At 70.6% G+C, this 57535-nt stretch carries 52 protein-coding genes (2 of these 52 cut by a window edge); 16 read left to right on the plus strand and 36 right to left on the minus strand.

Going from position 1 to position 57535, the window contains the following annotated elements:
* The 4 genes in view from EDF48_RS01070 to EDF48_RS01085 are tightly spaced (at most 18 nt apart) and all read left to right on the plus strand, a layout consistent with a single transcriptional unit that may run on beyond the window.
* A protein-coding gene (locus tag EDF48_RS01070) for a phosphoribosyltransferase family protein (protein ID WP_131877604.1) crosses the window boundary here: on the plus strand, window positions 1-487 show its 3' portion. It extends 365 nt beyond the left edge of the window; 487 of the gene's 852 nt are visible here — the last part of the coding sequence; its start codon lies beyond the left edge, outside the window; the stop codon is at window positions 485-487.
* Window positions 484-2076 (plus strand): nicotinate phosphoribosyltransferase, encoded by a 1593-nt coding sequence (locus EDF48_RS01075; protein ID WP_131877606.1) that lies wholly within the window; start codon window positions 484-486, stop codon window positions 2074-2076. Before EDF48_RS01070 ends, EDF48_RS01075 begins: the two co-directional genes overlap by 4 nt.
* Entirely contained in the window at window positions 2073-2723 is a 651-nt protein-coding gene (locus EDF48_RS01080; protein ID WP_131877608.1) for an NUDIX hydrolase, read from the plus strand. The genes EDF48_RS01075 and EDF48_RS01080 overlap by 4 nt, the downstream gene beginning before the upstream one ends.
* 18 nt (window positions 2724-2741) lie before the next feature.
* Window positions 2742-3377: a pyridoxal 5'-phosphate synthase gene (locus tag EDF48_RS01085; protein WP_131877610.1), complete on the plus strand. Its 636-nt coding sequence runs from the start codon at window positions 2742-2744 to the stop codon at window positions 3375-3377.
* Window positions 3378-3393: 16 nt separating this feature from the next.
* Here EDF48_RS01085 and EDF48_RS01090 read toward each other — a convergent pair whose 3' ends face one another.
* The 6 genes from EDF48_RS01090 to EDF48_RS01115 all read right to left on the minus strand — a co-directional run bounded on the left by EDF48_RS01090 (window position 3394) and on the right by EDF48_RS01115 (window position 12935).
* Window positions 3394-3774 (minus strand): hypothetical protein, encoded by a 381-nt coding sequence (locus EDF48_RS01090; protein ID WP_131877612.1) that lies wholly within the window; start codon window positions 3772-3774, stop codon window positions 3394-3396.
* 331 nt (window positions 3775-4105) lie between these two features.
* A complete protein-coding gene (locus tag EDF48_RS01095; RefSeq protein WP_243692323.1) occupies window positions 4106-6526 on the minus strand; it encodes a GNAT family N-acetyltransferase in 2421 nt (806 codons plus the stop codon).
* Window positions 6523-7899: a SidA/IucD/PvdA family monooxygenase gene (locus tag EDF48_RS01100; protein WP_131877614.1), complete on the minus strand. Its 1377-nt coding sequence runs from the start codon at window positions 7897-7899 to the stop codon at window positions 6523-6525. The genes EDF48_RS01095 and EDF48_RS01100 overlap by 4 nt, the downstream gene beginning before the upstream one ends.
* Window positions 7896-9317 carry a pyridoxal-dependent decarboxylase gene (locus EDF48_RS01105; RefSeq protein ID WP_131877616.1) on the minus strand — a complete coding sequence of 474 codons (1422 nt, stop codon included), beginning with the start codon at window positions 9315-9317 and terminating at the stop codon, window positions 7896-7898. Before EDF48_RS01105 ends, EDF48_RS01100 begins: the two co-directional genes overlap by 4 nt.
* Window positions 9318-9467: 150 nt before the next feature.
* Complete coding sequence (locus tag EDF48_RS01110; RefSeq protein ID WP_123293192.1) at window positions 9468-11912, minus strand: UvrD-helicase domain-containing protein; 2445 nt, start codon at window positions 11910-11912, stop codon at window positions 9468-9470.
* Between the two features lie 12 nt (window positions 11913-11924).
* Window positions 11925-12935 (minus strand): glycerophosphodiester phosphodiesterase family protein, encoded by a 1011-nt coding sequence (locus EDF48_RS01115; protein ID WP_131877618.1) that lies wholly within the window; start codon window positions 12933-12935, stop codon window positions 11925-11927.
* A gap of 106 nt (window positions 12936-13041) precedes the next feature.
* Between EDF48_RS01115 and EDF48_RS01120 the strand changes: the two genes are divergently transcribed.
* Together EDF48_RS01120 and EDF48_RS01125 are read left to right on the plus strand one after the other, a co-directional pair.
* The gene (locus EDF48_RS01120) at window positions 13042-14049 is read left to right on the plus strand and encodes a DUF817 domain-containing protein (RefSeq protein ID WP_131877620.1); all 1008 of its coding nucleotides are present in this window, start codon (window positions 13042-13044) and stop codon (window positions 14047-14049) included.
* Window positions 14050-14085: 36 nt separating this feature from the next.
* Window positions 14086-14958, plus strand: coding sequence for a Bax inhibitor-1/YccA family protein (locus EDF48_RS01125; RefSeq protein ID WP_111083414.1), 873 nt, complete (start codon window positions 14086-14088; stop codon window positions 14956-14958).
* Between the two features lie 293 nt (window positions 14959-15251).
* Here the strand turns inward: EDF48_RS01125 and guaA are convergent, their stop codons facing one another.
* The 5 genes from guaA to EDF48_RS01150 are packed head-to-tail and all read right to left on the minus strand — an operon-like array spanning window position 15252 to window position 20056.
* Window positions 15252-16832, minus strand: coding sequence for a glutamine-hydrolyzing GMP synthase (gene guaA / locus EDF48_RS01130; RefSeq protein WP_111083415.1), 1581 nt, complete (start codon window positions 16830-16832; stop codon window positions 15252-15254).
* Entirely contained in the window at window positions 16829-17275 is a 447-nt protein-coding gene (locus EDF48_RS01135; RefSeq protein ID WP_131877622.1) for a DUF3817 domain-containing protein, read from the minus strand. Before EDF48_RS01135 ends, guaA begins: the two co-directional genes overlap by 4 nt.
* A 10-nt stretch (window positions 17276-17285) precedes the next feature.
* Window positions 17286-18065, minus strand: coding sequence for an SURF1 family cytochrome oxidase biogenesis protein (locus EDF48_RS01140; protein ID WP_123671443.1), 780 nt, complete (start codon window positions 18063-18065; stop codon window positions 17286-17288).
* A 5-nt stretch (window positions 18066-18070) separates the two neighbouring features.
* Window positions 18071-19522, minus strand: coding sequence for a cation:proton antiporter (locus EDF48_RS01145; RefSeq protein WP_131877624.1), 1452 nt, complete (start codon window positions 19520-19522; stop codon window positions 18071-18073).
* A gap of 3 nt (window positions 19523-19525) precedes the next feature.
* On the minus strand, window positions 19526-20056 hold the full coding sequence (locus EDF48_RS01150; protein ID WP_071260110.1) for a TrkA C-terminal domain-containing protein: 531 nt from the start codon (window positions 20054-20056) through the stop codon (window positions 19526-19528).
* Window positions 20057-20131: 75 nt separating this feature from the next.
* Between EDF48_RS01150 and EDF48_RS01155 the strand changes: the two genes are divergently transcribed.
* Entirely contained in the window at window positions 20132-20632 is a 501-nt protein-coding gene (locus tag EDF48_RS01155) for a hypothetical protein (RefSeq protein ID WP_131877626.1), read from the plus strand.
* Between the two features lie 133 nt (window positions 20633-20765).
* Here EDF48_RS01155 and EDF48_RS01160 read toward each other — a convergent pair whose 3' ends face one another.
* The 7 genes from EDF48_RS01160 to EDF48_RS01190 all read right to left on the minus strand — a co-directional run bounded on the left by EDF48_RS01160 (window position 20766) and on the right by EDF48_RS01190 (window position 28392).
* On the minus strand, window positions 20766-22652 hold the full coding sequence (locus EDF48_RS01160; protein ID WP_131877628.1) for a glycerol-3-phosphate dehydrogenase/oxidase: 1887 nt from the start codon (window positions 22650-22652) through the stop codon (window positions 20766-20768).
* Between the two features lie 65 nt (window positions 22653-22717).
* Window positions 22718-23836: a GuaB3 family IMP dehydrogenase-related protein gene (locus EDF48_RS01165; RefSeq protein WP_123293181.1), complete on the minus strand. Its 1119-nt coding sequence runs from the start codon at window positions 23834-23836 to the stop codon at window positions 22718-22720.
* 71 nt (window positions 23837-23907) lie between these two features.
* On the minus strand, window positions 23908-24099 hold the full coding sequence (locus EDF48_RS01170; protein ID WP_123936942.1) for a hypothetical protein: 192 nt from the start codon (window positions 24097-24099) through the stop codon (window positions 23908-23910).
* A gap of 189 nt (window positions 24100-24288) precedes the next feature.
* Complete coding sequence (locus tag EDF48_RS01175; RefSeq protein ID WP_123293180.1) at window positions 24289-25107, minus strand: ABC transporter ATP-binding protein; 819 nt, start codon at window positions 25105-25107, stop codon at window positions 24289-24291.
* Window positions 25104-26006 (minus strand): ABC transporter ATP-binding protein, encoded by a 903-nt coding sequence (locus EDF48_RS01180; RefSeq protein ID WP_123293178.1) that lies wholly within the window; start codon window positions 26004-26006, stop codon window positions 25104-25106. Before EDF48_RS01180 ends, EDF48_RS01175 begins: the two co-directional genes overlap by 4 nt.
* Entirely contained in the window at window positions 25999-26985 is a 987-nt protein-coding gene (locus tag EDF48_RS01185) for a branched-chain amino acid ABC transporter permease (protein ID WP_123293176.1), read from the minus strand. The genes EDF48_RS01180 and EDF48_RS01185 overlap by 8 nt, the downstream gene beginning before the upstream one ends.
* A gap of 12 nt (window positions 26986-26997) precedes the next feature.
* A complete protein-coding gene (locus EDF48_RS01190; RefSeq protein WP_243698004.1) occupies window positions 26998-28392 on the minus strand; it encodes a branched-chain amino acid ABC transporter permease in 1395 nt (464 codons plus the stop codon).
* 242 nt (window positions 28393-28634) lie between these two features.
* Between EDF48_RS01190 and guaB the strand changes: the two genes are divergently transcribed.
* The 3 genes from guaB to EDF48_RS01205 all read left to right on the plus strand — a co-directional run bounded on the left by guaB (window position 28635) and on the right by EDF48_RS01205 (window position 32118).
* On the plus strand, window positions 28635-30137 hold the full coding sequence (guaB, locus tag EDF48_RS01195; protein WP_123293173.1) for an IMP dehydrogenase: 1503 nt from the start codon (window positions 28635-28637) through the stop codon (window positions 30135-30137).
* A gap of 74 nt (window positions 30138-30211) precedes the next feature.
* Complete coding sequence (locus EDF48_RS01200; RefSeq protein ID WP_131877630.1) at window positions 30212-30595, plus strand: VOC family protein; 384 nt, start codon at window positions 30212-30214, stop codon at window positions 30593-30595.
* Between the two features lie 191 nt (window positions 30596-30786).
* Window positions 30787-32118, plus strand: a complete 1332-nt coding sequence (locus EDF48_RS01205) for an ABC transporter substrate-binding protein (protein ID WP_123936943.1) — start codon at window positions 30787-30789, stop codon at window positions 32116-32118.
* A 106-nt stretch (window positions 32119-32224) separates the two neighbouring features.
* Here EDF48_RS01205 and rarD read toward each other — a convergent pair whose 3' ends face one another.
* On the minus strand, window positions 32225-33187 hold the full coding sequence (rarD, locus tag EDF48_RS01210) for an EamA family transporter RarD (protein ID WP_207913208.1): 963 nt from the start codon (window positions 33185-33187) through the stop codon (window positions 32225-32227).
* A gap of 154 nt (window positions 33188-33341) precedes the next feature.
* Window positions 33342-33638: a co-chaperone GroES gene (gene groES / locus EDF48_RS01215; protein WP_110893972.1), complete on the minus strand. Its 297-nt coding sequence runs from the start codon at window positions 33636-33638 to the stop codon at window positions 33342-33344.
* A gap of 160 nt (window positions 33639-33798) precedes the next feature.
* Here groES and EDF48_RS01220 point away from each other — a divergent pair, with 160 nt between their 5' ends.
* The gene (locus tag EDF48_RS01220; RefSeq protein ID WP_131877632.1) at window positions 33799-34989 is read left to right on the plus strand and encodes a class I SAM-dependent methyltransferase; all 1191 of its coding nucleotides are present in this window, start codon (window positions 33799-33801) and stop codon (window positions 34987-34989) included.
* Here EDF48_RS01220 and EDF48_RS01225 read toward each other — a convergent pair.
* The 6 genes from EDF48_RS01225 to EDF48_RS01250 all read right to left on the minus strand — a co-directional run bounded on the left by EDF48_RS01225 (window position 34982) and on the right by EDF48_RS01250 (window position 42166).
* Window positions 34982-35773 carry a DUF4190 domain-containing protein gene (locus tag EDF48_RS01225; RefSeq protein ID WP_131877634.1) on the minus strand — a complete coding sequence of 264 codons (792 nt, stop codon included), beginning with the start codon at window positions 35771-35773 and terminating at the stop codon, window positions 34982-34984. The two genes, EDF48_RS01220 and EDF48_RS01225, sit on opposite strands and share 8 nt — an antisense overlap.
* A gap of 89 nt (window positions 35774-35862) precedes the next feature.
* Window positions 35863-36918, minus strand: coding sequence for a tRNA (adenosine(37)-N6)-threonylcarbamoyltransferase complex transferase subunit TsaD (tsaD, locus tag EDF48_RS01230; protein ID WP_131877636.1), 1056 nt, complete (start codon window positions 36916-36918; stop codon window positions 35863-35865).
* The gene (gene rimI / locus EDF48_RS01235; RefSeq protein ID WP_243698005.1) at window positions 36905-37465 is read right to left on the minus strand and encodes a ribosomal protein S18-alanine N-acetyltransferase; all 561 of its coding nucleotides are present in this window, start codon (window positions 37463-37465) and stop codon (window positions 36905-36907) included. Before rimI ends, tsaD begins: the two co-directional genes overlap by 14 nt.
* Window positions 37462-38097, minus strand: coding sequence for a tRNA (adenosine(37)-N6)-threonylcarbamoyltransferase complex dimerization subunit type 1 TsaB (gene tsaB, locus EDF48_RS01240; protein WP_131877638.1), 636 nt, complete (start codon window positions 38095-38097; stop codon window positions 37462-37464). Before tsaB ends, rimI begins: the two co-directional genes overlap by 4 nt.
* 20 nt (window positions 38098-38117) lie before the next feature.
* Window positions 38118-40730, minus strand: coding sequence for a polynucleotide kinase-phosphatase (locus EDF48_RS01245; RefSeq protein ID WP_131877640.1), 2613 nt, complete (start codon window positions 40728-40730; stop codon window positions 38118-38120).
* A complete protein-coding gene (locus EDF48_RS01250; RefSeq protein WP_131877642.1) occupies window positions 40727-42166 on the minus strand; it encodes a 3' terminal RNA ribose 2'-O-methyltransferase Hen1 in 1440 nt (479 codons plus the stop codon). Before EDF48_RS01250 ends, EDF48_RS01245 begins: the two co-directional genes overlap by 4 nt.
* A 165-nt stretch (window positions 42167-42331) precedes the next feature.
* Here EDF48_RS01250 and EDF48_RS01255 point away from each other — a divergent pair, with 165 nt between their 5' ends.
* Together EDF48_RS01255 and EDF48_RS01260 are read left to right on the plus strand one after the other, a co-directional pair.
* Window positions 42332-42559, plus strand: coding sequence for a type II toxin-antitoxin system VapB family antitoxin (locus EDF48_RS01255; RefSeq protein WP_123936950.1), 228 nt, complete (start codon window positions 42332-42334; stop codon window positions 42557-42559).
* A complete protein-coding gene (locus tag EDF48_RS01260) occupies window positions 42556-42960 on the plus strand; it encodes a DUF5615 family PIN-like protein (protein WP_131877644.1) in 405 nt (134 codons plus the stop codon). Before EDF48_RS01255 ends, EDF48_RS01260 begins: the two co-directional genes overlap by 4 nt.
* A gap of 51 nt (window positions 42961-43011) precedes the next feature.
* On the opposite strand, the gene tsaE is transcribed toward EDF48_RS01260, so the two are convergent.
* The 5 genes from tsaE to glmS are packed head-to-tail and all read right to left on the minus strand — an operon-like array spanning window position 43012 to window position 48013.
* Window positions 43012-43524, minus strand: a complete 513-nt coding sequence (gene tsaE / locus EDF48_RS01265) for a tRNA (adenosine(37)-N6)-threonylcarbamoyltransferase complex ATPase subunit type 1 TsaE (RefSeq protein ID WP_243698006.1) — start codon at window positions 43522-43524, stop codon at window positions 43012-43014.
* On the minus strand, window positions 43521-44687 hold the full coding sequence (alr, locus tag EDF48_RS01270; RefSeq protein WP_165901382.1) for an alanine racemase: 1167 nt from the start codon (window positions 44685-44687) through the stop codon (window positions 43521-43523). Before alr (EDF48_RS01270) ends, tsaE begins: the two co-directional genes overlap by 4 nt.
* The gene (gene alr, locus EDF48_RS01275) at window positions 44684-45787 is read right to left on the minus strand and encodes an alanine racemase (protein WP_131877648.1); all 1104 of its coding nucleotides are present in this window, start codon (window positions 45785-45787) and stop codon (window positions 44684-44686) included. Before alr (EDF48_RS01275) ends, alr (EDF48_RS01270) begins: the two co-directional genes overlap by 4 nt.
* Window positions 45784-46158, minus strand: a complete 375-nt coding sequence (locus EDF48_RS01280; RefSeq protein WP_123293157.1) for a holo-ACP synthase — start codon at window positions 46156-46158, stop codon at window positions 45784-45786. Before EDF48_RS01280 ends, alr (EDF48_RS01275) begins: the two co-directional genes overlap by 4 nt.
* 7 nt (window positions 46159-46165) lie before the next feature.
* On the minus strand, window positions 46166-48013 hold the full coding sequence (gene glmS / locus EDF48_RS01285) for a glutamine--fructose-6-phosphate transaminase (isomerizing) (RefSeq protein ID WP_123936953.1): 1848 nt from the start codon (window positions 48011-48013) through the stop codon (window positions 46166-46168).
* A 70-nt stretch (window positions 48014-48083) separates the two neighbouring features.
* On the opposite strand from glmS, the gene EDF48_RS01290 reads away from it, so the two are divergent.
* Window positions 48084-48569, plus strand: coding sequence for a glutathione peroxidase (locus EDF48_RS01290; protein WP_111083439.1), 486 nt, complete (start codon window positions 48084-48086; stop codon window positions 48567-48569).
* Window positions 48570-48596: 27 nt separating this feature from the next.
* Window positions 48597-49541 carry a type I pantothenate kinase gene (gene coaA, locus EDF48_RS01295; protein WP_123339480.1) on the plus strand — a complete coding sequence of 315 codons (945 nt, stop codon included), beginning with the start codon at window positions 48597-48599 and terminating at the stop codon, window positions 49539-49541.
* 229 nt (window positions 49542-49770) lie between these two features.
* Here coaA and glmM read toward each other — a convergent pair whose 3' ends face one another.
* From glmM to truA, 5 genes are all read right to left on the minus strand, one after another.
* Window positions 49771-51144 carry a phosphoglucosamine mutase gene (gene glmM / locus EDF48_RS01300; protein WP_123936954.1) on the minus strand — a complete coding sequence of 458 codons (1374 nt, stop codon included), beginning with the start codon at window positions 51142-51144 and terminating at the stop codon, window positions 49771-49773.
* A 22-nt stretch (window positions 51145-51166) separates the two neighbouring features.
* On the minus strand, window positions 51167-51652 hold the full coding sequence (rpsI, locus tag EDF48_RS01305; RefSeq protein ID WP_111083442.1) for a 30S ribosomal protein S9: 486 nt from the start codon (window positions 51650-51652) through the stop codon (window positions 51167-51169).
* 37 nt (window positions 51653-51689) lie between these two features.
* Entirely contained in the window at window positions 51690-52136 is a 447-nt protein-coding gene (gene rplM, locus EDF48_RS01310; RefSeq protein ID WP_071259898.1) for a 50S ribosomal protein L13, read from the minus strand.
* 331 nt (window positions 52137-52467) lie between these two features.
* A complete protein-coding gene (locus EDF48_RS01315; RefSeq protein WP_207913209.1) occupies window positions 52468-55590 on the minus strand; it encodes an ExeM/NucH family extracellular endonuclease in 3123 nt (1040 codons plus the stop codon).
* A gap of 81 nt (window positions 55591-55671) precedes the next feature.
* Window positions 55672-56559 (minus strand): tRNA pseudouridine(38-40) synthase TruA, encoded by an 888-nt coding sequence (gene truA / locus EDF48_RS01320; RefSeq protein WP_243692326.1) that lies wholly within the window; start codon window positions 56557-56559, stop codon window positions 55672-55674.
* A 175-nt stretch (window positions 56560-56734) separates the two neighbouring features.
* Here truA and EDF48_RS01325 point away from each other — a divergent pair, with 175 nt between their 5' ends.
* Window positions 56735-57535, plus strand: partial view of an ATP-binding cassette domain-containing protein gene (locus EDF48_RS01325; RefSeq protein ID WP_123293153.1) — the 5' portion only. The gene runs 213 nt beyond the window's last position; 801 of the gene's 1014 nt are visible here — the first part of the coding sequence; its start codon is at window positions 56735-56737; its stop codon lies beyond the right edge, outside the window.

A 57535-nucleotide genomic window follows, 5' to 3' on the forward strand; every position in this document is an offset into this window, starting at 1 on the left:
GGTCGACAACCTGACCGTCGTCACGAGCGAGCAGGTCGTCCGTGACGCCGTGGTCGGCGCACCCGAGCACGACGGCGGCGCCCCGTACACCGGCATCATCGCTCCGGACAAGGGCGCGGTCCCCCGTGCAACCGCGGTCGCCGAGGCGTGCGGGCTGCCGCTCTACCGGGCCGAGAAGCACCGCAACCCCGACACTGGCAAGCTCGACGGCTTCACCTGCGAACCCCTGCCCGACACCGGCCGGTTCCTGGTGGTCGACGACATCTGCGACGGCGGCGGCACGTTCATGGGGCTCGCGGGCTCGACGGGCCTACCCAAGGAACGCCTCGGCCTCTGGGTCTCGCACGGCGTCTTCTCCGGCCGGGCAGCACAGCTCGCCGACCACTTCGGCGAGATCGTCACCACCGACTCGTACCCGGCGCAGAACGCCATCGACGGCCTGCGCACGATCGCACTCACCCCCTACCTGACGGAGCAGATCCGATGACGCAGACCACGAGCACCACGACCACCGCGAACGCCGGAACGACCACCGGGATCGAGCCGCGCATCACCACGGCGAGCCCGATCGCGCCGCTACTGGCCGTCGACGGTTACAAGCACTCGCACCGGCAGGTCTACCCGGCCGGCACCACCCGCATCCTGATCAACTGGACGAACCGGTCGAACGCGCACATGCCCGAGTCGACGCACGCCGTGGTCTTCGGGCTGCAGGCGTTCATCCAGCGCTCGCTCGTCGAGGCCTGGGCACCGTTCTTCGCGGCGGACGAAGACGAGGTCGTCCGGCTCTTCGACGAAGCGCTGCAGAGCTACTTCGGCCCGAACCACATCGGCACCGACCACGTCCGGGCCCTGCACCGCCTCGGCTCCCTGCCCCTCGAGATCCGTGCGCTGCCCGAGGGCACCCTCGCACCGATCGGCGTCGCGACCCTGACCGTCGAGAACACGATCGACGAGTTCTACTGGCTGCCCAACTACATCGAGACCGCCCTGTCGGCGTCGATCTGGCACCCGTCGACGGTCGCAACGAAGGCGCTCGAGTACCGCGACCTGATGGAGGACTGGGCCGCCCGCACCGGCGCGGTCCCGGCCGGCATCGACTTCGCCGCGCACGACTTCTCGTTCCGTGGGCAGTCGAGCATCGAGTCGGCCGCAGCGGGCGGCGCGGGCCACCTCCTGTCGTTCCTCGGCACCGACTCGATGCCGTCGCTCGACTTCATCGACCGCTACTACCCGGGCGACAACGGTTGGGTGGCCGCGAGCGTGCCCGCCACCGAGCACAGCGTGATGTGCGTCCGCGGCGCCGACGGCGAGCTGGCGACCTTCGAGCAGATCCTCGACGTGTACCCGACGGGCATCGTGTCGGCGGTCAGCGACGGCTTCGACCTGTTCAAGGTCATCACCGAGACCCTGCCGCAGCTCAAGGACCGCATCACCGGTCGTGACGGCAAGCTCGTCATCCGACCCGACTCGGGCGACCCGGTCGACATCGTCACCGGCACCGTGCACGGTGTCGACGAGGCGGAACTGTTCGCCGCCGACCGCAGCCACGAGCAGAAGGGCGTCGTCGAACTGCTCGACGAGATCTTCGGGCACACCGTGAACGAGCAGGGCTTCAAGGTCCTCGACCAGCACATCGGCGTCATCTACGGCGACAGCATCACGCTCGACCGTGCCCGTCGCATCTACGAGCGCCTGGCCGCCAAGGGGTACTCGAGCGACAACATCGTGCTCGGCATCGGGTCGTACACGTACCAGTACATGACCCGCGACAACCTCGGCAGCGCGGTCAAGGCCACGTGGGCACTCGTCGACGGCGAGCCCGTCGACATCCAGAAGGACCCGAAGACCGGCAGCGGCAAGAAGAGCGCGAAGGGCCGCATTGCCCTGCACCGCGACGAGACCGGCGAGATCCGGCAGACGGACCAGGCCACGGCCGACGACGAAGCGACCAGCCTGCTCCAGCCGGTGTGGGTCGACGGCCGCTTCACGCGCCTCCAGTCCTTCGCCGACGTCCGCCAGACGCTCCGCGACGAGCGTTCGGCTCGTGCCACCCGCCGGGGGGCCACCGCGTGACCGACGCCGCAGCGGCGATCCGCGACCAACCGCTCATCGCGATCGACGTCGTCCCGGTGTCCTTCGTGACGACGGACGGTCTACGGGTCGCCACCGCGCGTCGGGCGTACGCACCGTACGCCGGACAGGAAGCGCTCCCCGGCGTGCTCCTCGACGGCACCGAGATCCTCGCCGACGGTGCGCGGCGCGCCCTGCGGACCAAGACCGGCGTCGGCCCGGCAGCGGTGCGCCACCTCGCGCAGGTCGGCGCGTTCGACGGACCCGACCGCGATCCACGGAGCTCCGCGATCAGCATCGCGTTCCTCGCGGTCATCGACCCGGCAGCGCACGCCGACGCAACGTGGCACGACGTCGGCGCGCTGCCGCTCGGACTGCCGTTCGACCACGACCGGATCGTCGACTCGGCGCTCGAGCGCGCACGGGTCCTCCTCTGGTCTGACCTGCCGTTCACACGAGCGCTGCTCGGCGATCCGTTCACCACGGCGGACGCCGCTCGGCTGCGGATCGCCCTGACGGGGACCACACCGGATCCGGGCAACCTCAACCGGACGCTCCGTACGAACACCGCGCTTGCCCGGGTCGACCTCCCAGCGATTGCGGGACCCCGGGGCGGGCGTCCCCCGGCAGCCTGGACGTGGCAGGACTGAGCACGGTTGGGTGGACCCATGTCCTCCTCCCTGTCCGGTGACGACTCCCTGCACCTGCCCGAGTTCGACGCACCCCCGGCGTCGCCGCTCGACCTCGCGCAGCAGTGGCTGGATGCCGCGGACGAACGCGACGTCTCCGAGCCGAAGTCGATGACCCTCGCCACGGCCGGAGCGGACGGCCGGGTGTCCGCCCGCACGGTCGACGTGAAGCGACTCGACGACCGCGGGCTCGTGTTCGGCACCTCGACCCTGAGCCCGAAGGGTCGTCAGCTCGCCGACAACCCGCACGCGGCACTCCAGGTCTACTGGCGCGAGACCATGCAGCAGCTCCGGTTCGAGGGCCGGGCCGTGCAGCTGACCGACGACGAATCCGACGCGCTGTTCGCGGATCGCTCGCCGAAGTCCCGCGCCGCCACCGCCATCGCCGACCAGTCCGCCGTGCTCGAACCGCGGACGCTGCAGGACCTGATCGACGACGCCAACGTGCTGCTCGACGAGTCCGACGACGCCGTGCCACGGCCGGCTGGGTGGGTCGCGTGGCGGCTCGAGCCCGACGTGGTGGAGTTCTGGCACGGCAGCCGCGACCGGATGCACCGCCGCCTGCAGTACGTGCTCGCCGACGGCGCCTGGTCGGCCACCCGCCTGCAGCCGTAGTCGAGTCCGCTCCCGGTCAGTCCCGCTGCCACCACGACGGCTTCGCGGACTCGACGCTGATCGTCAGCGACCGCGCGTCGTCGGACTTCCTGCCCACCACGAACACCCTCGCCGTGGGGTCCGCGGCCATCAAGCGCCACACCGGCCACGTGTGCGGACCGAGCTTCGGGTCGTACCACGGCCCCGGTCCGTTGTCGCTCTCGACCAGCGCGCGCCGAACGCTGGCCGGGTCGAGTTCGGGAACGCCAGCAGCCCGTGCCTGCGTCAGGACACGAGCGACACCAGCATCGACGGCCGTCGACCGCGCGGCCCGGGCCAGCCGTAGCCGGCGTCGCGTGACCAGGTACCCGAGGGCGATGAGCCCCGCGGCAACCAGCACCGTGCCGACCAGGACCACTGCGGTACCGCGGTCTCTCGGCTGGTCCGCGACGACGACTCCCCCGACAAGGACCGCCCCGCCGAGCAACAGTCCGGCGCCTCGGATGCGCCTGACTAGCCGGAATGCACGGCGCCAGGTCTGATCCGCGTCGACAACGTGCCCGATGTCGACCGTGACCTCACCCGTCGCGCCGCCCCCGCCCGTCTGCACCCGTCCAGCACCCCGCACCCCGCACCGGCGCCGCTCCGGCTGGTGCGAGGTTGACCACTCCGTGCGCGCTTCTTGCGCTGCACGGAGTGGTCAACCTCGCACCGAGTAGGTCCGCCGTCCGCCGTCCGCCGCGCAGCCCCTACCGTCCGATCGGGTTCGCCATCGCCCCCGCCCGGATGAGCGACGACGACTGGTCCGCCAGGTCGACCATCGACAGGGTGTTCCGCAGCTGCAGCCGGTTCAGGCAGGAGTGCTCGAACGTCGGCACCCGCAGGTCCAACGGACGGCGGCGGTCCGGGTGCGCGGCGGCGTGCGCGTCGATGCACTCCCCCACGACCTCCCAGAACCGGCCTTCCGGCAGCACTCCGTCGTCGTCGAGGATCGCCGCGACGAACCGCAGCACCCCGTCGAACACGTCGGTGAACACCGCGAGCGCGGCTTCGTCGTCGGACACCGGGTGCACGATCCGGTCGATGTCGGCGGGCACGGGGCGATCGTCGTGCCGCCCGAGCACCGCGGCTTCCTCCCCGATGTCCTTCATGACGGCACGGACCACGGCACCGTCGCGGACGACGAGCACGAGGTTCTCGCCGTGTGGCATGAACACCAGGTCGTGCACGGTCAGGCAGTGCACGACGGGCAACAGGTAGGCGTCGAGCCAGCGCCGGACCCACTCGTCGGCAGGCAGCCCCGACGCCTCGATCAGCGCTGAGACGACGGCGTTCCCCGAGGCGTCCCGGTGCAGCAGCGCCGCCATCGTCAGCAGCCGCTCGCCGTCCGTCACCCGTGGCAGCGGGCTCTCCCGCCACAGGGCCGCGAGCATCTTGCGCTGCGGCGACGACACGTCGACCCGGTGGTACGCGTCGCCGGTGTAGCCGATGGCGGCATGCTCACGGAGCACCGAGAAGCCGGCGGCAGTCAGCGTCGGGTCGGCGGTGACGATCGACTCGACCCAGTCGTTCACCGCCGGAGTGTTCCGCATGTACGCGGGTGACATCCCCCGCAGGAACCCCATGTTCTGCACGGCGAGCGCCGTCTTGACGTACGAGCGCGTCGGGTCCGAGCGGTCGAACGCGGTGCGGATCGACTGCTGGGGCTGGTACTCGTCCGGCCCCTCGCCGAGGTCGACGAGGTCCTGCCGGCCCAGGTCGGGTGCGAACGTCACGGCGATCCGGTGCTGCCACTGCCAGGGGTGCACCGGGATCCACACGTAGTCGTCGGGGTCGAGGCCGCGGGACACGAGCACGGCCCGGAACCCAGCGATGGTCTGCGGGTCGAGCTCGGCCGACCAGTGGTCGCGCTCGGTCCGGTCCGCGGCGAGCGCCAGGTGCGTGTGCTGGCGTCGGGCGGCGAGCCATCGGTAGCGGAACCGGCCGCCGACCTCCGGCGCGAAGGCCCGGTACTCGTCGAGCCCGAACCCGATCCGCCCGTTCGCGGCGACGAAGGCTGGGTGACCCTCGGTCATCGCCGCCTCGACGTCCTGGAACGAGGCGACGGCAGCCTCGACGGAACCGCCCGCCCGCCCACGCGCGAGCTGCGCGGCGGACGGGCCGCCCCGCCGGTGCTTCGCAGCCGCGCTCGCCAGGGTCGACGCGATCTCCTCCAGGTACGTGCCGAGCAGCTCGTCGGGGATCCCGAGCACCTCGTGCAGTTCGAGCACGAACTCCTGCGCACTGAGCGACGCCGGCGTCCCAGCGCGAGTGCGCGTCAGCGAGGCTTCGTCGATCGACCAGTGTTCGAGCACGTGCTGCCGTGCCCGGAACCGGTAGGTCGAGTCCCCCGCGTCGAGCCGCCACCCCTCCCCGTCCGGCACGGGTTCGATCAGCCGCTCGTGGGTGAACTCGGCGATGGCCTTCGCCACCAGGTGGCGTTCAGCGGGTTCCAGGTGCTCGGGTCGCAGGTGCGCGGCCGGTCCGTCGTCGTCGGGCACGCCGATCCGGTCGGTGTCGAGCACCGACAGCAGTGCCCGCTTGCCGTCGACGTCGACCTGGCGCAGCGCGCGGAAGCCCACCTCGGCGTTCTTCGCCTGCACCGCGGTGTTCCGCACGTCCGGCTCGACGACGACCCGCCGCGCGCCGAGGACGTCGCGGCAGTGCTCGACGACGGCGCGCATCACGGCGCTCGTCAGTCCGTGCACACGACGGTCAGCGGGCGCCGGCGCGACGAGCAGGTGCATCCCGACGTCGCCGGGTTCGGCCGCCCACACGTCGGTGAGCAGGACGGCGGCGGGGTCGTAGGTCTCGACCAGGAAGCACGGCTCACCGTCGCGTCGGCCGAGCCACGCAGCCTGCGCCGGGTCCGCCTGCACGCCGGTCAGGTAGTCCCGGACGCCGTCCACGTCGAGGTCGCCCATCTCCCACCACGACGACGCCGGGTGGGCGAGCCACGACTGGACGACGGCGGCGTCGCGTTCCGGGTCCACGGGTTCGACGGCCAGGAGGCCCGGAGCAGCTCCGGCAGACACCGTCGCCTCGGGCGCACCGGCCAGTGCAGTGCGCGTCACATCTGTGCCCGTCAGATCCGTGCCCGTCAGATCGGCGCCCGTCACGTGCGCGCTCATGCGGGCACCTCCGTGCGCTCGGTCGCCTGCCGGGCCGGCGCGCGGTGCGCACCGGCGGGAGCGGCGGTGGACTGGTCCGTGGCGGGCAGGCCGAACTCCTGGAAGGCGATCCGGGCCTCCAGGCCGTACACGGGGCGACCCGTGACGGACCGGATGATCGATGCGTTCCGCCACGCACCCATGCCGAGGTCGGGCGCGGTCAGGCCGTGCGAGTGCTCCTCGGCGTTCTGCACCCAGATGCGTCCGCCGAGGGTGTCGACGTGGTGATCGCGCGCGACGGCCAGGCGACCACGGGAGTCACGGGCGACGAGGTGCTCGACGGGGTCGAGGAACCGTGGCGTGCGCGGCGTGTAGCCGGTCGCCAGGACGAGCCGCTCGACCTCGTGCTCGTACGTCTGGTCGAGCTGCTCGTGGCGGAGCGTCAGCCGGTACGTCCCCCGGTCGGCGAGCCACTCGGCGTCGACGACACTGGTCTCGGTGCGCAGGGTCGTCGGGATCGGGCCTCGAGCGCTGATCCGGTACAGCTGGTCGTAGAGCTCGTCGACCAGGTCCGCACTGATGCCCTTGTACAGCCCGCGCTGCTCGCGCCCGAGGCGGTCGCGAGCATCCTCGGGCAGGCCGTGGAAGTGGTCCGTGTACTCCGGACTCGTCATCTCGAGCGTGAGCTTCGTGTCCTCCATCGGGAAGAACCGCGGCGACCGGGTGATCCAGTCGAGTCGGTAGCCGTCCTGGCGCAGGTCCTCGAGCAGCTCGCGGTAGACCTCGGCAGCGGACTGCCCGCTGCCGACCACCGCGATCGAGGCGGCACCGCGGAGCGCGTCACGGTTCGGCAGGAACTCGGCGGAGTGGATGACCGGTCCGGCGATCCCGCGCAGCGGGGCGGGGACCGACGGCTCCGTCCCGATGCCGACCACGACGTGGCGTGCGCGGTACGTCTCGGGACCCTGATCGGTCTCGGCGTGCACCGTGAACACGTCCGTCGCCGGGTCGTGCTCGACCGCCGTGACGGACCGGCCCCACCGGAGCGTGTCGAGCCGGTCGGCGGCCCAGCGGCAGTAGGCGTCGTACTCGCTGCGCAGGGGGTGGAAGTCCTCGCGGATGTAGAACGGGTACAGGCGGCCGGTCTCCTTGAGCCACGCGAGGAACGAGAACGGCGAGGTCGGGTCGGCCATCGTCACCAGGTCCGCCATGAAGGGCACCTGGATCGTGGCGTCGTCGAGCATCATGCCGTGGTGCCAGGCGAAGCCGTCGGCGGCGTCGAGGAACACCGCGTCGAGGTCGTCGAGCGGGTCGGTGAGGCAGGCGAGGCCGAGGTTGAACGGGCCGATGCCGATGCCGATCAGGTCGTGGACGGGCTGCTCATCGTGGCTCATCGGATCGCTCCTTCCGTGGTGGTGGTGACGGCTCGGACGCGCTCCGCCGTCGCGGCGACGTGGTCGAGCGAGGCGCGCATCTGCGCCGGGGTGGTCTCGGGGTTGAGCAGCGTCAGCTTGTTGCAGGGTCGGCCGTCGATCACGGTCTTCGCGATGAGGACCCGGCCCTCGGCGAGCAGCGCCGCACGGATCGGGGCGACGAGCGCGTCGGCCTGCTCGTCGGTCACGCCGGCCGGCTGCCAGCGGAAGAGCACGGTACTGAGCTGCGTCGGGGCGACGAGCACCAGGTCGGGGTGCTCCTCGACGATCCGGTGGGTGGCGGCAGCGAGGTCGATGACGGCGTCGAACGCGGTGCCGATCGCGTCGGCCCCGGTCGCGCGCAGCGTCGCCCAGAGCTTCAGGGCGTCGAAGCGGCGGGTGGTCTGCAGCGACTTGTCGACCTGGTTCGGCTCGGCGGCGTCCTCGGGGTTGAGGTAGTCGGCGTACCAGGCCGTCCGGCGCAGGTCGGCCGGGTCACGGACGAGCAGCGCGCTCGAGGACACCGGCTGGAAGAAGGACTTGTGCAGATCGGTCGTCACGCTGCGCGCCCGCTCGATGCCGGCGAGCAGGTGCCGACGCGTCGGGGAGACGAGCAGCCCGCAGCCGTACGCGGCGTCGACGTGCAGCCAGACGTCCTCCAGATCACAGACGTCGGCGATCGGCTCGATCGGGTCGATGACCCCGCGGTCGGTGGTGCCGGCGGTCGCGACGACCGCGATCGGCGTCCCGCCCGCTGCCCGGGTCGCGGCGATCGCCTCCGCGAGGGCTGCCGGTCGCATCCGACCGGCGTGGTCCGTGGCGACGTCGACCACGGCCTCGAGACCGAGGAGTCGTGCCGACTTCGCGATGCTGAAGTGGGTCTCCGCCGTCGTGAACACGGTTCCGGCCACGCCGACGGCTTCGCGCGCCAGCAGCAGCGCCTGCAGGTTGGACTGCGATCCGCCCGAGGTGAACACCCCGTCGCCGGCAGCGAACCCGGCACGACGGGCCAGCCAGTCGACCACGTGGCGTTCGATGTCCGTGCCGATGCGGGACTGGTCCCAGGTGTCGACCGACGGGTTCACCGCGGCGAGGACGGACTCGGCGGCGACCGCGGGCAGTGCGACCGGGCAGTTCAGGTGCGCGAGGTAGCCGGGGTCGTGGAACCACACGGCCTCGCGGACGAACAGGTCGTCAAGTTCGGCGAGCGCCTGTGCCGTCCCGACGGGAGCGGCGTCCAGGTCGACCGCGCGCACGCGGTCGTGCAGCGCGTCCGGGGCGGTCGCGGTCGTCGGGCGGTCGACGGTGGCGAGTCGGTCGGCGAGCTGGTCCACCGTCGACCCGACGGTCGACCGGTAGCGCTCGGCGTTGGCAGTGGTCAGCAGTTCGATGGGTGTCACGTTAGGTAAGGCTAACCTCACCTGCTTTTCGGTGTCACCCGAACAGGGGTGGACTCCCAGGTCTCGGGCGTGGCGAGACGTCCTCGTGCCCACGACGAACGCACCCCGCCGGGGAACCGGCGGGGTGTACGGACGTTCAGCTAGCTCCGGCTAGAGCTTCTCGATCGGCGCGATCTTGATGAGCAGCTTCTTGCGGCCCGCGGAGTCGAACGCGATCTCGGCGATGCGCTTCGCGCCCTGGCCGGTCACCGCCGACACGGTGCCCTCGCCGAAGTCGACGTGCTTGATCCGGTCGCCGGCGACGAGTTCCATGTCGCCGTTGTCGCGGACCTGGCCGGACACCCGGTTCGCCCACTCGGTCTTCGGGCGGGTCTTCGACGCAGCGGCCGCGCGGTCGTACGAGCCACCGCCCCAGCCGCCACCGCCGCGGTAACCACCGCCACCGCCGCCGCCGATGCCGCCCTCGCGCTTCGCGTTGAGCGCGCGGGGCTGCGTGCCACCACGGCTGTTCGCCATGCCCGGCGACTGCTTCCACTCGATGAGCCCCTCGGGGATCTCCTGCAGGAAGCGCGACGGCATGGCGACGTTGACGTCACCGAACTGGGCGCGGGTCATCGCCAGCGACAGGAACAGGACCTTCTTCGCGCGGGTGATGCCGACGTAGAACAGCCGGCGTTCCTCCGACGGACCACCCGGTTCGTTCGCGGACATCCGGTGCGGCAGCAGGTCTTCCTCGACGCCGGTCAGGAACACGGCCTCGTACTCCAGTCCCTTGGCCGTGTGCAGGGTCATGAGCGACACCGTGCCGGACGAGTCGTCGAGCTCGTCCGCCGCGGCCACCAACGAGACCTCGGTCAGGAAGTCCGTCAGCGTGCCCTCGGGGTTGTTCTTCTGGAACTCGCGCGTCACCGCCACGAGCTCGTCGATGTTGTCGGCCCGGGCGGCGTCCTGCGCGTCGGGCGACTTCCGCAGGTTCTCGAGCAGGTGGGAGCCGTCGAGCAGCTGGGTCAGGGTGTCGACGACCGGCTGCGTCGGGGCCTTCTCGGACACGGAGTCCAGCAGCGCCGCGAACTCGGTGATGGCGTTCCGCACCTTCGGCCCGAAGCCGAGCTCACCCGCGTGCCGCAGGGCATCGCGCATCGTGGTCTCGTGCTCGTCGGCGTAGCGCTGCAGGGTCGTCTCGGTGACGGAGCCGATGCCGCGCTTCGGCACGTTGAGCACACGACGGAGCGCCATCGGGTCGGCGGGGTTCGCCACGGTGATCAGGTACGCCATGGCGTCCTTGATCTCGGCGCGCTCGTAGAACTTCGTGCCGCCGAGCACCCGGTACGGGATCGCGGCGCGGATGAAGATCTCCTCGAGCGCACGGGTCTGCGAGTTCGTCCGGTAGAACACCGCCATGTCGCGGTAGTCCATGCCGTCCTCGCGCAGGCGCTGGATCTCGTCGGCGACGAACTGGGCCTCGTCGTGGCCGGTGTACCCGGTGAAGCCGACGATCTTCTCGCCCGCGCCGACGTCGGTGAACAGGTTCTTCGCCTGACGGTCGAAGTTGTTCGCGATGACGGCGTTCGCGGCGTCGAGGATGGTCTGCGTCGAGCGGTAGTTCTGCTCGAGCAGGATCACCTTGGAGTTCGGGAAGTCGCGCTCGAACTCGACGATGTTGCGGATGTCGGCCCCGCGGAACGCGTAGATCGACTGGTCCGAGTCGCCCACGACGGTCAGGGACGCACCGGCGATCGACCCGTCGCGCTCGCGCATGCGGGCGACGTGCTGGCCGGAGTCCTCGAGCTTGTCGACCTGCTCGACCGGCACCGGACGCGTGAGCTCGCGGATCAGGGAGTACTGCGCGTGGTTGGTGTCCTGGTACTCGTCGACCAGGATGAAGCGGAAGCGCCGCTGGTAGAGCGCAGCGACCTCGGGGAACGCCCGGAACAGGAAGACGGTCTGGCCGATGAGGTCGTCGAAGTCGAAGGCGTTCGCCCGGCGCAGGTCGTTCGTGTACCGACGGAAGACCTCGGTGAACATGACTTCCTGCGGGTCGTTCACGTTGATGTTGCGCGCGTACGAGTCGATGTCCTGCAGCTCGTTCTTGAGCTTCGAGATCTTCGACGCCGCGGCGCCCACCGTGAGCCCGAGCGTGTCCGCCTCGAGGTCCTTGATGATCCGCTTCAGCAGGGCCTTGGAGTCGGCGGAGTCGTAGATCGTGAACGACTGCGCGAACCCGAACCGCTCCGCCTCGCGCCGGAGGATGCGCACGCACGCCGAGTGGAACGTCGAGATCCACATGCCGTCGGACTCGCCACCCACCAGGGCCCGGACGCGCTCACGCATCTCGGCCGCGGCCTTGTTCGTGAAGGTGATCGCGAGGATCTGCGACGGCCAGGCTTCACGGTTGGCGAGCAGCAGCGCGATGCGGCGCGTGAGGACGCTCGTCTTGCCGGATCCGGCACCGGCCACGATCAGCAGGGACTCGCCGCGGTACTCGACGGCTTCCTTCTGCTGGGGGTTCAGACCCGCGGTGAACGGGTCTTCGTACGCACGGGCACCGGCGCCCGGCTCGGGCGTCGATTCGAAGGGGTCGAGCACGATCGTCATGTTCTGGACAGTCTAAGCGGGACCCCCGACAGCCGACCGGGCGAGGACCGCCAGGTCGGTGTGGTCCGCGAACACCCCGTCGAGGCCGGTCCGGATCACCGAGGTGTACCAGCGCTCCCAGTCGCCGAAGGCCGCGACGTCCCCACCGCGGCGCAGCGGCCCGGGCAGGAACCGGTTCTCCGGTCGGAGCGTCCACGTGTACACCGCGAGGCCCACGGCGTGCGCACGGTCGACGATCGCGCTCCGGACCGGCGTCGGGTCCTCGAGCGCGACGCTGTCCACCCCGGCCATCAGCGTGCCGAGGTCGACGCTGATGCCGTGGAACTCGGTCGCGAACGACGCGAGCGCGTCCTCGGAACGCTCCGCGGCGTAGGTGGGGGCGAGCGATCCGTGGGACGCGACCTCGTCGGCGGCGCTGCCACGGGCCTCCTGGAGGTACACCAGCCGACCACCCGTGTGCCGCTCGCGCAGGTCGCGGAGCACGCCCTTCTCGAAGCTCTCGACCGTGAGCCGCTCGTCACGGCGCCACCCGGCGTCACCGAGCGCGCGGTCGACGAGTTCGCCCATCGGGAAGCCCGCGCGGTCGAAGAACGCCGCGTGCTTGACCTCGGCGACCAGCCCGACCGGACGAGGCGCGGCGTCGAGGATCGCGAGCAGGTCCTCGAGGCGCAGGATCGGCTCCTCGCCGTCGTGCTCGGCCGACCCGGGCCGCAGCGCGGGAAGACGTTCCCGGGTGCGGAGCGTCTGCAGCTCGGCCCAGGTGAAGTCCTCGGTGAACCAGCCGGTCAGGCTCTGGCCGTCGACGGTCTTCGTCGTGCGCAGGTGCCGGAACTCCGGGTGGTCCGCGACGTCGGTGGTGCCGGACACCTCGTTCTCGTGGCGGAGCACGAGCACGCCGTCCTTCGTGGGCACCAGGTCCGGCTCGATCGCGTCGGCACCGAGCTCGATGGCGAGTTCGTACGCGCTCCGCGAGTGCTCGGGGCGGTAGCCGGACGCACCGCGGTGGGCGATCACGAGGGTCATGGCGCGACCCTACTGGGCCAGGGTGACGGCGGACCGTCCTGTGTCGCGGGACACACGCGCCCGGCCGGAGCCCGTGCATCTCAGCATCGGCGCTGACCATCGCTGCATGACCGTCCGATCGCTCTCCACCGCCGTCGAGGCCAGGATCGACCGTGCCGCCCGCCGACTGCTCGACGCCGGGCACCAGCCGCACCGGCCCGTCCGGCTGTTCGTCACCGAGTTCCTGGTGTTCGGCGCGAAGCAGGCGTGGGCGTGCGCGTTCGGGGCGCTGCTGCTCGGTTCGATGGCCGTGGCCTCGCTGACCGTGCCGGCGGCGTTCCGGAACGACGCGCTGACCGTCGTGGCGGTGCTGCTGCAGCTCGGCATGCTCGTGTTCGGGCTCGAGACTGTGCGGGAACTCCGGGTCGTCCTGCTCTTCCACGTCGTCGGCACCGCCATGGAGGTCTTCAAGACGCACATGGGCTCGTGGTCGTACGAACCCGGCGGGCTGTTCGTGATCGCCGGGGTTCCGCTGTTCTCCGGGTTCATGTACGGCGCGGTCGGGTCGTACATGGTCCGCGTGTACCGCCTGTTCGACCTGCGGTTCGACCGGTACCCGCGGCAGTGGCTGCTCGCCGTCGTCGCTGCCGGCGTGTACCTGAACTTCTTCGGGCACCACTTCCTGCCCGACGCCCGCTGGGTCCTGCTCGCACTCGTCGTCCTGCTCTTCGCCCGCACGACCATGCACGTCCGGATCCACCGAGCGACGATGCGCATGCCGGTGCTCGTCGCCATGGGACTCGTCGCCGTGTTCATCTGGCTCGCCGAGAACGTCGCGACCTGGGCCGGAGCGTGGAGCTACCCCGCGCAGCTCGCCGTCTGGCACCCGGTGGCCCCGACGAAGATCGTGGCCTGGTTCCTGCTCATGACGATCTCGGTCGCGCTCGTCACCTGGCTCTACCCGGCGGTGCCGTCGGGCTCGGCGCTGCCGTCCGGCTCGGCGCGTTGGACGGCGGACTCTCGACGACTTCGAGGCGCGCGCGCAGCGGGTGCCCATAGGCTGCCGTCGTCAGGGCCTCCGGGCCCGCGTCCGCTCGCCGCGAATCCTCAGCCTTCCGCGACCGAGCGCACCTAGGCTGAGAGGACTCATATCTCCTAGGAAGAGGACACCATGGCCTTCAAGCCCGGTTTCGACCAGTCCCCCGCCTTCAACGCCCAGGGACCCAACACCTGGGGCGGGCGTGGCGCTGGTCAGCAGCAGGCCGGCTGGGGACAGACCCCGCAGCAGGCACAGGGCGGGATGACCCCCGAGCAGCTGCAGTACATGTACGACCGCCCGGCGGCATCGACGGTCGACACCGACCGCATGTCGTACGAGGACACCATCGTCAAGACGCTGCTCGCCTTCGGCGTGCTGCTCGTCGGTGCGGTGGCCGGTTGGAACCTGCCCCCGATCGTGTGGATCGTCGGCGCGATCGTCGGGTTCGTCCTGGCGCTCGTGAACACCTTCAAGAAGAAGCCGTCGCCGGGTCTGATCCTGACGTACGCGTTCTTCGAGGGGCTCTTCGTCGGCGGGATCTCGAACTTCTTCGAGTACAACTTCACCCAGACTGGCGGCATCGTCGCCCAGGCCGTGTTCGGCACCCTCGGGGTGTTCGCGGTCACGCTGCTCCTGTTCCTGTCGGGCAAGGTCCGTGCGACCCCGAAGGCCACCCGCTTCTTCCTCATCGCGATCGTCGGGTACATGGCGTTCTCGCTCGTGAACCTCGTCCTGATGTGGACCGGTGTGACCCAGAGCGCCTTCGGCCTCATGGGTGTGACGTTGTTCGGTATCCCGCTCGGCGTCCTCATCGGCATCTTCGTCGTGGTCATGGCGGCGTACTCGCTGATCCTCGACTTCGACCAGATCAAGACCGGTGTCCAGCGTGGCGCCCCGAAGATCTACGCGTGGACCGCGGCGTTCGGCCTCATCGTGACGCTCGTCTGGCTGTACCTCGAGATCCTGCGCATCCTCGCCATCGTCGCGAGCAGCGCGCGCAACTAGTACCACCGCGTACACGAAGGGCCCCGGCGCTGCCGGGGCCCTTCGTCGTTCCCGGGACAGGGCGGTGGGGCTGTGAGGTGCGGCGACTCGCCGTGCCCGCGGCGCCGAGGTTCCACGACATGCCGCGGGCGTGACGCCGAGGTTCCACGGGTGCCCCGGCGGAGGCGCGAGATGCCGAGATTTCGGAACCTCGAGGACGCCCGACGCACGCGCGCACGCGCACACGCCCGCCCCCGGACGCGCGGAGGCCCGGCACGCAGGGCGTGCCGGGCCTCCGGTCGTTCAGGGGAGCGTCACTCCCACTCGATCGTCCCCGGCGGCTTCGACGTGACGTCGAGCACGACCCGGTTGACGTCGGGCACCTCGTTCGTGATGCGGTTCGAGATCTTCGCGAGCACGTCGTACGGCAGGCGCGTCCAGTCGGCGGTCATGGCGTCCTCGGACGAGACCGGACGGAGCACGATCGGGTGCCCGTAGGTCCGGCCGTCACCCTGGACACCCACGGAGCGGACGTCGGCGAGCAGGACGACCGGGCACTGCCAGATCTCCCCGTCGAGGCCCGCTGCGGAGAGTTCCTCGCGCGCGATCTTGTCGGCGGCGCGGAGCAGCTCGAGCCGCTGCTTGTCGACCGAACCCACGATGCGGATGCCGAGCCCCGGTCCGGGGAACGGCTGGCGGCCGACGATGACCTCGGGAAGGCCGAGCTCGCGACCGACGGCACGGACCTCGTCCTTGAAGAGCGCACGGAGCGGCTCGACGAGCTCGAAGGTCATGTCCTCGGGCAGGCCGCCCACGTTGTGGTGCGACTTGATGTTCGCGGTACCCGCTCCGCCGCCGGACTCGACGACGTCGGGGTAGAGGGTGCCCTGCACGAGGAACTTGACCTCGCCGTCGTCACCGTCCCCACGCGCCTCGAGCACGAGTGCCTCGGCTGCGGCCTCGAACGTGCGGATGAACTCGCGCCCGATGATCTTGCGCTTCTGCTCGGGGTCGCTCACACCGGCGAGGGCGTCGAGGAACTGCTGCTCGGCGTCGATCGTGATGAGCCGGACACCGGTGGAGGCGACGTAGTCCTCTTCGACCTGCTTGCGCTCGTCGGCACGGAGGAGCCCGTGGTCGACGAAGACGCAGGTGAGCTGGTCACCGACGGCCTTGTGCACGATGGCTGCGGCGACGGCGGAGTCGACACCGCCGGACAGGCCGGCGATCACACGGTTCGACCCGACCTGGGCCTGGATCCGGGCGACCTGCTCGTCGATGACGTTGCTCGAGTTCCAGTCGCCGGGCAGACCGGCGGCGCGGTGCAGGAAGTTCTCGAGGACGGCCTGGCCGTGCTCGGAGTGCTTCACCTCGGGGTGCCACTGCACGCCGTAGAGCTTGCGCTCGTCGGACGCGAAGGCCGCGACGGGGGTCGACGCGCTCGACGCGAGGACCTCGAAGCCCTCGGGGGCCTTCGCCACGGAGTCGCCGTGCGACATCCACGTGACCTGGGACCCGGGCTGCCCGCCGAGCAGGACGCTGTCGGTGCCGCTGACGTCGACGGACGTCGCGCCGTACTCACGCAGGCCGGTGTTCGCGACCTCGCCACCGAGGGCGGTCGCCATGGCCTGGAAGCCGTAGCAGATGCCGAGCACGGGGACGCCGAGGTCGAGGATGTCGCCGTCGAGGGACGGTGCACCTTCTTCGTACACGGACGACGGACCACCGGACAGCACGATGGCTGCGGGGTCCTTCGCGCGGATCTCCTCCGCCGTGATGGAGTGCGGGACGATCTCGCTGTAGACGTTCGCTTCACGGACCCGACGCGCGATGAGCTGCGCGTACTGGGCCCCGAAGTCGACGACGAGGACGGGACGCTGTTCGGTCTCGCTCACCGAGCGGCCTCCTTCTCACGCTGCTGGGCAGCGATCAGCTCGTGGTAGGTGTCCATGGCCTTCTGCTGCATGCGGTGTTCGACCACGAAGGACATGAACGGGATGATGCCACCGAGGGCGATGAGCAGGAAGCGGGAGGGCTTCCAGCGCATGATGCTCCACAGACGGAAGTCCGTGAAGAGGTAGAGGACGTACAGCCAGCCGTGCGCGATGAGGATCGCGATCGACAGGTTGAACGTGCCGGGTGCTTCGCCGGCCGTGCCGTTCGGCATGAAGAACGGGCCGTTGCCGAGCTGCATCTCGAGCTGGAGCGGCGTGTACTTGATGATGACCTCGATCACGAGGGCCAGCAGCAGCACACCGGTGATGTACGCGGAGACGCGGTACCACTTCACCGCACCCGGGATCTTCGGGATGTCGCGGGTTCGGACGGTCAAGGCCATGACGACCAGCCTACCGTCGGTCCGCGAGGGCCCCGTCGACGCTGAGGGCAGCCTCACGCCGCTCCTCTTCCTCGCGCTCCCAGGCGTCCTTCACGAACCGGTACCAGAGGAACACCGCGAAGCCGGCGAAGACGACCCACTCGATCGCGTAGAACAGGTTCAGCCAGTCGAACTGGACCTCGCGCGACGGCGCCCGGTCGGCGATGGTGCCGAGGTCGGCGGCCTGCGCGGTGGCACCGTCGGCGACGACGTACCCGAGGTACATCCGGTCGTCGAACGCCTTCCAGGTGTTCACGAAGCGCGCGGGTGCCACGGCGGAGTACTCCGCCTGCTTGTAGGTGTCCTGGTCGGGCGACTCGGCGGGGTAGTACCGGCCCTGCACCGTGAGCGTCTGCCCGTCCGTCAGGCGGTCACCACCGGCGACCGCAGCCGACCGTTGGTCGGACCACCCGATGACGACCGGGAGGCTCGCCCCACCATCCGAGTCCACCAAGTGCCCGACGGTCTGGTACGTCCCACCCCCGGTGCGGCCGGTCAGGATCGTGGTGTCGCCGGCGACGAACGTGCCGGTGACGGTGACCTTCTGGCCGGCGATGGTCTCGCTCGCGGGTTCTTCCGGGGCGGTGACCGCCTCGAGCGTCTTGCGGGTCTCGGTGGTCGCCGGCAGCGGCTTGCCGTTGGCGATGCTCCGCTCGAGCTGCCACTTGCCCAGCCCGGCGAACACCGCCGCGAGCACGAGCGCCAGCAACAGCAGCGCGATCCACCTCGGTCGTCGGGCAACGGCCCACATCTGTATCAGTACTCCGGATCGCGCTGTCGGACCGGACGCTCAGGGCGCTCGGTGGGGATCTCGACGGGCGACGTGACGGGTTCGTCGCTCGCCTCCGGTGACCCATTCTCCTGCTCGTCCCTGCCAGCGGCCTCCACGAGCGCGAACTCCTCCGCGAACTGGCGGTCCCGCTCGGCACGGCGGACCGCGGCGGCGGACGCTGCCTCGGCCTCCTCGGCCTCTGCTGCCTCGGCGGCGGCAGCCGCAGCGACCGCACGGCGACCACCGAGTCGTCCGCGCAGGCGGGCGAGGCGGGCGGGGCGCACCACGAGGCGGCCGATCCGCTCCGAGTTCACCGCGAGCAGCGGCCCGAGGATCGCCATGACGAGGACGTAGAGGCCCGCGAACGCGGTGATCCGGGCCTCCAGTCCGGCGGCAGCCGAGAGCGTCGCGAGGATCAGCGCGAACTCGCCACGGTTCACCAGGATGACGGCAGTGTTGATCCCCTGTTGGACGTTGAAGCCGTTCATGCGCGCGACGATCTGCCCGGCGACCGCGTTGAGCACGACCGTCATGCCGATCGCACCGAGGACCGGCCAGAGCACCTCGCCGAAGGTCGACAGGTCGAGGCCGAGGCCGAAGTTCACGAAGAAGAACGCGGCGAAGACGTCACGCATCGGCAGGGCGAGCTGTTCGATGCGGTCGCGGTACCGGGTGGCGCCGCAGAGCAGCCCGATGACGAACGCGCCGATGGCGTCGGTCACGCCGAGCAGGTCGCCGATGCCACCGAACATCACGGCGAGCCCGAAGAACAGCACCGTGAAGAGTTCGTCGTCACGCGTCGCGAAGATCTTCGACACCCACTTGCCGGCGAACCGGGCGAGCGTGAACATCACGATGAGGAAGCCGAACGCGAGCGCGAGCTTGCCGACGACGGCCCAGGCGTTGGTGTCGCCGGACAGCACGACGGAGACGATCGCCAGGTAGACGGCGATGAAGACGTCCTCGATGACCGTGACGCCCAGGATCATCGGGGTCTCGTCGTTCGCGAGTCGTCGCAGCTCGATGAGGAGCTTCGTCACGATCGCGCTCGACGAGGTGGCCGTCATGCCAGCGATGATCAGGGCTTCACGGGTGCCCCAGCCGAGCGAGAACCCGAACGCGAACCCGACGCCCATGTTGATGACGACGTAGGTGCCGCCGGACACCAGGAGCTTGCCGGCGTTGCCGTAGAACTCCTCTTGGTCGAACTCCAACCCGAGGTTGAACAGCAGCAGGATGAGCCCGAACGTCGCGATGAGCTCGATCGTGTGCGACTCGACGTTCAGGCCGATCCACGGCGTGTGCGGGCTCGCGATGAGCCCGACGATCATGTAGATCGGGATCGCCGGCAGACCGATGGTCTTGCCGAGCCGCCCGAGCACGTAGGCGATGACGAACAGCACACCGATGGTGAGCAGTTCACCGCCCAGGTGCATGCGCTAGCTCTTCCGCGGGGCCTCGGCCGATGCGGCCGCAAGCTCTCCGCTGCGGTAGAAGGAGAAGGCCTTGGCGACCTTCTCGGGGGAACCGGCGACGACGATGGTGTCACCGGGGAAGACGACGAAGTCCGGCGAGGGTGCCGGGTTGGCGCTGTCGCCACGGACGACGGCCACGACGGTCAGGCCGATGAAGCCGGAGTCGTGCAGGTCGCCGAGCGGCTTGCCGGCGATCGCGTCGTCGTAGTCGACCGAGAACCAGTCGATGGACAGCCCGGGGATCTCGTCGAGCTTGTCGAGGCCCTCGGTGATCCGGGTGCCGCCCAGGAGTTCGGCGAGGGTGTGCGCCTCGTCCTCGCTGAGGCGCAGCGAGACCTTCTCGGACTTGTCCGCGCCGTCGGAGACGTCGGCGAACGAGATGAGGTCGGAGTGACCCGACCGGTGCGTGATGACACCGCACTTGCCACCGTCGTCGGTGTAGAAGCTGTGCAGCACGCCGACTCCGGGGAGTTTGACGCGATGGACGTCGACCATGATGGCTCCCTTTTCGAGTACGCCCATGCTAACCACCGCACGGCCCCGCGCATTCCGGTCGCTACTGTTCTGTGGATGGGGAGAACTCGGATCGTCGTCGGGGTCGTCGGGACGCTGGTCGTCACGCTGTACGCGGGGTTGCTGGCGCTCAACGCGCTCGTGCTCGATCCGCTCGGCGCGGTGCCGGGGCAGTCGCTCGGTGCGATCTACGGTCACCTCGACGCGCAGGGGTACCAGGTGCGGACCGACGTCGTGACAGTACTCGTCATCGCGGCGGTCGGCATCGCGTTGGCGGTCACGGTCCTGATCGTGACGCTGGTCCGGCGGACGACGGCACACGTCGCCGCCGCCTGGCTGCTGGCGATCGTGGCCGCCGGCGCCGTCCAGGTGTTCGGTTCCGGTTTCCAGCTCGGGATGGACGTGGCCGACGGCTACGGCATCGGCGGCGAGGACCACACCATCTGGGCCGGTGTCCTCTACGTCACCAGCCTCGTCGCGCTGCTCGCGATCCCCGTCGTGCTCGTCGCCGGCGAGCGACGCCGTGGCCGCACCGTGTCGGGGACGCTGGCCGTCTGACGGACGCGCCACGGGCCTCCCGTCCGGAGTTCCCGGTCTGGGCCCACGCCGCCGGTTCCGGGGCGACGCGCCAGCGGCGTCACGGCCGTGCCGGTGGGGAGAGGCCCGTGGCCGCGTCCGCAACGCGCGGTCGCTACTCCGGCTCGCTCGTCTTCTCCCCCACCACCTGCTCGTCGGACGCCTTCGCGCCCTCCGCGCCGCTGCTGCGGCCGCCGCCCACGACGACGTCGTCCTCGTCGAAGCCGAACGCGATGTCCGGTGCCTCGAGCCGCACCCGGTCCGCGCTCTCGTCGTCGGGCTGCAGCTGCGACTCGCGTTCCGCGGCCACACGCTTCAGGTAGTTCGACACCTCGTGTTCGGTGGTCTCCTGGTCCCAGCCGAGCACGTCGGCCATGAGCTTCGCGGCGACCGGGGCCGCCGACTCACCACGGTCCCAGGCCTCGATCGAGATGCGGGTGCGGCGGGCGAGGACGTCCTCCAGGTGCAGGGCCCCCTCGTGCGAGGCGGCGTACACGACCTCGGCACCGATGTAGTCGTCGGCTCCCGGCAGCGGCTCGGCCAGGGTCGGGTCCTGCTCGACGAGCTGCAGCACCTCGGTGGCCAGGGTGCCGTAGCGGTTCAGCAGGTGCTCGATGCGGACCTTGTGCACGTTGAAGCTGCGGGCGGTCCGTGCGCGGCGGTTCCACGCGGCCGGGTAGCCCTCGGCGCCGAGCAGTGGGATGTCCTCGGTCGTCGACGCCGGGACCTTGCCGTCCATCGCGGCGACGGCCTCGTCGATGGCGTCCTTGCCCATCACCCGGTAGGTGGTCCACTTGCCGCCGGCGACCACCACGAGCCCGGGCACCGTGTGCGCCACCACGTGTTCGCGGCTGAGCTTCGAGGTCTGGTCGGACTCCCCCGCCAGCAGGGGACGGAGGCCGGCGTAGACGCCCTCGACGTCCTCACGGGTGAGCGGGACGCGGAGCACCTTGTTGACGTGCTCGAGGATGTAGTCGATGTCGGCCGCGGTCGCCGCCGGGTGCGCCTTGTCGAGGTACCAGTCGGTGTCGGTCGTGCCGACCAGCCAGTGCCGGCCCCACGGGATCACGAACAGCACGCTCTTCTCGGTGCGCAGGATCATGCCCATGTTCGACTGGAACCGGTCGCGCGGGATGACCAGGTGCACGCCCTTCGACGCCCGCACCTTGAACTGCCCGCGGGTGCCGATCATCGCCTGGGTGTCGTCCGTCCAGACGCCCGTGGCGTTCACGACCTGCTTCGCGCGGATCTCGAACCGCTCGCCGGTCTGGATGTCGTGGGCCTGCGCGCCGACCACGCGCTCCCCGACCTTGATGAAGCCCTCGATCCGGATCCGGCTCGCGGCGTGCGCGCCGTAGGACGCCGCCGTGCGGACGAGTGAAGCGACGTAGCGGGCGTCGTCGACCTGGGCGTCGTAGTAGGTCATGCCGCCGACGAAGGCGTCCTTCTTGAGCGACGGCATGGAACGGAGCACCTGCGTGCGGCTGAGGTGCCGGTGGTGCGGGACCCCGGGCGGACGACCGCCGGACCAACTGAAGGCGTCGTACATCGCCATGCCGATGCCGATGTAGAACCGTTCCCACACGCGGTGGTTGAGCGGGTAGAGGAAGCGCACCGGCTTGACCAGGTGCGGGGCGATCCGCTGCAGCAGCAGGCCGCGTTCGATGAGGGCCTCGCGCACGAGCCCGAAGTTCAACTGCTCCAGGTAGCGGATGCCGCCGTGCACGAGCTTCGACGAACGGCTCGACGTGCCGGAGCCCCAGTCACGGGCCTCGACGATGCCGACGGTCAGGCCGCGGGTGACGGCGTCGAGCGCACTACCCGCACCGACGATGCCGCCGCCCACGACCAGGACGTCGAGTTCCTTCGTCTTGAGGGTCTCGATCGCCGCCGCGCGTTCGTCGGGGCCGAGCTTGGCCGCGGGGTCGAACCCCGCCCCCGGCACGACGTCGCCAGGACGTCCGGCCGAACTGGTCTGCTTCGTGGTGCTGGACTTCGCCATCGTCGCCTCCGGGTCACGGTCGGCGCCGAAGCGTCACCCGCGTCGGTGCGCGGGTGCCACCAGGATCACTGGTGGTACGGCGCCACGACCACTTCTACTCGCTGGAACTCCTTGACGTCGGAGTATCCGGTCGTCGCCATCGAGCGGCGCAGCGCACCGACGAGGTTGGCGCGGCCGTCGAAGGTCGGGGTCGGGCCGTTCAGCACGTTCTCGAGCGGGGCGATCGTGCCCACCTCGACCCGGCGGCCGCGGGGCAGCTCCGGGTGGTGCGCCTCGGCACCCCAGTGGAAGCCGCCACCCGGCGCCTCGGTGGCACGGGCGAGCGCGGTACCGAGCATGACGGCGTCCGCACCGACCGCGATCGCCTTGACGACGTCGCCGGCGGTGTCGAGACCGCCGTCGGCGATGACGTGCACGTAGCGGCCACCCGACTCGTCGAGGTAGTCACGACGCGCACCCGCGACGTCGGCGACCGCGGTGGCCATCGGCGCGTGGATGCCCAGCGCGGCACGCGTGGTGGACGCAGCACCGCCGCCGAAGCCGACGAGGACGCCGGCAGCACCGGTGCGCATGAGGTGCAGCGCCGACGTGTACGTCGAGGCACCGCCCACGATCACGGGGACGTCGAGCTCGTAGATGAACTTCTTGAGGTTGAGGGGCTCTTCGTTCTGCGACACGTGCTCGGCCGAGACCGTCGTGCCGCGGATGACGAACAGGTCGACACCGGCGTCGACGACCGTCTTCGAGAACTCCTGCGTGCGCTGCGGGCTGAGCGAGCCGGCGACCGGCACCCCGGCGGCACGGATCTCGGCCAGGCGCGCGGTGATCAGCTCCGGCTTGATCGGCTCGGAGTAGATCTCCTGCATGCGCTTCGTGACGTTGCCGTCGGTGAGCGACTTGATCTCGTCGTAGTAGGGCGTCGGGTCCTCGTAGCGGGTCCACAGCCCCTCGAGGTCGAGGACGCCCAGGATGCCGAGCTTGCCCATCTGGATGACCGTGGCCGGCGAGGACACGGAGTCCATCGGCGCGGAGAGGATCGGCGACGCGAAGGTGAACGCGTCGATCGACCACTGCACGCTGACGTCGCGCGGGTCACGCGTGCGCCTGGAGGGGACCACCGCGATGTCGTCGAACGCGTACGCCCGACGTCCGCGCTTGCCTGCACCGATCTCGACTTCGCTCACCCGGCAAGCCTACCGGGCAGGTCCGGGGGCGTGCACGGACCGGACGGTGCGGACCGGACGGCGGGGCGCGGTCAGCGGGGGCGGCGCGGGGTCCGGCGTCGCTTGCGGAGCACCCGCAGCACGAAGCCGAGCAGGAGCGCGAGCACCACGAGCACGACCAGGAGCGCAGCCGCCACCTTCACGAGCAGCGCCGCACCGACGAACAGCGCGATGAAGACCACCCACACCAGGGCGTCCATCGCGCCCGCCGACAGTCTCTGCACCTGCGGAACGATACCGACCCGGCGGACGCGGGGCGGGCCTCCCGTCAGAACCGGAGCCGGCCACGCACCGGGGTGGGCCAACAGACGACCGCATGCAGGAGCGGGGCCGTGCGGCGCGAAGCGACCACGCACGGCCCCACCCGTCGCGGATACCACCCCCACAGCGGTACCCGCAGTCGACACAGCGCGCTAGCGCCCTGCGTCGACGTCCTTGGCGAGCGTCCCGAGGTACAGCTCGATGACCTTCGGGTCGTCCGCGAGTTCCTTCCCCGTGCCCGAGTACGCGTTCCTCCCCTGGTCGAGCACGTACCCACGATCGCAGATCTGCAGACAGCGTCGCGCGTTCTGCTCCACCATGACGATCGACACACCGGCCTTGTTGATCCGGCGGGTCCGCAGGAACGTCTCGTCCTGGCGCACCGGGGACAGCCCGGCACTCGGCTCGTCGAGCAGCAGCACCTTCGGGTCCATCATGAGCGCACGTGCCATGGCGACCGACTGCCGCTCGCCGCCGGACAGGGACCCCGCCCGCTGACCGCGGCGCTGCGCGAGCACGGGGAACAGGTCGTAGATGACCTCGAGGCGCTCGGCGAACTTGCGGGGCCGCAGGTACAGCCCCATCTGCAGGTTCTCCTCGATGGACAGCGACGGGAACACGTTGTTCGTCTGCGGGACGAAGCCGACGCCGGCCTGCACGAGCTTGTTCGCCTTGAGGTTCGTGATGTCCTCGCCCTGCAGCGTGACCGACCCCTCGCGGATCGACACGAGACCGAACAGGGCCTTGAGCAGCGTGGACTTGCCCGCGCCGTTCGGCCCGATGATCCCGATCAGCTCACCGGGGTAGCAGTCCAGGTCGCAGCCGTTCAGGATGTTCACCCCCGGCAGGTAGCCGGCGACGAGGTTCTTCGCGCTCAGCACCGGCTCGCGTTCCAGCGTGGCGGTGCTCGCCTTCGGCGCTTCCGGACTGGAGGCGCTGCTCGCGTTCGTGGGGTCGACTGCGTCCGTCATCGGGTCTTCTCCTCTGCTGCTGCGTCCGCCGCGTCTTCTTCCGCGACTTCCTCCGCCAGTTCCTCGAAGGTCTCCTCGGTGAGGAGCGAGTCGTCACCCAGGTCGGTGTCGTGGTGCGCGCCCAGGTACGCGTCGATGACCGCCTGGTCGTCCATCACGGTGTCCGCCGGGCCCTCGGCGACGACCTTGCCCTCGGCCATCACGACCACCCAGTCCGAGATGTGCCGGACCATGTGCATGTCGTGCTCGACGAACAGCACGGTCATGCCGTCGTCGCGAAGGGACTGGATGTGCCCGAGCAGCGACTGGGTCAGCGCGGGGTTCACGCCCGCCATCGGCTCGTCGAGCATGATCATCGTCGGGTCGGACATCAGTGCCCTGGCCATCTCGAGGAGCTTCCGCTGGCCGCCCGACAGCGACCCGGCGTAGTCGTCCGCCTTGTCGTCGAGCTTGAAGCGGGCGAGGAGGTCCTCGGCCTTCGCGGTGATCTCCCGCTCGCGCTTCGCCCACACCGGCTTGATCAGCGCGGCGAAGAAGTTCTCGCCGGGCTGGTCGCGGGCGCCGAGCAGCATGTTCTGCATCACGGTGAGCCGCGACAACGCCTTCGTCAGCTGGAAGGTGCGGACCATGCCGCGGTTGGCGATGTGGGTCGCGCTGGTCTTCTGCAGCGTGGCGCCGTTGAACTGCGTCCTGGCACCGGGGCTGGGCTTGTCGAAGCCGGTCAGCAGGTTGAAGAAGGTCGTCTTGCCGGCGCCGTTCGGGCCGATCAGGGCGGTGATGGAGCCGCGCTGGACCTCGAGGTGGTCGACGTCCACGGCGGTCATGCCGCCGAAGTGCCGGGTGACGCCGTCGACCGTGAGGATCGGGTCGGCCTTCGTGTAGCCGTAGGTCTCAGACACTGAACGTCAGCTCCTTCTTGTTGCCGAGCAGGCCCTGTGGTCGGAACACGATCAGGAGCATGAGCGCGACGCCGACGAGCACGTACGAGAACTGCTCGGCCTGCTGGGCGTTCATGATCGAGTCGGGGATGAAGTCGCCGGCCAGGGTGCGGATGAAGAGCCGGACGACGAAGAACAGCACCGCGCCGAGCACCGGTCCGAACACCGTCGCGGCACCACCGAGGATGAGTGCCGTCCAGATGAAGAACGTCATCGAGCGGCCCATGGCGTCCGGTTGCACCGAACTCGGCAGGACGTAGATGATCCCCGCCAGCGCTCCGAGCGCACCACCGAAGACGAGCGCCTGCATCTTGTACGAGTACACGTTCTTGCCGAGGGAGCGGACGGCGTCCTCGTCCTCGCGGATCGCCTTCAGGACACGGCCCCAGGGGCTGCGCATGAGCAGGAAGAGCACGAAGGTGAACAGCGCGACGAGGGCCCAGGCGGCGATGCGGATCCACCAGCCGTTGACGCCGTTGTTCGCGTAGGTGAACCAGAGGATGGTCGTGGTGCCGTCCGGCAGCGGGCTCAGGGCGGTGAACGGGTCGCGGTAGCTCGACCCGGTGATGCCGTTGGAGCCACCCGTCGTCGTGGTCAGCAGGCTGGAGCGGCCGACCATGCGGATGATCTCGGCGCCGGAGATCGTCACGATCGCCAGGTAGTCGCCGCGGAGCCGCAACGTCGGGACGCCGAGGATGATCGCGAACACGATGGCGACGAGCAGGGCGATGAGCACGGCCATCACGAACGGCAGCCCGTTCGTGATCGAGATCGCGAATCCGTAGGCGCCGAGCAGCAGGAACGCCGCCTGGCCCATGTTCACGAGCCCGGTCAGGCCGAAGTGCACGTTCAGTCCGATGGCCGCCAGGGCGAACGCCGCGGTGGTCGGGGCGAGGGCCTCCTGGGTGAGCGAGGACAGCAGGTTGAGGATGTAGTCCATGCGCGTGCTCCCTTAGCCGACCCGCTCGGCGCGGCCGAAGATGCCCTGCGGCCGGAACAGCAGGATGAGGATGAGGATGACGAGGGCGGTGGCGTACTTGAAGTCACCGGGGAGCACGAGGTTCGTGAGCTCGACGACGACGCCGATGATCATCGATCCGACCAGCGCGCCGTAGGCCGTGCCGAGACCACCGAGGGTCACCGAGGCGAACATGAGCAGGAGCAGCTGCAGGCCGGTCTGCCAGTTCACGCCGTTCAGCACCAGGCCGAGCATCACGCCGGACAAGCCGGCGAGACCCGCGGCGAGGGTCCACACGAACCGGATGACCCGGTCGACGTCGATGCCGGACGCCGCGGCGAGCGCCGGGTTGTCCGACACCGCGCGGGTGGCCCGGCCGAAGCGGGTCTTCGCCAGGAACAGGCCGGTCGCGATCAGGACGACCAGCGCGATGCCCATCGCCACGTAGGACTGCACCGTGAGCGTGACCCCGGCGAACCGGACGGTCTCGGGGTTGCCCTGCTGGATCCGGACGGTCGCGGCGCCGAAGAAGTACTGGAACGCGTACTGGGCGGCGATCGACAGACCGATCGTCACGATCATGAGCTGCGTGAGGCTGATCCGCTTGCGCCGCAGTGGCCGCCAGATCCCGGCGTCCTGCAGGTACCCGGTCGCCGCGCACAGCAGCGTGACGACGATGCCGGTCACCCAGATGTTCCAGCCGAGCTGGTTCGCGAACACGTAGGCCAGCAGCCCGCCGAGGGTGACCTGCTCGCCGTGCGAGAAGCTCGACAGCCCCGTCGTGCCGTAGATGAGCGAGAGGCCGATCGACGCCAGCGCGATGAGCAGGCCGAGGCGGATCCCCGAGGCGAACTGCTGCCAGGCCCGCTGCGGGCTGACGCTCGACGAGTCCGTCGTGGTGGTGGCGCCCTTCTGGTCGGACAGCTGGAAGATCTGCCCGACGTTGGCGTTCAGGGTCGCCTGGACCTTGCGCTCCGCGTCCGCCGCGTTCGTCAGGTACTGGCCCTTCGGCAGGGTGTCCTGGTCGACGCTCACGGTGTACTCACCGGCCTCGTCGACGCTGACCGACCAGCGGCCGACGGCGTTCGTGGTGGCGGTCTCGGCGAAGCCGCCGGGCCCGGCGACGTCGACGTCGACGTCGTCGGCCGGTTCCCGCTCGGAGTCGGTGATCGTGCCCTGGATGCACCCGTTCGTCGGGCTGACGGTGCAGGCCTGGCTGGTCGCCGGTGCCGACGTGGCACTGAAGGCCGGCAGGGTGACCGCCCAGTCGATCAGGAAGGTCGCCAGGAACGCGGCGACGAGCACGGCCGCCAGGACCGGTCGTCGCCGGGCCTGGCGGAGGCGGAACAGGCGCGGCTGCGCCCGTCCCGGAGGAGTGATGGATCCCACGGAAGAGCCTCTCGTTCGGATGTCGAGTGACGCTATGGGGATTGTGTGACACCCGTGTTTCCAACTCGTTCCCGCTGTGAGTCGTCGCGCAACCGTGACCTGTGTGGAGGAGAGCCGCGATCCGTTCTCCCAGGCGGAACGCGGAATAGCGGGACGGCCCACGCGCGTTACCATGTCCTATCCGGAACCCGCCGTTGCGTTCTCGGTGTCTCGACCACTTCACTCGCCCACGAAGGGGACCCATGGACCAGCCGGATCCGTTCGGATTCATCGGACTCACGTACGACGACGTCATGCTCCTGCCGGGGCACACCGACGTCATCCCGAGCGAGGCGTCCACCGCGTCCCGGCTCACCAGGCGGATCTCCGTCAACGTCCCGCTGCTCTCCGCAGCGATGGACACCGTCACCGAAGCCCGCATGGCCATCGCCATGGCGCGGCAGGGTGGCATCGGGATCCTCCACCGCAACCTCTCCATCGAGGACCAGGCGGCCTACGTCGACAAGGTCAAGCGCTCCGAGTCGGGCATGATCACCAACCCGGTGACCACCACCCCGGACGCCACCGTGGCCGAGGTCGACGCGATCTGCGGTCAGTTCCGCGTCTCCGGCCTGCCCGTGGTCGAAGCGGACGGCACCCTCGTCGGCATCATCACCAACCGCGACATGCGGTTCGTGGCGACGTTCGAGCAGTCGACCACCTTCGTGCGCGACGTCATGACCAAGGCGCCGCTGATCACCGCGATGGAGGGCATCGACCCCGAAGAAGCCATCGCGATCTTCGCGCAGCACAAGATCGAGAAGCTCCCGCTGGTGGACGCCGAGGGCAAGCTCCGCGGCCTCATCACCGTCAAGGACTTCGACAAGAGTGAGCAGTACCCGGACGCCACCAAGGACGACGAGGGCCGACTGCGCGTCGGTGCCGCGATCGGCTTCTTCGGCGACGCCTGGCAGCGTGCCGAGGCCCTGCGTGACGCGGGCGTCGACGTGCTCGTGGTCGACACCGCCAACGGCGAGAGCGAAGGCGTGCTCGACATGGTGCGCCGCCTCAAGGCCGACCCGTCCTTCGCGGACATCGACGTCATCGGCGGCAACGTCGCGACGCGTGCCGGTGCGCAGGCGCTCATCGACGCCGGTGTCGACGCCGTCAAGGTGGGCGTCGGACCCGGCTCGATCTGCACCACCCGCGTCGTCGCCGGCGTCGGCGTCCCGCAGGTCACCGCCGTGTACGAGGCGTCCCTCGCCGCGCGCGAGGCCGGCGTGCCGATCATCGCCGACGGTGGCCTGCAGTACTCGGGCGACATCGCCAAGGCTCTGGTGGCCGGTGCCGACACCGTCATGCTCGGTTCGCTGCTGGCCGGCACGGACGAGTCCCCCGGCGACCTGGTCTTCGTGGGCGGCAAGCAGTTCAAGGCGTACCGCGGGATGGGCTCCCTGGGCGCACTGCAGACCCGCGGCAAGAAGACCTCGTACTCGAAGGACCGCTACTTCCAGGCGGACGTCCCCAACGACGACAAGCTGATCCCCGAGGGCATCGAGGGCCAGGTGCCCTACCGCGGCTCGGTCGGCAACGTCGTGTACCAGCTCACCGGTGGACTCCGGCAGTCGATGTTCTACGTCGGCGGCCGCACGATCCCGGAGCTCAAGGCCCGCGGCAAGTTCGTCCGCATCACGGCTGCCGGGCTCAAGGAGTCGCACCCGCACGACGTCCAGATGGTCGTCGAGGCACCGAACTACCGCAGCTGAGCCGACTGCACCCCGAACGCCCCGCTCCCCACCGGAGCGGGGCGTTCGTCGTCTGCCGGCAGTAGTGTCACGGCATGGTCAGCGCCGTCTCCCACACCACGATCGACTGCCGTGACGCCTTCGCTCTGTCGGAGTGGTGGAAGCAGGTCCTCGGCTACGTCGACATCGCCGACGACCCGAACGGCCCCGGGCACGAGGAGTGCATGATCACCGCTCCCGACGGCTCGCACCAGGTGCTGTTCATCCAGGTGCCCGAGGCGAAGTCCGTGAAGAACCGGATCCACTTCGACCTGCGTCCCACCGACCGCACGCGCGATGCCGAGGTGGAGCGGCTGCGGGGGCTCGGTGCGACCGAACTCGCGGACCTCCGACACGACGACGGTGGGTGGGTGGTGTTCGCCGATCCGGAGGGCAACGAGTTCTGCGTGCTGCGTTCCGTGGCTGAACTCGACGGCTGACGCGCGGGCTGCGCGGCTCGCCGATCCCTGATCCTCCGCACAGAAACGATCACGGCTCGGTAACGAAACACTTTCCGTACCGCCCCGTCACACGGGCGAAACACCGGGACCCTACGTTTCTCGACATCCAGTGGAGGCGCCGCGTTCGACCCGAAGCGGCACGGCCTCCGCGCAGAGAAAGGGCTCCACGGATGATCAGAACCACCCGTGCCACCACGGCACTGGCGTTGGCAGGCGCAGCAGCCGTCCTGCTCGCCGCGTGTTCCACCACCAGCAGCGGCGACTCCCCTTCCAGCTCGGCGTCGAGCGATGCGAAGAAGGACCCCGCCGCCAGTTGCAAGGCCCCCGACACCCCCAGCACCGACGCACTGAAGATCGGCACGATCCTGCCGCTCACCGGTTCGCTGGCGTACCTGAACCCGCCCGCCGAGTCCGGTGTCGGCCTCGCGGTCAAGGACATCAACGCCGCGGGCGGCGTCCTCGACAAGGACGTCACCATCGACCCGGCGACGGACTCGGGCGACAGCAACGACATGACCGTGTCGAGCTCGGCTGCGACGAAGCTCGTGAACGCGAAGGTCCCGGTCGCGATCGGCGCCGAGTCGTCGTCGGTCACGCTCAACGTCATCGACCAGCTCACCAGCAACTGCATCGTCGAGATCTCGCCCGCGAACACCGCGAGCGACCTGTCCGGCTACTCGTCGTACTACTACCGGACCGCTCCGCCGGACTCGGTGCAGGGTTCGGCGCTCGGTCAGCTCGTGACCGGTGACGGCAACGCCAAGGTCGCGTTCCTCGTCTTCAACGACACCTACGGCACGGGCCTCCGCAACTCGGTGCAGTCCGCGGTCGAGGCCTCGGGTGGCCAGGTCGTCTACGGCGGCAAGGGCGAGGGCCAGGAGTTCCCGCCCGGTCAGACCACGTTCTCGTCCGAGGTGACGGCCGCACTCGCAGCCAAGCCGGACGCGATCGTCGTCCTGGCCTTCGACGAGACGAAGTCGATCATCCCGGAGCTCGTCTCGCAGGGGAACACGGCGAAGATCTACATGTCCGACGGCAACACGGCCGACTACTCGAAGGACTTCGACAAGGGCACCCTGACCGGCGCCCAGGGCACCATCCCCGGTGCCTCGCCGAAGGACGACTTCAAGAAGCAGCTGTCCGCCTTCTACAAGGACTCGTCGAACAAGACGCTCGCCGACTACTCGTACGCGGCGGAGTCCTACGACGCCACCGTCCTCGCCGCGCTCGCTGCGGTGAAGGGCAAGGGCACCGACTCGGGCACGATCCAGGCCAACATGGCCGCGGTCTCCGGAGCGGACGGCGGCACCGAGTGCGCCACGTTCAAGGAATGCGTCGCGCTCCTCGACGACGGCAAGGACATCCACTACACCGGCCCGTCCGGCATCGGTCCGTTCGACGACAACAACGACCCGTCGAGCGCCTACATCGGCATCTACAAGTTCGACGGCGACAACAAGCCCGTCTACCAGAGCGCCATCCAGGGCGCGGTCAAGAAGTAGGGCACCGGCTCCACCTCACGAAAGCGACAGTTCCCTGCGGATCATCCGCAGGGAACTGTCGCTTTCGCGTGTGAGACGGACGGACGGGAGGCCCGGGGTGCGTCCGTCAGGCGGGCTCGGCCGGAGCAGGTGCGAGCGCTCGGCGACGGGACGCCCGCGCGGCGACGAACGAGTCCGCCGTCAGCACCACGAGCGCCAACCACACGATGCCGAAGCCGAACCAGCGCGCGGGCGGCATCGCCTCGTGCTGCACCACGACACCGACGAGCAACTGCATCACGGGCGCGAGGTACTGCGTCAGCCCGAGGGTCGACAGGCTCACCCGCCGCGCCGACGAGGCGAACAGCAGGAGCGGGACCGCCGTCGCCGGACCCGTGAGCACCGTCACGAGGACGTGCACCCAGCCCTCGCTCGTGAACGTCACGCCGCCGCCGAGCCCCGTCGCGCCGAGCACGACCAGCGCCACGACCGCGATCGGCAGCAGCCACACGGTCTCGATCGTCAGACCACTCAGCGCGTCGACCGTGCCGCCGACCCGCTTCTTCACCAGGCCGTACAGGCCGAACGAGCACGCCAGCACGAGCGAGATCCACGGCACCTGCCCGTAGCCGACTGCGATCACGACGACCGCCACGACGCTGATGCCGACCGCGGCCCACTGCGCCGGCCGCAGGCGTTCGCGGAGCACGACGACGCCGAGCGCGATCGTCACGAGCGGGTTGATGAAGTACCCGAGGGCGGCCTCGACCGTGTGGCCGGTCGTGGTCGCCAGGACGTACACGGTCCAGTTCACCAGGATGAGGACCGCGGCGAGCCCCATCACGGCCATCACCCGGCGCTGCGCCATCAGGGTGCGGGTCCGGAGCCACGAGCGGGTGATGGCGATCGCGACCGCGCAGAACACCAGCCCGAAGACGATCCGCCAGGCGACGATCTCGAACGCGCCGGCCGGGGCCATCGCCGCGAAGAGCAGGGGCATGAGGCCCCAGAGCCCGTACGCGATGATCGCCTGCACCACGCCGACGGATGCCTCGCTGCGGACGGGTCGCGCGGGACTCGGTTCACTCACGGAACCATCCTAGGAACGGCCACCGACGGGCCGGGCGTGCCACGGGCCTCCCGGTCGGAGCACGTGCACGCGACGGACCCGCCGGAAGCCCGCAGACGCACGAACGCCCCGCCGGCCGACAGGCCGAACGGGGCGTTCGCGTGGAGTACTGGACTCAGTTGACGACGACCGCGAGGACGTCGCGGGCCGACAGGACCAGCAGGTCCTCGCCCGAGTACTTGACCTCGGTTCCGCCGTACTTGGAGTAGATGACCTTGTCACCCACGGCGACGTCCAGCGGGACGCGGTTGCCGTTGTCGTCGATGCGACCGGGGCCCACGGCGACGACCTCGCCCTCCTGGGGCTTCTCCTTCGCGGTGTCGGGGATGACCAGACCGGATGCAGTGGTCTGCTCCGCCTCGACCTGGCGGATGACGATGCGATCCTCGAGCGGCTTGATGCTGACGGCCACGGTGACCTCTTCTTTCTCGGTACGGACTCGGTACAGATGAAAACCGGGTTGGCACTACGCACAGGAGAGTGCCAACGCCAACTCTAGGGGGACACTGGCACTCGGTCAATCCGAGTGCCAGCACATCAGGGGAACATCCAGCACCTGGGAGGATCGGGACATGGAAGCCGCCGAACTCGCCGCACTGCTGACCCCCGACGGGATGGCCCTGCTCGACCGTACCCCCGGCGTCTCGGACGGCGGCGAGATCGTCCGGGTGGTGTCGCGGCTCCGTGCCGAGGGGCACGACCCGCAGCTCGTCGCGGCGGTCCTGACCCAGGCAAAGCTCCGGCAGAAGGCCCGTGGCAAGTTCGGCGACTTCGCCGGACGCATGCTCTTCACCGAGGCCGGACTCGAGCAGGCCACCCGCCTGCAGGTCGCCGCCCAGCACGCCGGGCGCTTCGCCGCAGCCGGGCTGACCCGGGTCGCCGACCTCGGGTGCGGGATCGGCGGCGACGCGATGGCGATGGCGGCCCTCGAACTCGACGTCACGGCGGTCGACCGTGACGAGGTCACCGCGGCGGTCGCCACGCACAACCTCGCGGTGTGGCCGAACGCCCGGGTCGAACTCGGCGACGCGGCCTCGTTCGACGTCTCCCGCGTCGACGGCATCTGGATGGACCCCGCACGTCGGACCTCCGGCCACTCGGACACCCGTCGCCTGGCCGACCCGGACGACTGGTCACCCTCGTTGGACACCGTGTTCGCCACCGCGACGACGACGCCGACCGGCGTGAAGCTCGGGCCGGGCATCGACCGCGACCTGATCCCGGACACCGCCGAGGCGCAGTGGACGTCCGTCGACCGCGAGGTCGTCGAGCTCGCGCTGTGGTTCGGGCCCCTCGCCCGGCCGGGGATCCGCCGAGCGGCGACCGTCATCGGTGCACACGGCATCGCCGAGATGACCGGCCCGGCAGACTCCGAGGACGCCGAGGTGGGGCCGCTCGGTTCCTACCTGTACGAGCCGGACGGCGCCGTCATCCGCGCACGGCTCATCGGCGACCTCGCCCGCACCCTGGACGGCCACATGCTCTCCGACGGGATCGCGTACGTCACCTCGGACCGTGCCGTGTCGACGCCCTTCGCCCAGGGCTTCCGGGTGCTCGACACCATGCCGCTCGACGTCAAGCGGCTGGCAGCGCGGCTCGCCGCCGACGGCATCGGCACCGTCGAGATCAAGAAGCGCGGCGTCGACGTCGACCCGGCGCAGTTCCGCAAGCGCCTGCGGCTACGCGGGACCGGTCGTGTGACCCTCGTGCTCACCCGGCTGGAGGGCCGGCACACCGCGATCCTGTGCGAGCGGCTCAGCTGAGGAACGCGCCGGTTCCCGAGTCGTAGCCGTAGTCGGAGTACGAGCTCTGGCCGATCACGCCGAGGAAGATGATGAAGGCGATCCAGATCAGCCAGATGCCGGTCATCACCCAGCCGGCGATGATGCCGGTCAGGGCGAGCGCTCGGCCGGCCTCACCGTTCTGCTTGATCTTGCCGAGCGCGACGTGGCCGAGGATCGCGCCGGCGGGGCCGAGCAGGATCGCGATGAACCACATCGGGACGGCGGCGAGACCGAACACGATCGACAGGATCGCCAGGGTGTTCGTCTTCGGGCGCTGCGCGTAGGGCTGGTAGCCCGTCGCACCGTAGGCACCCGCGGGCGCGTACGGCTGCTGATGCGGCTGCTGCTGCTGCGGCTGCGCGTAGGGGTTCTGACCGCCCTGCTGCTGCGCGTACGGGTTCTGCTGGCCGTACGGGTTCTGGGCGGCGCCGTACGGGTCCTGCGGCGCCTGCGGTGCCGAGTACGGGTTCTGCTGCTGCGGCTGCTGCGGAGCCGCGTACGGGTTCGCCGGCTGCGGCTGGCCGTACGGGTTGGACTGCTGCGGCTGACCGTACGGGTTCGGCTGCTGCGGTGCCGCGTACGGGTTCGACGGCTGCTGCTGCCCGTACGGGTTGGACTGCTGCGGCTGCTCGGGAGCCGACGGGGCCTGGGGTGCGTCGGGGGCCTGCGGTGCATCCGGAGCGGGCGTCCCCTCGGGCTGCCCGCCGGTCGTGCCGCCCGGCGTCGTCTCGCCCGGCTTCGGCCACTCGTTCTGATCGGACACCGTCCACCCCTCTCGGCGCCCGGTCTCTCCGACGCCACGTGAATCCTCCCACAGGCACCCGAGGGCCGACCGGTCGGGGCCCGGACGGTTCAGACCTGGACGGTCGTCACCGGCAACGTCGAGTCGGCCGCGATCCCGAGGTCGCTCGGCGCGTGCCCCTCGGCGACCAGGCGTGCGCCGACGGCAGCGATCATGGCGCCGTTGTCCGTGCACAGGTCGAACGGCGGGATCCGCAGCTGCACCCCCGCAGCGGCGCACCGCTCCTCGGCGACCTGCCGTAGCCGAGCGTTCGCGACCACACCGCCACCGAGCAGGAGCCGGTCCACGCCGGTGTCGCGGCACGCGTTCAAGGCCTTGGTCAGCAGGACGTCGACGACGGCTTCTCGGAAGCTCGCCGCGACGTCGGCCACGGGCACCTCGCGCCCTTCGTCGCGGCAGCGCTCGACCCAGCGGGCGACGGCGGTCTTCAGCCCGGAGAACGAGAAGTCGTACCGGTGCGCGGCCAGGTCCTTCGGCAGCGTCAGGCCGCGGGGGAACCGGATGGCCTTCGGGTCGCCGTCCGCTGCAGCGCGGTCGATCTGCGGCCCGCCGGGGTACGGCAGGCCGAGCAGCCGTGCAACCTTGTCGAACGCTTCACCCGCGGCGTCGTCGATGGTCTCGCCGAGCAGTTCGACGTCGCCGACCAGGTCCTTCACGAGCAGCAGCGAGGTGTGCCCGCCGGACACCAGCAGGGCGATCGTCGGCAGCTCGATGTCACTGCCGTCCGTGCGCAGGACGTCGGCACCGACATGCCCGACCAGGTGGTTCACGCCGTACAGGGGCTTGCCGGTGGCGACGGCGAGCGCCTTCGCGGCACCGACCCCGACCATGAGCGCGCCCGCCAGCCCCGGCCCGGCGGTGACCGCGAAGGCGTCGAGTTCGTCGAGGGTGACCCCGGCCCGCTCGAGGGCCTCGTGCAGCGTCGGGGTCATCGCCTCGAGGTGGGCCCGCGCGGCGACCTCGGGCACGACGCCGCCGTACCGGGCGTGCTCGTCCATGCTCGACGCGATGACGTTCGCGAGCAGGGTGCTCCCCCGCACGATGCCCACGCCCGTCTCGTCGCAGCTCGTCTCGATGCCGAGCACCAGTGGTTCAGCCACGCTCATCGAGCGCCTCCTGTCCGATCGGGCCGACGGTCGACGTCGTCGTCGGCGTCGTCGCCGCGTCTGCTGCGACCGGCAGCTCCGCCCGCATCACCCACGCGTCGACGCCGTCCGGCTGGTAGTACCGCGGCCGGGTCGCGATGTGCTCGAACCCGAACGCCGTGTACATCGACTGCGCGACGGGGTTGTCGGCGCGGACCTCGAGGAACACCTCGCGCACACCGCGGCGACGGGCCTCGTCGAGGAGGTCCGTGAAGAGCACCCGCCCGAGTCCCTTGCCGCGCTGCTCGGCTGCGACCGCGATGGTCTGCACGTCGGCGACCGGGTTGCCCGCCAACGAGGACAGTCCGGCGTACCCGACGACCGACGGCGCGGCCGAGTCGTCGACGGTCTCGATCACGACGTAGTACCCGTGCGGCGAGTACAGCTCGCCCGACATCTGCGACGCCGACCAGGCGTCCGTCGGGAACGAGACGTGCTCGAGCCACATGATGTCGTCGAGGTCCTGCGGGTGCGCCCGCCGCAGGCGGAGCCCGTCCGGCACCGTCACTGCTTCACCCGCTTCGGCGCACCCGGCACCGTGACGTCGGGTTCCCGCAGGTAGAGGGGGGTGTCCTGGTCGAACCCCGCGCCGGACCGCAGGCGGTCCGCGGCGAGTGATCCGAGCCTCCAGGCAGGGATGGACAGGGCAGTCACGCGGTCCCAGCCCACCGCTTCGGGCCGGGAGGCACGGATCGCCTCGTCGAGATCGGCGGGCCTGGCGAGACCCGGACCCGCAACGCGCGTGCCGGTCTGGTCGTACGCGCTCCAGTAGACCTCGCGCCGGCGGGCGTCCGTCAGGACGACGAACGGTCCGTCTCGTCGCCCGTCGCGCTCGTCGGCCGCGACCGCGTCGTGGCTGACGAGTGGCAGGACGGGGACGCCGACCGCGGCGGCGAAGGTGCGTGCGGCGACGATGCCGACGCGCAGACCGGTGAAGGGTCCGGGGCCCATGCCGGCGACCACGCCCGTGACGTCCGCGCCGGTGATGCCGGCCTCGGCGAGCACCTCGGCCAGGAACGGGCCGATCACCTCGGCGTGCCGGCGGCTGTCCTCGGTGTCGCGGGTGGCGAGGGGCGTGCCGGTGGCCGGGTCGACGACGGCCACGGACGTTCCGGCGGAGGTGTCGATGGCGAGGAGCACCCGTCCATCGTAGGCGCGCGTCACAGGCGCGGGTCGACGGCCTCGGACTCCATCGCCAGGACCCCGAACACCGACTGGTGCACCCGCCACAGCGGCTCGCCGGCCACGAAGCGTTCCAGGGACTCCAGCCCCAGGGCGTACTCGCGCAGCGCCATCGACCGCTTGTGCCGCAGGTCGCGGTCGCGCAGCCGAGCGAGGTTCTCGGCTTCGCTGTACTCCGGCCCGTAGATGATCCGCAGGTACTCGCGGCCGCGGACCTTCACCCCGGGTTGGACGAGTCCCTTCGGCCCGCGGACCAGGTTCGCCTCGGGCTTGACGACCGCGCCCTCGCCGCCGGCCTCCGTGATCGCCTGCCACCAGTCAGTCGCGGCGGCGCGGCTGGCATCGTCGGTGACGTCGACGAGGGCCGAGCGGGTGGCCCGGACCACGTCGGGAGCCGCCGCCGCCAACCGCTCGGACACGTCGAGGTGCCAGCCGTGCGGTCGGTCGGCGAACGTCCGCCCCTCGGCGGCGAGGACTTGGAACGGCGCGAACCGGACTTCGTCGATGCCGGTCGACGGCGTCGCGTACCGCCGGTAGGACGCCGTGTAGGCGTCCGCAGCGGCCGCACGTCGGCGGGTCCGGTCGAGCAGGTCGGCGACGTCGACACCGGCGTCCCGTGCGGACTCGAGCGCGGCGACGGCGGTCGGGAACGCGCCAGCGGCTGCGGCACCGACCTCGGCGTACCAATCGCGGATCATCCCCTCGGCCTTCACCGCCCACGGCAGCACCTCGCCGTCGAGCAGCACCCAGTCCGAGTCGAGTTCCGCCCACAGTCCGGCCCGCTCGAACGCCTCGGACAACCGTCCGGCGAACGTCGTGGTCGTCGCCGCGTCGAAGAACGACCGGCCGGTGCGGGTGTACGCGACACCGTTCCAGCCGACGGGAGCGTCGAAGCGCGACGGGTCTCTGGCGAGCAGCACGGTGGCCCGTGAGCCCATGTGCTTCTCCTCCATCCGCACCGACTGCACGCCCTGGTCGCGGAAGTACGTGAACGCCTCGGCGGGGTGCTCCAGGTGGTCAGGGAGCGCGGACGTCGCAACGGGACTCATCGTCGGCGGCAGGTACGGCAGCCAGCGTGGGTCGATGGCGAACCGGCTCATCACCTCGAGGGCGCCGGCGGCGTGCTCCGCACGGATGCCGACCCGCCCGTGGTGCCGGGTCTCGACGATCTGCCGGCCGGTCACGTCCTCGATCGGGAGCACGCCGGGGACGCGACGTGGTGACGGGGCCGCACCGGGCCTCCCGTCCGTCGCGCTCGTCGTCGGACCGGACTCGGTCGGGCCACGCAACGGCTCGAGCGGCTTGGCCGCCTCGTAGTGGACGCGTTCCGCGTCCACCTGCACGAGCTCGCGCTCCGGGTACCGGAGCGCCGAGAGCTTCCCGCCGAACACGCAGCCGGTGTCGAGGCACATCGTGCCGTTGATCCACTCGGCGTCCACCGTCGGGGTGTGCCCGTAGAGCACCATCGCCGAACCCCGGTACGAATCCGCCCACGGCAGCCGCACGGGCAACCCGTACTCGTCGCTCTCACCGGTCGTGTCGCCGTACAGCGCGAACGAGCGCACCCGACCGGACGCCCGGCCCTGGTACTGCTCCAGCATGCCGGCGTGCGCGACCACGAGCGCGCCGTCGTCGAGCACGAGGTGCCCGACGAGTCCGCGGCAGAACTCCCGGACCTCGGCGCGGAAGTCCTCGGACTCGGCCGCGAGCTGCGCGAGCGTCTCGGCGAGACCGTGCGAGGTCTGGACCTTGCGGCCGTCGAGCGCGCGGACGAGCTTGTCCTCGTGGTTGCCCGGCACCGCGAGCGCGTGCCCGTTCCGCACCATGCCCATCACCAGCCGGAGGGCGCCGGGGCTGTCCGGTCCACGGTCGACGAGGTCGCCGAGGAACAGCGCCCGTCGGCCATCCGGGTGCACGGCGTCGACGGGGCGGCCCGCCTCGTCACGGAGCAGCGTCCAGCCGAGCCGACCGAGCAACGCCTCGAGCTCCGACCGGCAGCCGTGCACGTCGCCGATGACGTCGAAGGGGCCGTGCTCGTCGCGCCGGTCGTTGAGCAGCGGCTGCCGGACGATCGTCGCCGCCGCGATCGCGTCCTCGCCACGGAGCACGTGCACCCGGCGGAACCCCTCCTTGTTCAGGCCCTTCAGCCCGCGTCGGAGCTGCCCCTGCTGGCGGCGCACCACATCGGCGCCGAAGTCACGATCGGTCCTGGCGGCGTTCCGCGCGACGCACACCGACTCCGGGACGTCGAGGACGATCGCGACCGGCAGGACGTCGTGGTCGCGGGCGAGCCGGACGAAGTCGCGGCGGGCCTCCGGTTGGACGTTCGTCGCGTCGACCACGGTGAGCAGGCCGTCGCGGAGACGCTGCGCGGCGACGTGCTTGAGGGCCGCGAACGCCGCCGGGGTCGCCGCCTGGTCGTTCTCGTCGTTCGAGACGAGGCCGCGGAACACGTCGCTCGACAGGGTCTCGTACCGGCCGAAGTGCTGCGCGGCGAACGTGGACTTGCCGGAACCGCTCGTGCCGACGAGGAGCACCAGGGACATCTCCGGGATCGTCAGGGCGCGTTCGCGGTCGTCGTGGGCGTTCATGCGCGGGTCTCCGAGCCGTCGAGGCGGCGGAACAGGGCGAGCTGGGTGGGTGGGCCGACCTCGAGGTCGTCGTCGCCGATCGGGCGGAACTCGACCGTGTAGCCGTGCCGGTCGCCGACCGCCGTGGCCCACGACCGGAACTCCGCACGCGTCCACTCGAACCGGTGGTCGGGGTGCCGGAAGCGTCCGGCGGCGAGGCGTTCGAACCGGACGTTGTGTTCAGCGTTCGGCGTCGTGATGACTGCGGCGCGGGGTCGGGCGGCTGCGAAGACCGAGGTCTCGAGCGCCGGCAGCCGTTCGGGATCGACGTGCTCGACGACCTCCATCAGGACGATCGCGTCCAACCCCGCCAGGCGGTCGTCCGAGTAGGTCACCGACGACTGCAGCAGGCGGACCCTGGCACGCTGCGCGTCACCGGCCTCGTCGAGGTGCAGCCGTCGCTCGGCGCGTTCGAGCTCGCGCGGGGCGACGTCGGTGCCGATGATCGTGGTGAACGTGCGGTCGGCAACGAGGTGCCGGAGCAACGCACCTTCGCCGCAGCCGACGTCCGCGACCGTCCGGGCACCGGTGTCGGCGAGGGCCGTGAGCACGGCTTCGGCGCGGCGGCGGTACAGCGGGGTCTCGGTCTCGGTCTCGGTCTTCGTCGCGGTCGTCGTCTCGGTCTCGGCGACCGGCCCGGTCGTCGCGTCCTCCTCGGACCCGGTCAACCGGGTGGTCGCATCGGCCACCAGGGAACGCTGGTGCGCGAGGCACCGGGTGGTGATGAGGTCCCGCAGCGGGTGCTCGGCGAGCCAGCCCTCGCCGCGGCGCAGGAGCTTGCCAACCTCGTCGTCACCCACCCAGTAGTGCTTCGCGTCATCGAGGACCGGCAGCAGGACGGTGAGCTGCCGGAGGGCGTCGGACAGGCGGACGCTCCCCCGCAACCGCAGCCCCACGGTCGCCGCGTCACCCCACTCCGGACGGGTCTCGTCGAGCGGACGCCGGACCTCGTCGACGTCCCATCCCAGGGGCGCGAAGAGCCGGGTCGCGAGCCCGACACCATGCTCGTCGACCTCGCTCGGCACGCTCGTCAGCGTGATGTCGAGCTCCATCGATGCAGCGGCCCGCTCCGGGCGGGACTCGCTCGAGCCGGCCATCGCGCTGCGGAACACCTGCCCGATCGCCAGGGCCAGCATGGACGTCGACACGTACGGTCGGTCGTTGACGTAGCGGGACAGCGCCTGGGTGTCGGCACCGTAGCGCTTGCTCCGGGCAAGGGCGATCGAGTCGACCTCGAGCAGCAGCGCCACGGTGCACACCGCAGGCTTGTCCGCGGGGTAGAACACGTGCGCCGTCCCGACGCTCAAGTCGAAGGCCTGCGCTCGGCCGGGGTGCTTGTGCAGCAGGTGGGAGAAGTCCGGGGCAGCCTCGCCCCGGGTCGAGAGCGTCACGAGCACGCGGTCCTCCGTCGGTCGTCCTCCGGCGATCTCGCCAGCCGGTGGTGGACCGGAGGACGAGCTTACGAGGCTTCCGGCGGTCGGTGGAACCAGCGGGCCGTCCCATCACTCGCGTTTCTATATAGAGCGATGTATATTCGGACGCAGCCGCGAAGGAGGTCCGCCATGACCGTCACCACCATCGATCTCGATCCCGACGTGCTCAGCCTCGCCAAGGAACTCACCGGCGCGCGCAGCAACCGCGACGTCGTCACCCGAGCACTGCAGACCCTCATCGCGATCCGACGTCAGCCCGCCGCGGTGGAACGGGTCATCGAGCGGCAGTTCACCGACGAGCAGATCGCTGCCAGCACGGTGCACTACACAGCTCCGCACACCCCCGCCGGGCTGTGAGCGCGTACATCGTCGACAACTCGGTGTGGTGGAAGGCCGGGCGGTCCCCCGGGATCGCGGGCCGTCTCCGAGCAATCTCGACGCGCGACCTCATCCTGACCTGCCCACCGCAGGTCCTCGAGTACTGCTTCTCAGCTCGGACTGCGGCCGAGCACGTCGAGTTCCAGGCCGACATGGCGTTGTACCTGTCTGCCGAGGAGCACCCGACCACCGATGACGTGCTCGCGGTGCAAGCGGCGCTCTGGGCGGGCGGGTACGTCCGCGGCGCTGGAGTCACGGACACCCAGATCGCCGCGTACGCGATCGCCAACGACGCCACCGTGCTCGCTGCTGACAAGGACTTCGAGCACATCGCTGCGGTCGTCCCCCGCTTCCGCCACGAGTACGTCCCCGAGGGCTGAACACGCCGCCGCCGTTGCGGTTCGACGTCGTGAGGCCGATGGGCCGCAGGGTCAGAGCGAAACGCCCGCCCAGCGTGGGCCGGTCGCGCTGACGACGACGCGGCGGGGTTCGTCGGGGACGTCGTCGGGGTCGTCGGCCTCGTTGGCGCCCGAGGCGTCGGCACCGGTGGCACGGGTGATCTCGACGTCGAGCACGCTGTCGCTGATGCCGTCGACCATGCCGCGGCCCCACTCGACCACGACGATCGACGCCTCCCAGTCGAGGTCGAGGTCGTCGAACTCGACGGGGTCGGACAGCCGGTACGCGTCGACGTGCACCAGGTCCGGGCCGGCGGTGGTGGGGTGCGTCCGGGCGAGGACGAAGGTCGGGCTCGACACCTGGCCACGCGCGCCGAGAGCAGCGCCGAGGCCACGGGTCAGCGTCGTCTTGCCGGCGCCGAGCGGCCCGGTCAGCACGACCAGGTCCCCGACACGCAGGACCGCGGCCAGCCGCGCCCCGAGCTGGCCCATCGCATCGGTGCCGTCGACGGCCGTGTCCAGCAGGACCCGAGCGGCGCCGGTCACGACTGGTCGCCCCGCAGGTACTCCCCGACGTGTCCCTCGATGTCGTGACCCTCGTAGAACCGTGGCACGCGGGGCCCGATGCGGCAGACGATCTCCTCGCCGATGGTGCCGAGCGCACGGCCCCAGTCGAGGACGGTCATCTCGTCGTGCTCGCCGGTGCCGAACAGGGTCACGGTGTCGCCGGTGCGGACGTCGTCGTCGCCGACGTCGACCAGGAACTGGTCCATGGCCACACGGCCGGCGACCGGGTAGCGCTTGCCGCCGATCGCGACCTCGATGCGGCCCTGCGCCAGACGGGGGACGCCGTCCGCGTACCCGACGGGCACGAGCGCGAGGGTGGTCTCCGAGGCGGTGCGGTACGTGTAGTCGTACGAGACGCCGGTGTCGACGGGCACCCGCTTGGTCTTCGCGACCGACGCCGTCAGGGTCATCACGGGTTCGAGCCCGAGGTCGGCCGCCGAGACACCGTCCGCGCCGGGGATGCCGAACAGGTTGGCGCCCATCCGGACCATGTCCTTGCGGAACTCCTTGCGCTCCAACCCGGCGAGCGAGGCGGCGACGTGCTCCATCGGGAGGTCGAGCCCGAGGTCGTCGGCCTGCTCCACGGCGGCGTCGAAGAGCGCCACGGCGTCGGCGTCGTCCTGGTCCGAGGACTCCGCCAGGTGCGTGTACGCCGCGACGACCTCGATGCGGCCGGCGCGCTGGGCGTCCAGCGCGAGCGACACGAGCGCTGGCCAGGCCGCCGGGGTCGCTCCGTCGCGGTGCAGCCCGGAGTCGAAGCCGAGGTGCACGCGCGCGGGTCGCTGGTCGACGGCGTCGATGACGCGCCGCAGCTCCGGCACGTTCGAGACACCGAGGTCGACGGCGGAGTCGATGGCGTCGCGGAAGTCCAGGGCGGGGTCGTGCTGCCAGGTGAAGAGGTGGACGTCCTCACCGACGCCGATCGACCGCAGACGCAGGGCCGCGGGGACCGTGAGCACCCCGATCCACCGGATGCCGGCGTCCACCGCGGCGAGCGCGATCGGCTCCAGACCGTGGCCGTAGGCGTCGGCCTTCATGATCGCCATGACCGCGACGGGGTCCATCCACTCGCGGACCAGGTCGAGGTTCGCGCGGTAGGCGTCCAGGTCGATCCGTGCCTGGCGCAGGGGTGCGGAGCTCACGTCGTCCTCCGGTGCACGCTGTGGCCGACCCGGGCGACCACCTCGTAGTTGATGGTGCCGATCGCGGCGGCCCAGTCCTCGACCGCGGGGTCGCCGTTCGCCGGGTCACCCCAGAGCACGGCTTCGTCGCCGATGCTGACGTCGGCGTCGCCGATGTCCACGTGCATGGCGTTCATCGCGACCCGGCCGACCACCGGGAACGTGCGGTCGCCGATGCGGACCGAGACCCGGTTGCCGAAGTCGCGGTCGAAGCCGTCGGCGTACCCGAGGCCGATGACAGCGAGGCGGGTGTCGGTCGACGCCCGCCAGGTGTATCCGTAGGACACACCCTCGCCGGCGCGGACGTCGACGGTGCGGAGCACGGCAGCGGTCACACGCATAGCGGGGCGGAGGCCGAGGTCGGCCGACGTGCGGTCGGTGAACGGGCTCAGGCCGTACAGGGCGAGCCCGACGCGGGACAGGTCGCGGCGCGTCTCCGGCACGGCGATGCTCGCGGCGCTCGCGGCGAGGTGCACCAGGTCGGGCACGATGCCGTTGGCGGCGAGGCCGTCGAGTGCGCGCTGCAGTGCGGCGTCCTGGTCGAGGTCGTCCGTGCGCGACGCGTTCGACAGGTGGGACATCAGCCCCTCGACACGGGTGCGGTTGCCACCACGGGCGAGGGCCCCGGCGGTCGCGAAGAGTTCGGTCCACTCGGACTCGACCGCACCGTTGCGGCTCAGGCCGGTGTCGACGCAGATGTGCACGGCGCCGACCTCGGAGTCGGCAGCGGCGGACAACTGCTCGACGCTCGACACCGCCGGGGTGATGCCGTACTGCGCTGCCCGGCGGAAGTCCTCGTCGGGGGCGTGCAACCACGCGAGGATCCGGACGTCCTCGTCGATGCCGCCCTGACGGAGCGCGACGGCCTCGTCGATGTCCGCGACGCCGATCCACTCGGCACCGGCGTCGACGAAGGCCCGTGCGGCGTCGAGCGCGCCGTGGCCGTAGGCGTTGGCCTTGACGACCGCGATGACGCCGGCCGGTGCGACCTGCTCGGCGATCGTCGCGTAGTTCTCGATCAGCGCTTCACGATCGACCGTGATGCCGGTGAACGCACTCACTTCGTTGTTCCCTCCAGGACCACGAACGCGGTCGCGATGCCTCCATCATGCGAGAGCGACAGGTGCACGCTCGTCACGCCACGCGCATCCGCCACCTGTCGCGCCTGTTGGTGCAGCGTCAGCGACGGGTTGCGCTGGTCGTCCGACACGACCTCGAGGTCCTGCCAGCTGAGCCCGGCACTGGAGCCGAACGCCTTGATCAGGGCTTCCTTGGCCGCGAACCGCGCAGCGAGCGACGCGATCGGCCGTTGTTCGCCGTCGCGGACCTGCTCGGCCGGGGTGAACAACCGCGCACGCATCGCCGGCGTGCGCGACAGCACCCGTTCGAACCGCTCCAGGTCCACCACGTCGACCCCGATGCCGATGATCATCGTGCGACTACTCGACGGTGACCGACTTCGCGAGGTTGCGCGGCTGGTCGACGTCGAGGCCCTTGGCCGCGGCGAGCTCCATGCCGAACATGTGCAACGGCGCCACGGCGAGCAGCGGCTCGAACAGCGGGGTCGCGAGCGGGATGCGCAGGACCTCGTCGGCGAAGGGCAGCACGGCGGCGTCGCCCTCTTCCGCGATGGCGATCACGCGAGCGCCACGGGCGCGGATCTCCTGGATGTTCGACACGACCTTCGGGTGCAGCGACCGCGGGTCACGCGGCGACGGCACGATGACGAAGACGATCTGCCCGGGCTCGATGAGCGCGATCGGGCCGTGCTTGAGCTCACCTGCGGCGAAGCCCTCGGCGTGGATGTACGCGAGCTCCTTGAGTTTGAGCGCACCCTCGAGCGCGATCGGGTAGCCGACGTGGCGACCGAGGAACAGCACGCTGCGGGTGTCCGCCATCCAGCGCGCCAGGTCCTTGATGCCGGCGGCGTCCTCGATGGTCTGCTGCAGCTTCGGGGCGAGGCCCTCGAGCTCGGCGACCTGCTCGGCGATCTGCTCCGCCGTCATGGTGCCGCGGAGGGTGGCCAGGTGCAGGCCCAGCAGGTACAGCGCGACGCCCTGGGCGATGAAGGCCTTCGTCGACGCGACGGCGACCTCGGGCCCGGCGTGCGTGTAGATCACGGCGTCGGACTCGCGCGGGATCGTCGCGCCCTGGGTGTTGCAGATCGACAGCACCTGCGCGCCCTGCTCGCGGGCGTACTTGACGGCCATGAGCGTGTCCATGGTCTCGCCGGACTGGCTGATCGAGACGACGAGCGTGCGGTCGTTCAGCACCGGGTCGCGGTAGCGGAACTCGTGGGCGAGCTCGACCTCGACCGGGATCCGGGCCCACTGCTCGATGGCGTACTTGCCGAGGATGCCGGCGTACGCAGCGGTGCCGCAGGCGATCACGATGACGCGGTCGACCGTGGCCAGACGCTCGGCGATCGGGTCGAGGTCGGTCAGGGTGACGGCACCGTCGTGCACGCGGCCGAGGATCGTCTTGGCGACGGCCTCGGGCTCCTCGCTGATCTCCTTCGCCATGAACGAGGACCAGCCGCCCTTGTCGGCGGCGGAGGCGTCCCAGTTCACCTCGAACTCGCTCGGGGTGGCCGGGGTGCCGTCGAAGTGGATGACGTCGACGCGGTCGGGGCGGATCGTGGCGATCTCGTCCTGCCCGATCGCGAGCGCGCGCTGTGTGTAGGCGACGAACGCGGCGACGTCCGAGCCCATGAAGTTCTCGCCGTCGCCCAGGCCCACCACGAGCGGGGAGTTGCGACGGGCGCCGACGACGACGCCGGGCTGGTCGGCGTGCACGACGAGGAGCGTGAACGCCCCGTCCAGTCGCTGCACGGCCTGCTGCATGGCGGCGGTCAGGTCACCGGTCTCGCGGAACGCCCGACCGACCAGGTGCGCGGCGACCTCGGAGTCGGTCTCGCTGCGGAACTCGATGCCCTCGGCCTGCAGCTCGGCGCGCAGCTCGGAGAAGTTCTCGATGATGCCGTTGTGGATGAGGGCGAGCTTGTCGCCGTCGGCCAGGTGCGGGTGGGCGTTGCCGTCCGTCGGGCCGCCGTGGGTCGCCCAGCGGGTGTGCCCGATGCCCGTGGTGCCGTCCGGGATCGGCGACGACTCGAGCTCGTCGACGAGGGCCTGGAGCTTGCCCGCCTTCTTGGCGGAGACGAGGTCCCCCGCAGGATCGACCACGGCGATGCCCGCCGAGTCGTAGCCGCGGTACTCGAGGCGACGGAGGCCACCGAGGAGGACGTCCTGGCTGCTGTTGCTGCCGACGTAGCCGACGATTCCACACATGGAAGCGATCCTACGGTCTGCCTGAGCGCGGACCCTGCGAAGCAGCAGGGCTGGGGATAACGTTTCGGCCATGGGACGCTTCGACGACATCGCCATCACCACGCTGCACGGCGAGGACACCACGTTCGGTTCGTTCGCGGACAAGGCGGTGCTGGTCGTGAACGTGGCGTCGCGGTGCGGTCTCGCTCCGCAGTACGAGCAGCTCGAGGCCCTCCAGAAGCAGTACGGGCCGCGCGGCTTCACGGTCCTCGGGTTCCCGAGCAACCAGTTCCTGCAGGAGCTCGGCTCGTCCGAGGCCATCGACGAGTACTGCTCCACCACGTGGGGCGTCACCTTCCCGATGTCCGAGAAGGTCAAGGTGAACGGCAAGAGCGCGCACCCGCTCTACCAGGCGCTCAAGGAGACCCCGGACGCCGACGGCAAGGCCGGTCGGGTCAGCTGGAACTTCGAGAAGTTCCTCGTCGCCCCCGACGGCACCGTCTCGCGCTTCCGTCCGACCACGAAGCCGGACGCTCCCGAGGTGATCGCGGCCATCGAGGCCGCCCTGCCCGCCTGACGGTCACCCGTCTGTACGCTCGTCCCCATGCCGATCCCGGAGACCGCCGTCGCGCACCCGACCCCGTTCGTGGAGATCCCGCGGCACGAGTGGTCGCAGCTCGCACCCAAGGAGCACCTGTCGCTCACCGAGACCGAGATCGTGCAGCTGCGCGGGCTCGGCGACCGGCTGGACATGCAGGAGGTGCAGGAGGTCTACCTCCCGCTGTCACGGCTGCTGACGCTCTACGCGGCCGGCGCCCGCAACCTGCACGCGTCGACATCGGCGTTCCTGGGTGACCGCGCCGGACGCACGCCGTTCGTCATCGGCGTCGCGGGCTCCGTCGCCGTCGGCAAGTCGACCGTCGCCCGACTGCTCCGCGAGCTGACGAAGCGCTGGCCGGACACCCCACGCGTCGAGCTGGTGACCACCGACGGCTTCCTGTACCCGAACGCCGAGCTCGAGCGTCGCGGGATCATGGACCGGAAGGGCTTCCCGGAGTCCTACGACCGTCGCTCCCTGCTGCGGTTCGTCAGCCAGGTGAAGAGCGGCGCGACCGAGGTCCGGGCACCGTACTACTCGCACCTGGTCTACGACATCGTGCCGGACGCCGAGATCGTCGTCCGCCAGCCGGACATCCTCATCGTCGAGGGCCTGAACGTGCTCGCCCCGCCGGTGCACGGGCGGCTCGCGCTGTCCGACCTGTTCGACTTCACGATCTACGTCGACGCCAAGACCAAGGACATCGAGGCCTGGTACGTCGACCGGTTCCTGGCCCTGCAGGAAGAGGCGTTCTCGAGCCCGGACTCCTTCTTCCACCGGTTCGCCTCGCTGTCGCGCGACGACGCGGTCCGGACGGCGACCGAGGTCTGGCGGGCGATCAACGAGCCGAACCTGCTCGAGAACGTCCTGCCGACCCGGTCCCGGGCGACCCTGGTGCTGAAGAAGGCCGCCGACCACAAGGTGAACTCGGTCCTGCTCCGCAAGATCTAGCGCGGGCGCGCGCGGGTGCGCGCGGGCTTGCACCCCGGTATGGGCGTCGCGCCCCCAAGAGTCGGGGCGCAACGACCGCAGCGGGGCGCGCGACGCAAGCGGGGCGCGACGCGGTCGCGTGCTCGCCCGATTGCGCCCCGGTACGGGCATCGCGCCCCGAAGAGTCGGGGCGCAACGACCGCAGCGGGGCGCGAACGCGGCGCGCGCGCAGCGCGAAGTCGCGCCCGCCCTACGCGGCGTCGAGCGCCAGGCGCTCCTGCACGACGGCGGCGAGCTCCTCGGCGATGCGCTGGGCATCGTCCTGCGAGGCGGCCTCGACCATCACGCGCACGACCGGCTCGGTGCCCGACGGACGGAGCAGGACGCGACCGGTGTCACCGAGCGCTGCTGAAGCCGCGGCGACCGCGTCCTGCACGCCCTGGTCGGCGAGACCGTGCCGGTCGACCCCGCGCACGTTGAGCAGCACCTGCGGGAACACCGTCATGCACGAGGCGAGCTCCTGCAGCGACTTCCCGGTGCGCGCCATCTCGGCGACCAGGTGCAGCCCGGTCAGGATGCCGTCACCCGTGGTGGCGTACTCGTTGAAGATGATGTGGCCGGACTGCTCGCCACCGATGGAGTAGTCGCCCTCGTTCATCTTCTCGAGCACGTAGCGGTCGCCGACGCCGGCCTCGATCACGGTGATGCCCGCGTCGGCCATGGCGCGCTTGAGCCCGAGGTTGGACATGACCGTCGCGACGAGGGTGTCGTCCTTCAGCCGGCCGCGCTCCTGCAACGACAGCGCCAGGATCGCCATGATCTGGTCACCGTCGATGGCGTTGCCCGCGGCGTCCACCGCCAGGCAGCGGTCGGCGTCGCCGTCGTGCGCGATGCCGATGTCCGCGCCGGCAGCCAGGACGGCGCGGGACAGGTTGTCGATGTGGGTCGAGCCGACGCCGTCGTTGATGTTCCAGCCGTCGGGCTCGGCGCCGATGAGCGTCACGCGGGCCCCGGCGTTCACGAACACCTCGGGCGAGACGCCGGCGGCAGCACCGTTGGCGCAGTCGAGCACGACGTGGATGCCGTCGAGCCGGTGCGGCAGCGTGCCGAGCAGGTGGACGACGTAGCGGTCCTCGGCGTCGGCGAACCGGGTGATCCGGCCGACGTCGATGCCGGTGGGGGTCGGCGCGGAGTGGTCGTGCATGGCCGCTTCGATGCGGTCCTCGACCTCGTCCGGCAGCTTGCGACCACCCGTGGCGAAGAACTTGATCCCGTTGTCCGGGGCAGGGTTGTGCGACGCGGAGATCATCACGCCGAAGTCGGCGTCGATGTCCGCGACGAGGAACGCCGCAGCGGGAGTGGGGATGACTCCGGCGTCGAGCACGTCGACGCCGGCGGAAGCGAGCCCGGCCGCGACGGCGGCACCGAGGAACTCGCCGGAGACGCGCGGGTCACGCGCGAGGACCGCGCGCGGGCGCGGGCGACCGGACGCCCGGCGGGCGTCGGCATGGTGTCCGTGTGTGAGAACGGCCGCGCTCGCCTGGGCAAGACCCAGTGCGAGCGCGGCCGTCAGCTCGCCGTTGGCGAGACCACGAACCCCGTCGGTACCGAACAGACGCGGCATTGCGATCTTCAGCCGGTGACGACTAGCGCTTCGAGAACTGCGAAGCCTTGCGGGCCTTCTTGAGACCGGCCTTCTTGCGCTCGATGACGCGGGCGTCACGGGTGAGGAAGCCGGCCTTCTTGAGGGTCGCGCGGTTGTTCTCGCGGTCGATCTCGTTCAGCGTGCGGGCGATGGCGAGGCGGAGTGCGCCGGCCTGACCCGAGGGGCCGCCACCGGTGATGCGGGCGACGACGTCGTACGAGCCGAGGAGCTCGAGGACCTTGAACGGGTCGTTGATGAGCTGCTGGTGCAGCTTGTTCGGGAAGTAGTCCTCGAGCGAGCGACCGTTCACGACGAACGTGCCGGAGCCCGGAACGAGGCGAACGCGCGCGATGGCCTCCTTGCGGCGCCCGACGGCACCGCCGGAGACGTTGAGGATCTGACGGGGAGCAGCCTCGGCAGCGGCGGGTGCGCTCTCCGTGGTGAAGCTCTCCGGGGTCTGGTCGAGGGAATCAGCGATCTGAGCCATGAGTTTCTCTATGTCCTTGAAGTCGTCGTGGCCGGAACTACTGTGCGACCTGGTCGAAGATGTACGCCTTGGGCTGCTGCGCGGAGTGCGGGTGCTCCGCGCCGGCGTAGACCTTCAGCTTCTTGAGCTGCTCGCGACCGAGGGTGTTCTTCGGCAGCATGCCGCGGATCGCCTTCTCGACGGCGCGGGTGGGGTGCTTCTCGAGCATCTCCGGGTAGGAGGTCGCCGTCAGGCCGCCCGGGTACCCGGAGTGGCGGTAGTAGACCTTCTTCGCGAGCTTCGAACCGGTCAGGGCGACCTTGTCGGCGTTCACGATGATGACGTAGTCACCCATGTCCATGTGCTGGGCGAAGGTGGCCTTGTGCTTGCCGCGCAGGAGCGCCGCGGCGTGGGTGGCGAGACGGCCGAGGACGACGTCGGTCGCGTCGATGACGATCCAGTCGTGCTGGACGTCTGCCGGCTTCGGTGAGAACGTGCGAGTCACAGGAGTGCTGCTTTCGTGTCGAGGTGAGGAGTCCGTGAATCCCACTCCGGTCGGGGTTCCCCACGGCAGAAGCCGGCGGAACGCCCGGATGGAGGGCTCATCTGACTGTCCGGCGCGCGTGGCGCACAGACCAAGGTGAGAGCTTAGCCGACGCGGGTCGCGTCGGTCAAACGCAGCCACTGCCGGACGGGAGGCCCGTGGCGGCCTGGCCACGGGCCTCCCGTCCGTCCGTGGGTCGCGCCCACCCCCGCATGGTGAGCAGCAATGGTCGGGTCGCGCACGGCGAACCCGTCCATTCCTGCTCACGAAGTGCTCAGGTGGGGCGTGGGGACTACTCCGCGGCGGCCGCGGTCCTCCGGCGGCGGACGATCAGGACGCCCGCACCCGCGGCGAGCAGCAGGAACGCGATGAGCGCACCGACACCGAGGCCCTCGGCACCCGTGAACGCGAGCTGCCCGTCAGCGGTGATCGTGATCGGGGTCCAGCCGATCAGGCTCCCGTCCGCGGCCGTCACCGCGAGGCGGTGTGCACCAGCGGGGGTGTCCGACGGGATCGTGACGCGCACCGTGCCGTCAGCGCCGACCGTCACGGTGCCGAGCAGCGTCGGGGTCGAGTACAGCCACACGTTCACGACGTCACCCGCGTACTGCGTACCGACGGTCACCGTGATGGTCTCCCCCGCACGAGCCGACGACGGCGCCGAGACGCTCCCGCGGTTCGCGTCGGTCAGACCGGTCTCCGACGGGGCCACCGGCGGCACCGCTCCCGGAGCCGACGGGGTCGGAGCAGGGGTCGGCTTCGACGTGGGCGTCGGGGTCGGGGTCGGGGTCGAGCCGCCGTCACCCGGCGTCGGGGTCGGGGTCGGCACCGGGGTCGGGTCGGTCCCGGGGTCCGTGCCCGGGTCGGTGCCTGCAGCATCGAGGTCGAAGCCGACCAGGATCGGGTCGTGGTCGCTCGCGCGGAACACGTCGTCGGTGTACAGGTCCGACGCGTTGTAGTTGTAGCGGCTGTACTCCAGACCCACCGACTCGACCGAGTTGATGTTCCAGATGTCCACGCCCGTGACCGTCTCGGTGGCGGCCGGGGACGCGAACACGTGGTCGAGCGACCCGCTCAGGCCGGAGAACACGTACGAGTACTCGGTGGCGTCGAGCGCCGGGCCGAGGTCGGTGTAGCCGGCGTCGTCGAGGACGACCACCGGGTCCTCCTTGCTGTAGGCGTTGAAGTCGCCGAGCATGAACACCTTGTCGGTGCCGTACTGCGCCTGCATGTCGGTGGAGAAGGTCACGAGGGCCTTGGCCTGCCGCACCCGGTCGGCGTTCGAGGCGCCCTGGCCGTCACCCTGGTCGGCGTTCTCGCCGGTGCCGGAGCCCTTCGACTTGAAGTGGTTCGCGATCACCAGGAAGTCGTCGTCCGCGGTGCCGCCGACGGGGCGGAACGCGTCCGCGACGGGCTGCCGGGCGTTCGTGAAGGCGTCGTCGAGCAGGATCGTCGACGCACCGACGGGTTCGACGCGGTCCTGCTTGTAGATGAGCGCGAGGCGGATGACGTCCTCGCTCGCCGGGACGGTCGCGGGCGACTTCGCGTAGGCCCAGGTGTCCTCGCCGGTGGCGGCGTTCAGGGCGTCGACGAGCGTGGCGACCGCGGCGTCGCGGTCCTGGCCGAAGCGCGCCGAGTTCTCGATCTCCTCGAGCGAGACGACGTCGGCACCGAGGCCGTTGATCGCCTTGACGATCTTGACCTGCTGGCGCAGGAAGTCCTCTTCCTCAGCAGCACCGCGGGCGTCACAGCCGGAGTTCACCGTGACGGGGTCGCCCGCGCGGTCGGTGTAGTACGAGCACCCGGTGAGCTGGTCGCCCGTGGTCGGGAAGTAGTTCAGCACGTTGAACCCGGCGAGCTTGAGGTCGCCGCCGACGTCCTGCGGCTTCGCCTGCCGCACGTTCGAGAACGACGCGGGCAGGTCCGCCGCCGGGGTCGCACCGGTGATCGGCGCGGTCGGCTGGAACTTCCACCCGCTGTTGCGGTAGTCGAGGACGACCGGACCCTCGAACGTGGCGGTCGCACCGACGGTGACCGGGCCCTGGGTGAGCCAGGACACCGGGATGCCCTGGTTGGCCTTCGTCAGGAAGTTGGTGCTGGCACCGTCGTCGAGCGTGACCTTGCGCGCGGCGTTGGACGCCGCGGCAGCCGTCGCCTCGGCGCTGCCGGGGCGACCGACCTCGGTCGGCTGGACGAGCCGGCCGGCGCCGCTGGCGAGCACGACCTCGCCGTACTGGTTCGTCGTGTAGTTGTCGGCGACGGTGTAGGAGCCCTGCGGGGCGATGAGCATGCTCTCGAGCGACTCGCGCTGCGCGTCCGACGACGGGAACGCGACCGCGGCGGGCTGCGGGGCGGCGACGGCGTCGCTGAGCTTTTCGAGCGAGGATGCCCCCGACACCGTCAGCTCGGTCAGGCCGAAGTACTCGGAGACCGCACCGGTGACCCGCACGTGGTCGCCCTCGGCCACCAACCCGGCGGTCGCGGACGAGAAGACGAAGACGGCGTCGGACGCGGTGTGGGTGCCGAAGTCGATCGCGCCGCCGGTCCCCGGGGTCTGGATCGTGTAGCCGTTGAAGCCGCCGGACGCGTAGACCGCGGTCACGACGCCGTCGGTGGTGACGGTCTTGCCGGCGTAGGGCGAGGTGTCCGTGGTGCCCTGCAGCTGCGCGATGGTCACGGCCTCGGCAGGGGCGCCGGGGTCCGTCGGCTCCGTCGGGTCCGTCGGGTCGGTGGGCTCCGTCGGGTCGGTCGGCGCAGCCGTCTCACCCGCGGCGTTCCGCGGGGTCAGGGTCGTCGTCACCGAGAAGTCCGCGCCGTTGTCGTCGGTGTCCGCGGTGCCCTGGCGGACCAGGCCGTTCGGCACGGCGTTCGCACCCTCGACGGTGCGCACGGTGCCCTCGTACGTGTTCGAGGCGCCGTAGCCGAGCAGGTCGACGACGCCCGCGGTGCCGGTCGCCACGGGACCCGCGGCGAGGGCCACCGGTGTGGCGGCGTTCGACAGCACGATCGTGCCCGTGGTGCCGGAGGGGTTCAGCGACGCGGTGTCGTCCGCCGTCGGCAGGTCCGCACCGACCGCGGTGGCCCCACCGTTGCCGGCCATCGACACCAGGAACGTGCCCTCGGCCGGCACGGTGCCCTCGAGCGCGCTCGTCGAGAAGGTGCCGGTGCTCGTCGCCGAGCGGTACTGCAGCGACCAGCCGTCGAGCGACACCGGGGCGTCGGTCGGGTTGCCGATCTCGATGAACTTCTGGTTGTAGAAGGCGCCGTTGCTGCCGGCCTTCAGGTAGGCCTCCTCGATGACGAGGCCACTCCCCTCGGGGTTCGCGGTCGCTGCGGTGACGGTGACGAGCGGGGCCGCGAGGAGTGTCGCGGCAGCCGTGGCGCACAGCAGAGTGCGCCCGAGGGAGTTGGGCATGCCCGCACGCTACCGACCTGCGGAGTCCCTCAGGTTGCGTCGAGGTAAATGATTGCGTTCGGCAACATCAGGACGGGGCGTTCACTCCCGCCGCGCCCGCGTCTGCTCCGCCCGCCCCGCGAGCTCCGCGTCGGCCGGGTACCCCACCTCGGTCAGGGTCAGCCCCTTCGCCGGAGCGGTCTTGAACGCGCTCGTCCGCGTCTCGGCGACGCGGAGCTCCTCGAGTCGTTCCGGCCCGAACCGTCCCTCGCCGACGGCGATGGTCGCCCCCACCATCGCGCGCACCATGGAGTGGCAGAACGCATCGGCCTGGAGGCGCGCCACCAGCACGCCGTCCGGCTCGCGGTCCCAGCGGAACTCCTGCAACGTCCGGATGGTCGTCGCGCCCTCGCGCGGCTTGCAGAACGTCGCGAAGTCGTGCAGCCCCAACAGCGTCAGCGCACCGCGCTCCATCGCTGCCGGGTCGAGGCTCGCCCCGTGCCAGACCGTGTGCCCGCGCCGACGTGGATCGCGCGGGGCGTCGGCGTCCGCGATCCGGTACTCGTACCGTCGCCAGAGCGGCGAGAACCGTGCGTCGAACCCGTCGGGTGCGACCGACGCCCGGGTGACGACGACGTCGCCCTCGGGTGCCGCGATGCCGTTCACGCGTTTGACGAGCCCGTCCAGCGGCGAGCGCCCCGTGCCGCGTTTGGCGCTGAGCGCGTCCCACTGCTCGGCGGACAGGTCGAGGTGGGCGACCTGGCCGGTGGCGTGCACGCCGGCGTCGGTGCGTCCGGCGACGGTGAGCAGTGGCGGCTCGCCCCACCGGGTGAAGACGGTGGCGAGGGCGGCCTCGAGCGCGCCCTGCACGGTCCGCAGCCCGGGCTGCCGGGCCCACCCGGAGAACGCGGCCCCGTCGTACGCGATGTCCAGCCGCAGCCGGATCCCGGCAGCCTCGCCGCCGCCCTGCGGGCCCGCCGTCTCGTCCACGCGACCACCGTACCGGGGCTGCACCGCGCCTCCCGGCAGTCGGCGGACACCCGTCTGCACAACCGAAGGCCGCTGCGCCGCTGACGCGCGCTGTCCACCGGTGTCAGCGCCACGTCAGTGCCGCGTGAGCGCCCCGCGGCACCATCGTCCTCGACATCGACGAAAGGACATTTCGATGACCACGACACCGCTCGCGGTGGAGGCCTCCGGCCTCGTGAAGACCTTCGGGACGAACCGCGCAGTGGACGGTGTCGACCTCCGTGTGGAGGCCGGCACGGTCTACGGCGTGCTCGGTCCCAACGGCGCCGGCAAGACCACCACCATCTCCATGCTCGCGACCCTGCTCAAGGCGGACGGCGGCGAGGCCCGGATCTTCGGGCACGACGTCCGGCGCGAGGCGCAGACGGTCCGCACCCTGATCGGGGTGACGGGCCAGTACGCCAGCGTCGACGAGACGCTCAGCGCGACCGAGAACCTGGTGATCTTCGCGCGCCTGCTCGGGTTGTCCCGCGCGGACGCGAAGCGGAAGGCCGTGGAACTGCTCGAACGCTTCGGGCTGACCGAGGCCGCGTCACGCCCGCTCAAGGGCTTCTCCGGTGGCATGCGTCGCCGGCTCGACCTGGCTGCGAGCCTCATCGCGCAGCCGCCGCTGATCTTCCTCGACGAGCCGACGACGGGGCTCGACCCCCGCACCCGTGCGCAGATGTGGGACACCATCCGCGAGCTCGTGGCGACGGGTTCGACGGTGCTGCTGACGACGCAGTACCTGGACGAGGCGGACCAGCTCGCCGACCGCATCGCGGTCATCGACCACGGCAAGGTCGTCGCCGAGGGCACGAGCGACGAGCTGAAGGCCTCGATCGGCAGTTCGTCGCTGCAGCTCCGCCTGACCGATGCGCTCCGGCTCGACGCCGCGCGCACGATCGTCCGGAACACCCTCGGTGTCGACGCGGTGGCCAGCCCCGAGGGCTCGCGT

It is taken from the genome of Curtobacterium sp. PhB191 (assembly GCF_004346515.1).
GTDB lineage: Bacteria > Actinomycetota > Actinomycetes > Actinomycetales > Microbacteriaceae > Curtobacterium.

Bases quoted from the DNA above. Each gene is read 5' to 3' on its own strand.
- EDF48_RS01075 (WP_131877606.1), top strand. From the start codon at position 484: ATGACGCAGACCACGAGCACCACGACCACCGCGAACGCCGGAACGACC.
- EDF48_RS01085 (WP_131877610.1), top strand. From the start codon at position 2,742: ATGTCCTCCTCCCTGTCCGGTGACGACTCCCTGCACCTGCCCGAGTTC.
- EDF48_RS01095 (WP_243692323.1), bottom strand. From the start codon at position 6,526: ATGAGCGCGCACGTGACGGGCGCCGATCTGACGGGCACGGATCTGACG.
- EDF48_RS01100 (WP_131877614.1), bottom strand. From the start codon at position 7,899: ATGAGCCACGATGAGCAGCCCGTCCACGACCTGATCGGCATCGGCATC.
- EDF48_RS01110 (WP_123293192.1), bottom strand. From the start codon at position 11,912: ATGACGATCGTGCTCGACCCCTTCGAATCGACGCCCGAGCCGGGCGCC.
- EDF48_RS01115 (WP_131877618.1), bottom strand. From the start codon at position 12,935: ATGACCCTCGTGATCGCCCACCGCGGTGCGTCCGGCTACCGCCCCGAG.
- EDF48_RS01120 (WP_131877620.1), top strand. From the start codon at position 13,042: ATGACCGTCCGATCGCTCTCCACCGCCGTCGAGGCCAGGATCGACCGT.
- EDF48_RS01125 (WP_111083414.1), top strand. From the start codon at position 14,086: ATGGCCTTCAAGCCCGGTTTCGACCAGTCCCCCGCCTTCAACGCCCAG.
- EDF48_RS01135 (WP_131877622.1), bottom strand. From the start codon at position 17,275: ATGGCCTTGACCGTCCGAACCCGCGACATCCCGAAGATCCCGGGTGCG.
- EDF48_RS01140 (WP_123671443.1), bottom strand. From the start codon at position 18,065: ATGTGGGCCGTTGCCCGACGACCGAGGTGGATCGCGCTGCTGTTGCTG.
- EDF48_RS01145 (WP_131877624.1), bottom strand. From the start codon at position 19,522: ATGCACCTGGGCGGTGAACTGCTCACCATCGGTGTGCTGTTCGTCATC.
- EDF48_RS01150 (WP_071260110.1), bottom strand. From the start codon at position 20,056: ATGGTCGACGTCCATCGCGTCAAACTCCCCGGAGTCGGCGTGCTGCAC.
- EDF48_RS01155 (WP_131877626.1), top strand. From the start codon at position 20,132: ATGGGGAGAACTCGGATCGTCGTCGGGGTCGTCGGGACGCTGGTCGTC.
- EDF48_RS01160 (WP_131877628.1), bottom strand. From the start codon at position 22,652: ATGGCGAAGTCCAGCACCACGAAGCAGACCAGTTCGGCCGGACGTCCT.
- EDF48_RS01175 (WP_123293180.1), bottom strand. From the start codon at position 25,107: ATGACGGACGCAGTCGACCCCACGAACGCGAGCAGCGCCTCCAGTCCG.
- EDF48_RS01185 (WP_123293176.1), bottom strand. From the start codon at position 26,985: ATGGACTACATCCTCAACCTGCTGTCCTCGCTCACCCAGGAGGCCCTC.
- guaB (WP_123293173.1), top strand. From the start codon at position 28,635: ATGGACCAGCCGGATCCGTTCGGATTCATCGGACTCACGTACGACGAC.
- EDF48_RS01200 (WP_131877630.1), top strand. From the start codon at position 30,212: ATGGTCAGCGCCGTCTCCCACACCACGATCGACTGCCGTGACGCCTTC.
- EDF48_RS01205 (WP_123936943.1), top strand. From the start codon at position 30,787: ATGATCAGAACCACCCGTGCCACCACGGCACTGGCGTTGGCAGGCGCA.
- EDF48_RS01220 (WP_131877632.1), top strand. From the start codon at position 33,799: ATGGAAGCCGCCGAACTCGCCGCACTGCTGACCCCCGACGGGATGGCC.
- tsaD (WP_131877636.1), bottom strand. From the start codon at position 36,918: ATGAGCGTGGCTGAACCACTGGTGCTCGGCATCGAGACGAGCTGCGAC.
- EDF48_RS01245 (WP_131877640.1), bottom strand. From the start codon at position 40,730: ATGAACGCCCACGACGACCGCGAACGCGCCCTGACGATCCCGGAGATG.
- EDF48_RS01255 (WP_123936950.1), top strand. From the start codon at position 42,332: ATGACCGTCACCACCATCGATCTCGATCCCGACGTGCTCAGCCTCGCC.
- EDF48_RS01280 (WP_123293157.1), bottom strand. From the start codon at position 46,158: ATGATCATCGGCATCGGGGTCGACGTGGTGGACCTGGAGCGGTTCGAA.
- glmS (WP_123936953.1), bottom strand. From the start codon at position 48,013: ATGTGTGGAATCGTCGGCTACGTCGGCAGCAACAGCAGCCAGGACGTC.
- EDF48_RS01290 (WP_111083439.1), top strand. From the start codon at position 48,084: ATGGGACGCTTCGACGACATCGCCATCACCACGCTGCACGGCGAGGAC.
- coaA (WP_123339480.1), top strand. From the start codon at position 48,597: ATGCCGATCCCGGAGACCGCCGTCGCGCACCCGACCCCGTTCGTGGAG.
- glmM (WP_123936954.1), bottom strand. From the start codon at position 51,144: ATGCCGCGTCTGTTCGGTACCGACGGGGTTCGTGGTCTCGCCAACGGC.
- rpsI (WP_111083442.1), bottom strand. From the start codon at position 51,652: ATGGCTCAGATCGCTGATTCCCTCGACCAGACCCCGGAGAGCTTCACC.
- EDF48_RS01315 (WP_207913209.1), bottom strand. From the start codon at position 55,590: ATGCCCAACTCCCTCGGGCGCACTCTGCTGTGCGCCACGGCTGCCGCG.